The following is a 57,671-nucleotide window of genomic DNA, read 5'->3' as shown; positions in this document are numbered from 1 at the left end:
CCGGCCGCAGTACTACACCGTGACGCGCCGCGAGAACGGCCGCACGACCACCCTGGCGCGCGACCTGCGGGTGCCGCCGGTCAACGTCGGCAAGCGCAGCACGCCCCACTACGACCACCTGTCGGCCCAGGCCGTGCACCAGGTCGGCAAGCGGACCTTCTTCGCGGGCCAGCGCGCTGACGCCTTTCACGTCGACCTCGGCAGCATCTTCGACCTCGGGGGGCTGCGTCCGTTCAACGAGAACCACGTGATCCCGTTGACGAAGATGGACGGCATCAACTCGGTGCAGGCCTACAACGTGCACACGATCGCGATTCAGGTGCCGATCAGCGACCTGACCCGGTACCACGACAAGCCCACGAGCGTTAACGCCCCGCAGTCGGTCATCGGGGTGTGGACCGCCGCCGACCGTCGCGCGTCGCGGATCTTCAGCGCCAAGCAGGGCAAGTACGTCGGTCACGGTCCGTACAAGCAGATCTCGCGCTTGGCCAACCCGCTGTTCAACGAGGTGCTGGTGCCGATGGCGGAGAAGGACATGTGGAACACCCGCCGCCCGCACGACGACAAGGTGTTCGCGAAGTACGTGGACAAGCCCGAGCTGCAGGGCCTGCTGCCCGCGCTCTACCCGGGTGTCTTCCCCCACCTCGCGGCGTACAAGAAGCCGAGGGCCGACCTCGACGCGATCCTGCTCACGGGCATCCCGAAGGGGGTGGTGCCGGGGTTCCAGAACTACACCGGCGCCACCAAGGCCGACATGCTGCGCCTGAACGTCGCGATCCCGCCGTCCTCCAAGCCGAACGACCTCGGTGTCGTGGGCGGGGACCTCGCTGGGTTCCCCAACGGGCGCAGGATCAACGACGACGTCGTCACGATCGAGCTCCGGGCCATCGCCGGTGCCACGATCCCGCTGGTCGACAAGAGCTACCAGCCCGACGGCGCGGCCTCGGCGGTGACGGACGGGACGACCAACACCAACGCGGCAGCCACCGGTTCGTTCCCTTACCTGGGGCTGCCGGGCGGGGGTTACCAGACCCAGCCCGGCACGACGCAGGCGTCATGACCGCCGCAGCGATAGAGAACCCGTACGCCGGGCAGGGCGCCGTCCTGCTCGACATCGGGGGCGACGTGGGCGCCCTCGTGGTGACGACCCCGGCCACGATGGTCGGGGTCGAGGTCGAGATCCGCCCGGTCGGGACCCCGCCGCAAGTCGTGCCCGATCACGACCACCACCATGACCACCACGAGCATGGGCACGGCCACGGGCCCGGCGGGCACCACCCGCACGTGGCCGTGGTCGCCCGGCCGGTCGGTGGGCGGCTCGTGCCCTCGCTTGTCTACCCCGAGCTGGTGGAGGGTCGCTACGAGCTCTACGTCAAGGAGACCGACGACGTGGTGATGACCGTGACGATCGTGGGTGGCGAGGTCGCGGCCGCGGAGTGGCCCGGCTGACCCCGGACGATCCCCGACGCAGGAGAGCGGGGCACGACGAGGGCGGCATCGCTCGGTGAGCGGTGCCGCCCTCGCCTGCTGTCACGATCGCGCTCATGGCGTACTCACTCGAACTGGGCAGCGGGCCGTTGCCCGGCAGCAAGGTCGTCGAGCTGGCGGGATCGGGCCGAGGCCAGCGCGTGCACGACCCTCACTGACCTCCCACCGTGATCTGCGTCGATCGCTGGGGCGGCCAAGCTGCTGGACGGGGATGCCGTTCTAGTACCTGTGGGTCGACCTCGTGGAAGGCGTTGATCTCCGAACGTCCAATCAGGGCTGATGGTTTTCTCCTAGGATGAGAACGATCAGCTGGGGTGCACCGCAATGCAGGATTGACCGACGGGAGCCCGGCCATGAATTCTGCATCATGCGAGGGTGAGGTCGGGTCGCCCCGCTCCGGCGGTGATCGGGACGGTCCCGGGGACCCACTTGCGGTTCAGCTGGTCGCCTCTGGCCGTGGTGACGAGGTGGCCTTCGCCGCTCTTTACGACGACGTGGGCCCTCGGGTCTATGGGTTGGTGCTCCGGATCTTGCGCGATGCGCATCAGTCGGAAGAGGTCACCCAGGAGGTGTTCCTTCAGGTCTGACAGCTGTCCAACCGCTTCGACCCCGATCGGGGGTCTGCTTTGTCGTGGATCTTGACCGTGGCTCATCGGAGGGCGGTGGACCGTGTGCGCTACTCGCAGGCGCAGCGAACCCGCGACATCCGCGACGTTCGAGCTCGACGCCAGGCGCGCTGTCGACACGACCGCCGAGACAGCCCAGGTCTCCTTCGACGCAGCCTCGGTCCGTGGCGCGCTGTCGAGGCTCTCACCGACTCAACGCAGGGCCCTGGAGCTGGCCTACCTTGGTGGACACACCTACTTTGAGGTCTCACAGCTCATGCAGATTCCGTTGGGAACTGCTAAGACCCGCATCCGCGATGGGTTGATCCGGTTGGCTGATGATCGCATGCTCATCGCGACCCAGACCATGTGACGCGGACGGCCCACTACGGCGGTTGACGGTCGGGGACCCTGCCGAGCGTCAGCGGGCCAGCTCCAGCGCCGGAACATCGGCGTCCGCGACGGGTAGCGCGATCAATAGCAGCGCCGGACGCATACAGGTCCGGGTCTCGCGCTCGGGTCAGCCCGGCTCCCTTCTGGTGTCAACCGGTGGGGCGTTTGGTTTTCCGCGCGGGTTCGGGAAGTGGCTTATCCGAAGTGTCGCTCCGGCAGTGCGCCAGCGAGCAGCTTCGCCGCGAGGCCTTGCCAGGATTGCTCCACATCTACAACCATCGCCGAGCACGCACAGCACTCGGGGGGATGACCACCCGCCAGCCGCGTCGCTCAACCTGTCGGGTCAGTACATCTAGACCGGCGGGCTGTAATCGGGGTGGCCGCTGCCAGTCATGGCGTCACGCCGCGGTGTCCGTGCACGTGCCCCGAGCCGCGGTCGGTGACGGGGGCATTGGGATTGGCTCGCATGGGCCGGTGTCGAGCGGCGGGAAGACCCACCGTTCGTAGGCCCAGAGGCGGAACAGTGTGCCCAGGCCGAGGCCCACGACGTTGGAGGAGAAGTTCTCGGCCAGCGGTGAGTTCAGGCCCAGGATGTACGACGAGACGAAGAGGCAACCCAGGCTGAGCGTGAGGGCCACCCCGTTGAGCGTGAAGAAGAGCAGATACGCCGTGGTGGTGCCATGGCGAGAGCCTCGCTCGGAGAAGGTCCAGGCGCGGTTGCCGAGGAACGCGATGGTCGTGGCAGCGACGACGGAGATCGTCTTGGACGTCAAGGGGCCGAGGTCGAGGACGTGTCGGGCGAGGTTGAACAGTCCGACGTCGACGACGAAGGCCAGCAGGCCGATGACCCCGAACCGGGCGAGGAGCCGTGTACCGGACCCCAGGGCGCGGGTCACGTCGAGCCGGCGCAGGGAGCCGGACACGTGGTGGCCGGTGCTCATGCCGCCACCTGGGTCGCGAAGGCGATGAGGTTGTCCTGGTAACCGCCGGAGGCTCGCACGTAGGGACCGTCGCAGGTGATCAGACGCAGCTGGGAGTCTGGGGTGGGTCCGTAGACGGCCGACGTGGGGAAGTTGTTCTTCGCGACGACCTGTGTGCGGTCGACGCGGAACCGCGTGGTCGACCCGTCGGCTCGGTCGACCTCGATCAGGGTGCCTGGTGTGATCTGGGAGAGCCGTGAGAACACGGCCGGCCCGTCGGGGGAGTCCACGTGACCGGCGATGACGGCAGGGCCGACGTCGCCGGGCCTGGTGCCCTCGGCGAACCACCCGGCACGCTGCCAGGCGTGGGGTGCTGCGAGCTCGCCGTCGCCCGACGTCCTCAGCCGCTCCAGGGAGGAGGAGATGCCCAGGGCGGGCACCCTCACCCGGACCGGCGGTGCGGTCGTGACCTTGTCGGGGGTGAGCGTGCCTTGGTTCTCAGGGTTGCTCGTCGCGGAGGCGGGTGGTGCGCTGCCCGGTGTCGGCGGCCCTGCCGCGGTCGTGACCACCGAGGATGTGCCATGGCCGTGGTCGGAGGTTGCCATCGCGGACTGGGCTGCAGCTGCTGTGGGGATCAGGGCAAGGGCGAACAACGGGACCAGCACGGGGTGCGGGACGTGTCTCATCGGGCGTCCTCCAGGGTGGGGCAGCCACCGAGTGCGGGGTCGGTCAGCAGCATGGGTCCCAGCACCGTCCAGGCGTCCCCGTAGTAGGTGGGTGACTGCTGCTGCTGGTCGCCTGCGCGTCGGATCTCGGTGATCGCCTGTCGGTCCTGGTGGGCTGCCGCTGCGCCGGCTGCCTGGGCGATGGTGACCAGGGGGCTGGTGTTGGTGGTCTGGGGTGATCCGGCCACGTCGTAGGCAGCGACCGGTGGTCGGCCGCTGCGGGCGACGATCTGTGCGATGTCGCGGGCGATGGCGTGGTCGCTGCGTTCGCACGACTCGGCGTGCCTCAGCACGGTGCGGGCGGCGTCGTAGCTGTACTGCACGGGCTGTCCTCCCGGGCCGGCGACGGGCCGGGCCTTCCCGTCGGGGTCGATCTGTGCCCAGTCAGGGGGCAGCCTGCCGCCCTGGGTCAGCTGTGCGAGGGCTGCCCGGGACCCGCGGTCGACCTGGGACCAGCGCGGGTCCTTGGAGGCTGCGTCGAGCAACCTGGTGGCGACCGGGGAGATGTAGCTGGGGTTGAAGGCGTACGGCGCGTTCGTCGCCCACTGCCCGGCCACGAGCACCAGACCGGCCGGGGTCGTGACGGTCTCGTGGTCGAGGATCGCCTTGCCCAGCGCGACCCCGGCCCGGGTGTAGGAGGGGTTGCCGAAGGCCTTGCCACCGAGGACCAGGGCACGGGCCGTGTCGAGATCGGCGTCGGCGGCCGACGACGGGTCGACGACCGCGCCGTTCTGCCACCGCCAGCTGAGGAGGCCGTCGCTCCGGCGCAGGTGCTGAGACGTCCAGCGCCAGAGGCTGTCGAAGGCGCCCTGGTCCTTGGCGCCGAGCGCGATCAGCAGGGCGTAGGCCTGGCCCTCGCTGACGGTGTCGCCGCCCTGGTCACGGCGCACCACGCGGCCCCCGGTGACGTAGGTCTTCAGGAACAACCGCGCGTTGATCTTCGTGGACCGGGCGGCCAGCGGGGTGCTCTCCGCCCCCGGGGAGCTGCCCGTGCCGTGTCGGGTGACGGCCACCGCGAGGACGCCCGCCACCAGGATGCTGACGACGACCACCCCGATCCACACCAGCAGGCGGGTCGGGCGAGGGGTGGCACGGCTCCTCACGCAGTGGCCCGTCGTCGGAGCGCCACCATGGCGCCGGCGGAGCCGACGACGCCGAGCAGCAGTGCCAGGAGGCCGAGATCGCCGCCTCGGGAGGCGCCGGTGCGGGCCAGGCCGCCGGCGCCGGTGTCGACGCCGCCGGTGGGCATCGAACCCGTCATCGCGGTGGAGCTGACGCTGTCTCGGACCGCGGTGAGCGCAAGGCCGCCCTGGGGGGTGGTGAGGGCCACGAGCGTGTAGACCCCGCCGGCCTTGACCGCTACGCGCCTCACGACGGAGTCCTGGCCGTTGCTGCCGGCCAGCTTGACCGACCACGTCTGCGCCTTCACGTCGGCGTAGCCGGTGGAGGAGCCGGTGGCGAGGTTGTTGGCCAGTGCGGGACCGGCCACGATGCTCGCGTCGACGGTGGCAGGGGTCGTCGCGGCTGAGATCAGACGGACCTTGGACTGGCCGGCCGGTGGTGCGGTCAGGTCGTCGGAGAGCACCGTGGCGCGCACTTGCTTTCCGGTGCCTGTGGCGATCACGGTCGAGGCCGCGCCCTGGGCGACCCGCACGTTCTGGGAGACCATCGGTGCGGCCGACATCGGCGATCCGGCACGGACCAGGGAGACGGTGTAGAGCCCCGTCGGGACCCGGGTGTAGGTCGAGAGCTTCCCGAAGGAGACGTGGCCCAGGTTCTGGGGCCGTCCCCCGTCGAACGGCGTCAGCCTGACGTCGGCCTCGGGGGTGCCTGGTGAGAGGTGCCCGGCGCGGATCCATCCCGTTGCGGTGGTGGCGGCGCTGGCCGACGTGGCCAGCCCGGCTGCCAGCACGCCCAGCACGATCGCCAGGACGACTGCGACGCCGCGGGCGACTCGGCGGGCGCCGCGGCCCCGGGGCCGGCTGGGTGAGTGGATGCTGCGGGTGCGGTGCTGCATGGGTGGGTCTCCTTCTCGATCGTCGAGGTGCGTCACGGGGGTGCTGTCGGTCACTGCGCCGGCGCGGGCAGGAGGTCGGTGGGCGAGGCCACGTCGTAGCGGATGGTGAGCACGCCGTCGGCTCGCGTGACCTGGCCGGGGGCGAAGCTGCCGACCTGGTCCCCGATGTCGGCCAGGAGACTGGTGCCGGCCGCCGAGTCGACTCCGGCGCCGTCCACGGCAGTGACGTGCATGGTGCGTCGAGGCAGCTGGCCGTTCTCGCCGAAGACGTCGGGGAAGTCGGCGACCGTGATCCGGTGCCTGCTGCTGACCTGGGCGAGCAGGGTCGCCACACGCGCGTCGACCTGCCCCTGCCGCAGCTGGGTGGCGGCCCGCGGGGTCAACCGGAGGTGTGGGTTCGTCAGCAGGGCCTGCCCTGCGGAGAGGCGCGCCTGCTTGTCCCGGGTGACGGCCTGGTCAAGAGCCTGGCGTCCCTGGGGGGCGACCCGGTAGATGTCGACCTCCTGGGCGCCGGATCCGAAGACGGCGGTGCGGGTGGAGTTCGCCAGCGCCTTCTGGACCGTGGGGGCGGTGCCGAGCGAGCGGCGCAACGCCTGGGTCAGCAGGACGTAGGAGTAGTCCCGCCACCCGTCCGGGGCCAGGGAGGAGACCGCCGAGTCGGTGTCGGCCTTGTAGTACCAGACCACGTTGCGCTGGGGGAAGCCCGCTCTGACGAGGTCCGTCCAGACGGCATCGTCGACGAGGAGGCGATCGCTGCGCGCCGCGTTCTGGTCGAGCCACGTCTGGGCTTGGCGCATGGGCCGGTCGAGGTCGGCCAGGAACAGCCCTCTCAGCTGGACGGCCCACAGTGGGGTCGCGACCACGCCGGCTGCCAGGGCCGTCACCACGGCGAGAGCCGTGGACCAGCGACCTCCTCGTCGGACGCCGAGATCCACCACGGCCGCGACGAGGAGCGCCGCGAAGGGCAGCAGCACGACGACGTAGGGCACGGGGAGGTACCCGGGCTTGAGCACGACGGCGGCCAGGACCAGGAAGCCCACCGCCACCGGGCGGAGGCGGCGCACGAAGACGGCGACGAGCGCGGCCAGGACGGCGGCGACGGGCAGCACGGGGTCGAGGGTGAACCAGACCGCGACGGAGCGTCCGGCTTGGGTGGAGGAGTCGAGCACGCTGCCGGAGGCCCCGCGGTTGACCAGCTGGAACAGGACACCCTGCAGCAGGGAGACCCGGCCCCGGCCCGGAAGGACCTCACCCTTGACGAGAGCGAACAACGCGTAGGTCGACAACACCAAGGTGAGCAGCGAGGCGGCCACCGAGAGGGTGTAGCGGCGGGTGTCGGCCCCGGCCGAGCGCCACATCTGCCAGGCCAGGAACGGGAGCACGAGCAGGAAGGTCTCCTTGCTCAGCACCGCGATGCCGAAGCACAGTGCGGCCCCTGCGAAGGCCACGAGCTGTCGGCGGCGGCTCAGCGCAAGGACGAACGTGGCGATGGTCCACGGCACGGCGACGTTGTCGAGGTAGACGGTGCGGGAGAACTGGACCGAGAGCGGCGAGAGCGCGAACACGAGCACGGCGGCCGCTGCGGCGGGCCGGCTCAGGTCCAGGCGACGTGCCAGCACCCACAGCAGGGCGGCGGCAACCACGTGGAAGGCCACCATCGCTTCACGGGCGGCGATGACGGAGATGTCGTAGCGACCGAAGGCGTCGGTGAGCCAGGTCCACCCGGCGATCTGGATCCAGCCCAGCGGAGGGTGGTCGTACCAGTAGGTGTAGTGGGTGAGCTCGCCCAACTTCGCCACGGCGTAGGCCTGGGCGGTGTAGGTGCCCTCGTCGTCGATGCGCTGAGGGGATCCGAACATGCCGAACCGGCCGACGAAGCCGGTCAGTACTAGCAGCGGGAGGACGTAGAGCAGCGTCCGGCGGTGCGTCCGAAGACGACCGGTCCAGGAGTCGCCGGGTTCAGTCGTTGTCTCGCAGTGGGTTGTGTGAGTGGTCGGGCGTTCCAGAATCGTGGTCATCGGGTTACCTCGCCTTCAGAGGTCGCAGTTAGCAGCACGTGCTCCGCGTCCTTGCCCTGCTGGGTCTCGGGGAAGCGGGAGTGGTTACCGGTGCGCTGCGCGGGGACCCGGACGGCAGGATTGACGTGCGCCCCGGTGTGCTCGGTCTTCTCCCAGGAGGAGTCACCGCGGAACTCGCGCCAGGCGGCGCGCATGGCGGCAACGGCCAGGAAGACCTGGTAGGGGAACGTGCCGAGCACGAGCTTGACGTAGTCGCGGAGGCGGACCTTGATGCCGTAGCTGCGGCCGAACTCGCCGAGCCCGGCTGCTTCTACCACCAGGGTGACCAGCGTGGGGACGACCGGGAGGAAGGTGGCCATGGCCACGAGGGTCGGGACTTTGGCGAAGACGGTCAACGCAACCGAGACCGGGATCATCAGGCCGGTGAACGCCTGCAGGAACGGCATCGCGAGCGTGTACCTCGCCAGGGCTCGCTGGCGTCGGGTGGGCAGCTCCTTCCAAGCACCCTTCTTGAGCACTTGGAGGAACCCTTGGCTCCAGCGCGTCCGCTGCTTGAACAGCGAGGTCAGTGAGCCGGGTGTCTCCTCACGCGTCACGACCTCGGGGTCGTAGGCGACCGCGACCCGGGCGCCCTTGGTTGACAGGCGTACCCCCAGCTCACAGTCCTCGGCCAGGCAGTCGCCGTCCCAGCCGCCGGCCTCGCGCAGCAGGTCGGTGCGCACGAAGACAGTGTTGCCGCCCAGCGGGATGAACCGTGCCTCGGCGTGGAAGTGCAGCCGGGAGCGGAACCAGAAGTAGTACTCCAGGCAGTTGCGCAGCGCCCACCAGGACGACTGCACGTTCATCAGCTGAACCCCGCCCTGGACCAGGTCGGCGCCGGTCTCGGAGAACCGGGAGTCGACCAGGCTGAGCAGGCGCGGATGCACCTCGTCCTCGGCGTCGAAGACCCCCACCACGTCCTTGGTGACGAACGGGAGCGCGGTGTTCATCGCGCGCGGCTTGTTCTTGACGGCGCTGTGGTCGATCACGACGCGGACCAGGCCCGGGTGACGTTCCTCGGCCTGGCGTGCGACGGCCTCTGTGCCGGGGTCGTCGTGCCCGATCAGCACGAGGATCTCGAAGTCGGGGTGATCGGACTTAGCGAGCTCGTCGATCGTGTGCGCCAGGACCGCCTCCTCGTGACGGGCCGGGACCATCAGGGAGAAGGATCTTTGCGGCGGCAGCGTCGTGGTGGAGAAGCGCGTCGCGCTGAGCGACTGGTTGCTCCGCCAGGCGTGCAACATCCACCACAAGGTGGTCATGGCCACGATGGTCATCAGCAACGACACCGTCAGGAGGGCAGCCAGGCCGATGGCTCCGAGCCATGAGGTGTGACTCACGTTTGTGGTCGGTGCTGCCGGGGTGCCCGACCGGGGTGTGCTGGTGCTGTCCGGCACCGCGGGTGCGTTCTGACCTGGTGGCAGAAGCTGACCGCCGCCGGTGGTTTGCCCGGCATCCGAGGACGCGACCGCGGGGGTGGTCGAGGACTGGCTGGTCGGGGGGCTTGGGGGCGTGGAACGGGCGGTAGCGGCCGTGGCGGGCGCTGCCATCGCGAGCGCAGCGACCACCGAAGCGGCCGGCAGGGCGAGCAAGGTCAGGGCGCGACGCGGCCGGCGGAGGCTCGAGGCCCGGACGCGGGCAGGGCGGGGACGTGATGCCACCTGATGTCTCCTCAGGAGTCGTGTGTGGGCGGTGCGGTGGGCCCGGAGGCGAACCGGGTGGTGTGGGCGCATCAGCGCAGGGAGTGTTCCCGCTGGTCAACCGCGGGTCGACGGACCGCGTCGGAGCCGAAACGGTCGCGCCAGCCCCATACGGTCACCCGGAGCAACGCCTCACGGATGATCGAGCCGCTCATCTTCGAGACCCCGTGCTCGCGCTCACAGAAGGTGATGGGGACCTCGCGGACCGTTAGACCTGCGCCGAGGACGCGGCGGGCGAGGTCGACCTGGAAGCAGTAGCCGTGGGACGAGACGTCGTCGAGGTCGAGGAGGCGCAGCGTCTCGGCGCGGAAGACGCGGAAGCCCCCGGTCGCGTCCCGCAACGGCAGCCGCAGGGCTCGCCTGGTGTACCAGTTGCCGCCCCGGGACAGGAGCTCTCGGCGCAGCGGCCAGTTCTCCACGCGGCCTCCACGGACCCAGCGCGAGCCCAGGACCAGGTCGGCCCCGGCGAGGGCCTCGTAGAGGTGCGGCAGCTGCTCGGGCTGGTGGGAGCCATCCGCGTCCATCTCGACCACCGTGTCGTAGTCGCGTTCCAGGGCCCAGGCGAACCCGGCCAGGTAGGCCGCACCCAGCCCGTCCTTCCCTGCCCGGTGGAGCACGTGGACCCGTCCCGTCCGGGCGGCGAGCTCATCGGCCAGGTCTCCGGTGCCGTCGGGGCTGTCGTCATCGACGACCAGGACGTCCAGGGTGTCGTGGACCCGCAATGTGCGCGTCACGATGCTCTCGAGGTTGTCGATCTCGTCGTACGTCGGGATGACCACGAGGTTGCGTGACGGCCAGGAGTGGGCAGGCGCGGGCGACGCCGAGGTTGAAGACATGGCAGGTGTCCGGATCGACTCCAAGGGACGGATTGGGTCGAAACGCCCTGTTCACCCGGACCTTAGGTTCCTCTCAAGTAATGACCGGGAAGGCGAGGTTTGCGAGGTGCGCATGTCCGGCATGCGGACTACCAGGACACTTCGTCGATCACCACACTCCCGTGCCACCCGGCCCTGGGGGTGAACCGGAGGCCGAGATCGCGCACCCCGTCTTGGTCGGTGGGCACTACCAGGCTCACCTCGTTCCATCCCGGGACGAGGGCACGGCCCGGCAGAAGGCGATCGCGACCACGCACGTCGGTCACCGATGCCGCGACGGAGAAGCGGACACCCCTCGGCGCCCACACGTGGGCCGACGCGACGGAGCCGGGCAGCAGACCCGAGATCCGAGGTGTGTCCAGGGCGCAGGGACCACTGCCGCGCGGTGTGACGCGCAAGGCTCGCCGGCCGGCGTACGACGGGGTGCCGACGTTGGTGACGACAGCTCGGCCGAGCCGGACGTGCCACCCCGCGACGCCGCCGTCCTCGAAGGTGTGTCGGGGCTTCGCGGCGGTCACCCGGTCCAGGGCCAGCGCGCCCCGCCACCCCGAGGGGTTGTCGACCTGCAGGCCGAGGACCCTGACCGTGGCCATGGTCGCCGGCACTCGGAAGGTGAGGGTGTTCCAGCCGGGCCGCAGGGCGTGGCTGGGCAGCACCGTGACCTTCCAGGACGCGTCGAACAGCGCGGGGGAGACGCCGACACCGGCGGGGGACGGCGTCCCACCCGTCCCACCGGGCATCCAGACCCGGTAGCTGACGCTGGTGCCCGGACGGAGGCCGGTGAGGCCGTCCTCGGTGCCCACCGCCGGATAGCCGGCGCCCCCCACGGTGATCGACAGGCTGTGGGTGCCCGAGCTGGCCTGCGACGACGAGGGCTCGACGACGACCGAGCCCCAGCGACTGGTCCAACCCTGGGCCGTACCGTCCTCGAAGTCAGCGAGTGCCCCCCGGTCCAGGGGCGCGGCGAGGGGCGGTGCGGTGGGGCCGGAGGGCGCGGGGATCGGGGGGGTGGGGGCCGGGGTCGGCCTGGGGGGCGGGTTCGTGGTCGTCGGCGGCGCGGGAGTGGGGGTGGAGGACGGGGTGGACGTCGGCGCCGGGATCGGGGAGGGGGGCGAGACCGGGGGCGGTGCGGGGGTCGGGCTGGGCGTGGGGCTGGGCGTGGGGCTGGGCGTGGGGAGGGCGCCGTGCTCGGCGAGGTGGAGGCGGTACCCGGCGCCGAAGGCGGTCGGGGTCCCGTTGTAGTCGCTGATCAGGGCCGGCCCTGAGCCGCACGAGGCGGTGTTCCACGACCACGCGAGGTAGCCCACGCCGTGGCGATCGGCCCAGGGGAGGATCTGGGCGAGGAAGCCGGTCGCGCAGTCGTCCTCTCCGACTTCGGTCAGGAGCACGGGGTAGGTCGCGGCGACGGGGGCGACGGTGGTGTCCCAGCAGGAGGTGTCGTGGCACCCGGAGAAGTTGTAGGCGTGCCACCCGGCGACGAGCTGCCCGAGCGGGTCCAGGGGGGCGTGCTGGGTCCACTGGCTCAGGTCACCCCCCCAGTTGAGCCCGTCGACGATGACCGGCTGGGTCGCGCCCGTGGCGCGGACGACGTCCAGCAGCTGCTGGGCGCCGGTGGCAACCCACCCGACGGGCGTTGTGCAGCCGTCACGCCAGCACTCCCAGGAGACCTCACGGGGTTCGTTAAAGAGCTCGAACATGACCGACGGGCGGTCCTTGAAGGCGGTCGCGACCCCGGACCAGAAGGCCGGGGCGTGGTCGGCGTCGGGCGCGATCTGCTGGCTGGTCGCCAGCGCCGTCCCCGAGGCGGCCCAGTGCAGGTCGAGGATCGTGGCCAACCCGTGCCGGGCGGCGCGGTCGACGAAGTCGGTGACGGCCGTGCGGTAGGCGGCGCCGGAGTACTCACTCCGCACGCCGTTGATCCCGAGCCAGCAGCTCTCGTTGAGAGGCAGGCGGATCGTGTTGGTCCCCCAGCTCGCGATGGCGCCGATGGCTTCGTCGGTGACGGGTCCGTCGAACAAGCCCCAGCCTTGGACGCAGGCGTACTCCGAGCCCGACCGGTTCACTCCTCCCACCTGCAGGGGGTTGCCGGTACGGGCGTCGAGCAGGCGGTTGCCATGGACCTCCGGACGGGGAGCCGCAACTCCCTCCGCGCGTGCCGGGGGTGCAGTGGCACCACCGATCACGAGGGCGACCGCGACGCAAGTCACGGCCGCCAAGAGCCCTTCGATGAGGGCGACGGTGTCCCACACGGGACGAAACCGTGGATGCATGACGACGTCCCGGGCTCCGGGGGCGCAGACCCTGAGGAATACACCCAAAACGAGTAATCGGAGCATAACGGGCATTTTCCGCCTCTGGTCGACTTCCCCGTTATGAACTCCAGGGCTGCGGCTCGGTCGGCGCAACTGTCAGGGTGCGTCTCAAAGTGCGCTGTCAGGTCCTGGCGGGCCTCCGGAACTGGAACCTGCCTGGTGGGGCAGGTCACTGAGCTGACTCCCGTCCTTGGAACGGGTCCGAGAGTTGTGTCATCGCCACCCGCGCGGGGGGCCAATGTGGGACGAAGACCGTGCGGGACAGATGAGATGGGCCGAGGCGTGGAGACCCGCAGGCCTCGCACACAACCGTTCTACGCTGGGAAAGGCGGCGCCCCGACCTCGGGGGTCAGGGGTCGGTTCGAATCCTGTCAGCCCGACCGAGAGGCTCTGACCTGTGACGCAGGTCAGGGCCTGTTCCATTACTGGGAACGGTGGTCGTACACCAGCCGAACCGCCGGTGGTGTGGGACTGGGGTGCAGGGCCAGGACTGCTCGTCGTCGGCAACACGTGCGCGACGACGTCGCGAACGGTTGCCCGGCGCACGCAGAGGATGCGCCCCGTTCATCCGGCGTCAGGTCGCGGAGAAGGTCGCGGATGCCGGCAGGCTCGGCATGGGCAAGAGTGAAGATCATTCATATCTGTGACTCAGACCGGACTTGCAAGGGTGCCGTTCGATTGTGTGGTTCTACCGACCTGCGTGTCGACGCAGAGCCGGGTCGACTCCGGTTCAGTCGCCGACGGGGGAGTCGACAGCCCGCTGGTGGAGTGGGTGGTGTCGTTGGACCCTGATGTCGTACCGGGAGGTGGGCGGTGGGGCAGCCGGTGGGTCCAATGGGTTCCGTCCCAGAAGCACACACCGGCGCTGGTGTTGTCGTGGTACCACCCGGGATCATGCGGTCGCGGATTCGCGCTTCCACAGCATGCCGGCGCGTTCTTGCCCATGGTTCGTTCCTAGCCAAGGTGCCATTCGGAGTCCGGGGACAGCCGCCACCGACAAGATCATGATGTTAGCGGCCTGGGCCGAGCCGGGCGACCTAGCACCTGGTGGTGCGGCAAGCGTGGTCCCGGGGTGCTCTCTCGTGTTCTCCCTTCACAGACCGGCCCAGGAGCGCGATGAGCTGTACGGACCGACAGTCGGCGGCGAGGGGAGGTGACGTCGATGACCGCCTTCGGAGTTGCGGCACATGGCCCAGGAGAAGTGGCCTCACCGGGGAGCAGTCGAGAGCGAGCGTCACGAGACACCGTCACCTGGGCGCGGGCCTGACCGAACCATCTCGCGCCGACTTGCTGGGACCGCGAGCTGCTCGATTCGGCGCGCGTGGAGGCGGCCGCGAGGGCGGTACGAGCTGTTTGCAGATCTGCGGAGCGTCAGATTGGGCAGGCTGTCTACGACGGGCTCTGCAGCGCGGCCGGGTCGGCGGACCGTTGCGAGGGTGGGTGTGGGACGACGACGGCTTGGACCGCGTCCTCGTAGATCACCCGACCCGGGTCCAGTGCCTCGACCCGTTCGTACGCGACACCGTGCGCGGCCAGAAGGTCCAGATAGGCAGGGACACGGTCGAGCAGGTGGGTCGCGGTGGACTTGAACCACGCAGTGGCTTGCGGGTTGAGCTCTCGGTCGTAGACCGTCGGGTCCGTGGCCGTCGGGTCGGGGTAGGCGTCGTTGTACCAGTCGTTGCCTGCCCGCCACACGGCGTTTTCAGCGCCCGTCAGTTCGCCGCGGTGCGCCAGCGTGTTGGCCAGGCCGAAGATGCCGATGTGAACACCGCGGCGGTTCGGGGTCGGAGACTGGAACCGGACGTACACCTGACAGACCATGGCACGTGCTCGCCTCCCTCTCGCCGCCGCCACGCGGGGTCCTCGACGGCTCCTGTCGGCCACTCGGGAGGTCAAGCCGACTCGCACGCGCCAGGACGCGACAAGATGGTCCACGTGACAGAACGTGAACTCCAGGCCCAGGTTCGCGCGGCGACCGCCCCGCTTGCGGCATGGGTCGAGACACTCGCGGAGCGGCTCGAGAAGCAATTCGAGTGCGAGGTCCGGGACGCCACCGCCGAGGAGCTGCAGCGCCCTGCCCACGACGACCACATCTACGCGGCGCCCGCCGCTGGTGGTTCCTTCGCGGCGCAGCCCAGCTCACCTGCGGCGGCGACGCTGGTGGTGGTGCGTCATGACTTCTTCACCGGCGCCGGGGTGACGGGGAAATTGGTGAGGTCGTCCCGTGCTGCGATGAGTGCGCGGTGTTGCCGCCGTCCGAGACGCCGGGAGACGACCTCGTCGAGCAGGGTGACGCCGCAGTGTGGGCCGCAACGCGTGGCTTCGCCGAGTTCCGGCGCGAGAACGACCGCGCCAGCAAACCAGAGATGGCGTTCGAAGAAGGCTGGTCCTACAGCGGGGGCGGATCGTCGTGGTCACCAGCTAGCCCCGGCCCCACGTTCCAGCACATCTGGCGACCCTGGCAGCGACGGCGTTAGCGGCGGCCTCAGCCAGCGCCGCCCTCGCGTTGGACCAATTTTGGACCAAGACCGTGCGGGACGGCCGGGACCGTGCGCGGGCCGCGGGGTTGCCTGAGTGCGGCAGGACGGGATTTGAGCCGTGGATGGGTGACCCGACGACCTAGGGGTCAAGTGTCCAACTGAACGGCGGACGCAAAAGCAGCAGCCGCCTCGGCTTGCATGCCTGGGAGGACATGGGCATAGGTCTCAAGGGTGATCATGACGGTGGCGTGGCCGAGTCGCTCGGAGACGACCTTGACGGGCACGCCGGCCTTCAAGAGCAGCGACGCGTGAGTATGCCGCAGGTCGTGCAGGTGGATCGGTCGGGGCACGGTGGAGTCACTGGAAGCGCGAAACTTAGCTTGGGCCTCGACGAAACGGGCTGAGTAGCGCTCGGGGTGCTGGTGTCGCCACGGGTCCTCGAGGCGTCCGAAGATGAGTGCGTCTTCACCGACGAACTGCAGTTGGTGCTGCGCGCGGACGGTGCGCCATCGCCGGAGCACGCGGGTTGTGCCGGCGTCGAGGTCGACCACTCGGGCGCGTTTGCCCTTTGTCGGTCCCTCGACCAGTTGCTTGCCCTGGTCCTCGACTCGGATCACGCCCACCGAGCGGCGAATGCTGAGTCGGTGTGCGTCGAGGTCCAGGTCTCGCCACCGGAGAGCGAGCAGTTCACCGCGACGCATGCCGGTGAAGGCAAGCAGGTGCCAGCTAGCGGCATCAACCCGTTCGGTCGATCGTGCCCAGCCTAGGAACGCGGCCAGGTGTCCCGCATCCCAGACGAGCATCTCCGGCGCGCGTGCGGCAGAGACGCTAGGAGGCTTGGCGCGGTCCGCCGGGTTGTCGATGCGCAAACCCTGGTCGATGGCCTCGCGAAGTGCCGCCTTGAGGATCGTGTGGACGTAGCGGACCGTTCGAGGCGACAAGCCGCCGGACCGGTGGTCGCGTCGGCCGGACGTCTCCAGCTCGCGGTACAGAGCACTCAGCTGTGATCCGGTCAGCTGCTGTAGCGGGACGCTTCCGATGCGCGGCGCAAGATGAAGCCGGACGTTCTTCCGGTACGACGCCACGGTCGAGGGAGCGAGACGCAATCCGTTCAGCCACTGCTCGAGCCACTCGCCCACGGTGATCCGCTGACTGGGCACGAAGCGATGGTCGTTGACTTGCTGTCGCGCGTCGGTGAGCCAGGCTCGAGCTTCCCTGTACGTGGTGAATCGCCGCTTGGTCTGCCGCCTCGATTCGCCAGGTGCCGCGGTGTCGAGGACGACGACGTAGCGGCCGGAAGCTTCCTTCCTGATCGGCTCGGTGCGGGGCATGCAAACATCGTCGCGGTCTTCATGCCGCTCGGCCAGAGGTGTTTTCATCCGCGCGTCTCATGCCTCCTGCGCTGGGGCGATTCCGCTCGGAAGTCCCAGATTTCCCTGGCTGTCCCACGCCTGCGTGCTTCGGGTCCGACTGGTCACAGGATTGGTCACGAGACGTGCCGAGATCAGGCAGACGACGCGAGACGACCGGGGCTGGCAACGTCCGGATCAGGCTGAGATCAGGACGGACCGACACCCCTGGCACCCGAAGACGCCTGTGGGCCATGAGTTCAAGTCCCCCCTCGGACACCAGTAGATGGGCCCCGCCCCCCGGCGGGGCCCATCGGCGCTCTCGGAGTCGTAGTCGTCGCCGGGTGTGCCTTCGCCGCGCATGCCGCACTCGTTGTCGTCTTCGCTCAGAGCGGCTGCACCGTCCGGGCAGCTCTACCGGTGTTGGTTCAGCGGGGCCACGCTGGTGTGGCCCAGCGGGCTCTGGACTGACAGGGACAGGATTGCGCCGAGCGGCGCAAGCTGCGAGGCGCACCGGTCGGCTGCGATCACGAGCTTCTCACTAGTCCGTCGTCCGCGGGTTCCGAAGCCAAGCAATCACTGCCGCCACCCTCCGGTTGGTCTGCGGGTCTTCGTTGAGTCCCAATTTGGAGAAGATCATGGCGGTGTGGGCCTCGATCGTGCGCACAGTCAGGAACAGCGTGCGGGCGATGCTGGCATTAGACATCCCCTCGGCCATCAGTCTCAAGACATCCTTTTCCCGTGCGGAGAGACGATCGAGTTCGGCGCTCCGAGGGGGTAGGTGAAGCAATGACTCGACGATTGCTGGATCGATCACACATTCGCCGTCAGAGATTCGCTGTAGGGCATCGAGGAGTGCAGAAATGTCGGCGACTCGGTCCTTCAGAAGGTACCCGATCGACCTGTTTGATATGGCCAGGACTGCAGACGCGTAGGTGGATTCCGCATAGGTTGAAAGGATCAATATGCCGATGTCTGGCATTCGTCGGCGTAATTCACGAGCCGCGCGGATACCTTCGTCGGTCTCTGTGGGCGGCATGCGGATATCCATCATCACCAGGTGGGGTGACGTCTGTCGCACTGTCTCGAACAAATTGCGCGCAGAGTTATTCTGAGCAACAACCTCCATCCCGGCAGCTCCGAGTTGAAGGGCCAGCCCTTCGCGGAAAAGGGCGCTATTCTCAACGATTGCTACTCGTAGGGAAGCGTCGCGGTCAAGCACGTACCCCCTCCTTTCGGAGAACGGATAGTCAAACTTCCCCCCAGGGCGGCAACTCGGTCACGCACACCCAGCAGGCCCGTGCCGCGGGCCAGATCGGCACCGCCGCGGCCATCGTCCTGCACACGTACCGTCAGTGTGCTGTCCTGGTCGGTGGCCGACACTTCTGCAGCGACGCATTGCGCGTGCTTGACGACGTTGGCGAGCCCTTCGCAGATGACGAAGTACGCGGTTGCTTCGGTGGTCGGCGGCCATCGGTGCTGCGCTATGTGGATGGTGATCGACAAAGGCAATCTCTCTGCGGCACTCTCGACTGCTGCTCCCAACCCGCTTTGTGTGAGGACGGCGGGCAGAATGCCACGGGCGAGATCCCGGAGGTCTGCCAGGGCCTCCTTCGCGTGCTCCGCCGCTGTGTGCGCCAGGGAGCGGACATGGTCGTTCTCCGCAGCGTGCACGACTTGGTCCAAGGTCATGGCGAGCGCGAGGAGACGTTGCTGGACCCCGTCGTGCAGATCTCGCTCCAACCTCTTCCGCTCAGCCAGTTCTGCCTCTGCTAGGCGCGTTCTCGATCGCCGCACCATGGCTGTCATCGCGGCATTCTGCATAGCGAGTCGAACGGCCGCGACACTCGCTGCCATCAGCTGCGAATGTCGAGGTAAGGAGGGGTCCGTCCGAATAGCAGCCAGCGGTTCACCCTCATCGCTGTTCACGGAGATCACGACACTGGTTTTCGTTGCAGCTGGCGATTCGGCGACGCCGTGGGCGTTGTGCCACTGCTGCTTCTCTGAGACCCAGGTGTAGAACTCAAGGTGCGGGTCAGAGATGGTGGAGGCAAGGAGATCTTGGATCTCTAATGGTGTACTCGAAGCCCGTACTCGCAGCAGAAGATCGCCGACGGCGCCACGGCTCGCTTTCATCCTGATGGCGGTGAAGATGAACCCGGCGGGGACCATCAACAGGCCTACCTGCTCGACTACGAGCACACTCGGCTGGACCTGAGTCTGACCTGAGAACACCGAGGCCACGTGAGCAGCAACAGTCAAGGCTGCTCCAACGGGCCCGACGACCAGCGGAACCAATTCGGCCGAGGACAGGCTGCCGGCGTGCGCGATACGCCACACCATGGAAACCGCGAACCAGCAAAGCAATACGAGCAGGTAAACATTTCCCATCCGCAGACCCCAGCGGGCTGCCGTCGCAGACAGCGGCAGGACCGGCCACACCCCGAGCCTCAATCGATCGGGAGGAATCGACACCGTGAGGCGAGTCGCGATCAGAAGCGAAGCAGCCGCCATCACGGCGCGATGAGCCTTGCGATTGAGCGCCGGGCGAGGGAAGCGCCCCAGCACGACACCGATGGTCAATGCTGCGAGGGGGCCCGCAATCCATCCAAGAAGCGGAAACGGTGTGCCCTCGACCAGGTGAAGGTGCTCGGCAGCGAGCATGAGGCCGACCAAGCACAACAACACTCCGTTGGGGCGGTCGGCAGCGTCTGACATGAACAACGCTCCGGCGGTCGCCAGCAGCGCGATCAGCGCCCCCTCGAGAACTCCGATCAAAGGGAATCGATCGTCGCGAGGTTCGAGAAGAACCGACGCCGAAGACGCCGCTACCAGGGCAGCGAAGGTGTATCCCGTACGTAGAGACACAGATTGGCCTGGCGTCGGTGTGTGCCCGAACTCACTCATCAGATCAAGACCGAAGCATCGAATTTGGGCGAACTCGTTTGCCCTCTGGTAGCGGGTTCTTGACGAGGATTTCACGCACGCACACCTTGTCGAGACTATCTGGTTCCCGCGAGGCGAGTCACCGAGTTAACACCCAAAGGTCAATGGGGCAATTCGGGCGCAAGTGGTGAAATCAGCTAGCTGAAACCTGTTGGCCGCTGAGGGGTTAGACCTCAAGCAGATGTGGGGCTAACTCGGTGGTACCCCATCCGCCACCGCTTTAGTGTCCCACCTGCAAGGACCGGGCGCCCAGTCAGCCCCTGGTGCCCCGGTCACCAAATGCCCTCCTAGAAAGGCTCAACATGCGAAAAGTCCTCCAGCGGCCCCGGGTCGCCCAGAGGGTCCAAGCGAGTGCCGCTGCTCTTATTCTTCTTTCCGGCGGCCTCCTTGCCGCCGTGTCGGGATGGCAGTCGGCGGCAAGCGCGAGCGGCCTCGTCTTCAGCGTGACAAACTACGACAACGACGGAACTCATGGCGTCTATATGCGGAACTCGAGCAATCTCAATGACGTCACCAGGGATTCCGCCCACTACGAGGTCTACGGCACATCGGTTCAGCTCCTGTGTGGGCTTTTCGGATCGGCAGTCGGACCAAAGGCGAATACCGCGTGGGATTACGTTCAAGTTCTCTCAGGTCCGAACGCTGGGCGGCGGGGATATTTGTCAGAGCACTGGCTGAACACCCCCGTCGGTTCCAATCAGCACGTCTCCGGCGAGCCCTCTTGCGGCGGTGGACCGACTGGAGGCGGTGTCTCAGGACCGTCGGCGACCGCACAGCGGGCCATCAACTGGGCGATGGCACGCAACGGGCAGGCCATCGACTCCGGTGCATGTCTGCTGTTCGTAGAGCAGGCCTACCGTGCTGCTGGTGTGGATCTCGGGACTGGTTACTCGGCGGCGCGCTATTGGCAGACCAATCCCCGAGGATTCCCCAGGCACACGGACCGGGCGCCTGAGGTGGGTTCCCTCGTGTTCTGGGGCGCCACGTCTCGGAACCCTTATGGCCACGTGGGCATCTACTTGGGAAACAACACCGTGGTCTCGACGAGTTCGTGGCCTCAGCCCTCCGGTTCGCGGACGGTGCACACGTGGTCTTTCTCAGGGCGCAACGGCGCTGGATACCCGTACCTGGGTTGGATGCACATCGCTTAGGTGCCGTGAGCGGCGGCGGGTCGGGGGAATGGATCTCCGGCCCGCCGCCTAGCACTACTTGTGCGACGTCGCCCTCTGTGGTCCCCGTGAGCCGCCGCCATTGCCCAGGTACCACCTCGATGTCGGCGAGGCGCCCCCGCCAAGGGCGCGTCCTTCCTCACGTCTTCCGGTGAGCGCCGGTGCATCAAGCCGTGCATGCGGCGGCTTGTCCGGCGGTGGTCGTGGCAAACCTGCTGACGTCGGCTGGACCTGACCAAGAACTGCGTGACCCGGGGCTGGCACACCGCGCGGTCGGTTTGGACTTGATCTGCTCCGCCCCATTTGGGCCGACGGCGGCACGCCCCGTTCTCGTCGGTGAACGTCGACGACGACGGCTGCTGTGCCAACGGCCACCGGGTGAGTCAACTTCGTGGCAAGCCCGCCGTGCGAGCACCTCGGCGCGACGCCGTGACCTTGACTCGGCGCGCCGCTCGCGGTGGTCGCAGTCCGTGAGTGCCGCCCACCTTGATCACTGCAGCACTCAACGCCGACCGCAGGCTCAAACCGAGCTGCACGCCGCGTCTCGATAGCGCAGTCCGGGCAGGCAGGTGGCCTCAGGTGTGCGCGCGCCAGCGCGCAAGGAGTTACGCACGGGTAGGTCTTGCCGGGGACGGGTGGGGTGGCTTCACTGAGGTCATGTCAGTAGAGACCAGGGCCGAAGCAGACCGGTCCATCGACGAGGTCACCGACCGCGTGCTCGCCAGGTTCCCGGGTCAGCCCGTCGACTCGGTGCGGACGCTGGTGGTCCGCACGCACGGGCAGTACGCCCAGAGCCGCATCCGGGACTTCGTCCCCGTGCTGGTCGAGCGGGAGGTCGTCGACGAGCTGCGTCGGTCGGTCGCCGGCACGTGAGACCCCCCACAGCGGGTGCGGCGGGTCCGTCCACCTGCTGTTCAACTGCGAGCGCGAAACTTCGCAGGTGACCGCCCCGCCCGCTCGTCCTGCCCCGGCGCCGTGAGCCTGACCCGTTCCGAGCTCGCCCCACCCCCGCGCACCCTGGTCGACATCTTCACCGACGTGGTGCTGTCCTGCCCGGACGCGCTGGCGCTCGACAACGGCGCCGTGCAGCTGACCTACGCGGAGCTCGAGGAGGCGGCCGGCGAGGTCGTCGAGGCGCTGGCCGAGGTGGGCGTCGGTCCGGGCGACCGGGTCGGGGTGCGGGTGCGGTCGGGGACCGTCGACCTGTACGTCGCGATCATGGGCGTCCTGCTGGCCGGGGCCGCCTACGTGCCGGTGGACGCCGACGACCCCGACGAGCGCGCCCGGGTGGTCTTCGACGAGGCCGAGGTCGCCGCGGTCGTCGGTGACGACCTGGTGATCGCCCCGCGACGTCCCCCGACGGGGGCGGTCGACCTCGGGGCGGAGGCGGAGTCGCGGCCGACCCCGGAGGACGACGCGTGGATCATCTTCACCTCCGGGTCGACCGGCCGGCCCAAGGGCGTGGCGGTGACCCACCGCTCGGCGGCGGCCTTCGTCGACGCCGAGTCGCGGATGTTCGTCCAGGACGCCCCGCTCGGGCCGGGGGACCGGGTGATGGCGGGCCTGTCAGTGGCCTTCGACGCCTCCTGCGAGGAGATCTGGCTGGCCTGGGCGCATGGCGGCTGCCTGGTCCCGGCGCCCCGGTCGCTCGTGCGCAGCGGGGTCGACGTCGGGCCGTGGCTGGTGGCCAACGACGTCACGGTCGTCTCGACGGTGCCGACCCTGGTCGCGCTGTGGCCCACGGAGTCCCTGGACGGCGTACGCCTGCTGATCATGGGGGGCGAGGCCTGCCCGCCCGAGATCGCGGTGCGGCTGGGGCGACCCGGTCGGGAGCTGTGGAACACCTACGGGCCGACCGAGGCGACGGTGGTGGCCTGCGGCGCGCCCCTGGTCGCCGGGGAGCCCGTGCGGATCGGGCTGCCGCTGGACGGGTGGGACCTCGCGGTCGTCGACGGCGAGGGTCACGAGGTGGCCCCCGGCGGGACCGGCGAGCTGATCATCGGCGGCGTGGGCCTGGCCCGCTACCTGGACCCGGCCAAGGACGCGGAGAAGTACGCCGCGTTCCCGACGCTGGGCTGGGACCGCGCCTACCGCAGCGGTGACCTGGTCGTCCGCGACGAGGAGGGCCTGCGCTTCGCCGGCCGGGGCGACGACCAGGTCAAGCTCGGCGGCCGCCGCATCGAGCTCGGCGAGGTCGACAACGCCCTGCTGTCCGCGCCCGGGGTGGTGAGCGCCGCGGCGGCGGTCCGGCGCAGCCCCGCCGGCAACCAGCTGCTGGTCGGCTACGTCACGGTGGACACCTCCTACGCCGCCAGCGCCGTCACCGAGCACCTGCGGGCGAGCGTGCCCGCGGCGCTGGTCCCGCGCCTCGCGGTGGTCGAGGAGATGCCGCTGCGCACCTCGGGCAAGGTCGACCGCGACGCCCTGCCGTGGCCGCTGCCGTCGGCGCCCGGTGACCAGCCCTCCGACCTGGGCGGCACCGCCGCCTGGGTCGCCGAGCTCTGGCTGGAGGTGCTGGGCGCGGTCGTGCGTTCCGAGGGCGACAACTTCTTCGACCTCGGTGGCGGGAGCCTGACCGCGGCGCAGGTGGTGTCCCGCCTGCGCAGCCGCCACCCCGAGGCCACGGTCGCGGACCTCTACGAGCACCCCACCGTCGGGTCGCTGGCGCGCCAGCTGGACGCGATGGCGCCGGGGGCCGCCCCCTCCGGCCACCGGGTGCGACCGACGCCGACCAAGACCCAGCGCGGGCAGGTGGCCTTCACGGTCCCGCTGCGGATGCTCTCGGGGCTTCGGTGGCTGCTGTGGGTGGCCCTGGGCTGCCACCTCGCGGGCGACCTGCTGTCGCTGGACCACCTGCCGCAGGTGTCGTGGTGGTGGATCGCCGCCGGGTGGGTGGTGCTGGTCGCGCCGCCCGGGCGGATGGCCCTGACCGCGCTGGGAGCGCGGGTCCTGCTGCGCGGGATCGGGCCGGGGGACTACCCCCGCGGTGGTCGGGTCCACCTCCGGCTGTGGCTCGCCGAGCGGCTGGCCGACGAGCTGGGGGCGGCCAACCTGGCCGGGGCGGCGTGGATGCCGACCTACGCCCGATGGCTGGGCGCGCAGGTGGGCCGCCACGTGGACCTGCACTCCGTGCCACCCGTCACCGGTCTGCTGCAGCTGGGCGACGGGTGCTCGGTGGAGCCCGAGGTCGACCTGACCGGCCACTGGCTCGACGGCGACGTGCTGCACGTGGGCGGCATCCGGATCGGTCAGGACGCCCGGGTGGGCACCCGCAGCACCCTGGCCCCGGGCGCGTGGATCGGTCGCGGGGCCGAGGTCGCGCCGGGGTCCGCGGTCACGGGACGGGTGGCGCGGGGCGAGTACTGGTCCGGTGCCCCGGCGGTCGCGGTCGGCACCTCGCGCGGACCCTGGCACCCCGAGCGTCCGGCGTACCGGCCGGTCTGGGTGGGGGCGTACGCCGCGGTGTCGGTGCTGATCTCGCTGCTCCCGACCGTCGCCGGTGTCGTCGCGCTCCTCCCGGTGCTCCCGTGGCTGGTCGGCACCCGGACGACGACCGGCACCGCCGCCGTGGTGCTGGCGTGGCTGCCGGTCGGGGCCGTCCTGGGTCTCGTGGTCCTGGCGGGCCTGGTGGCCCTGCTCGTCCGAGCGCTGGCCGTGGGGCTCACGCCGGGCGTCCACCCGATCCACAGCCGGCCGGCCTGGCAGGCGTGGGCCACCCTGCGGGTCCTCGACGAGGCCCGCACGTGGCTGTTCCCGCTCTACTCCAGCGGCCTCACACCCGCCTGGCTGCGGCTGCTCGGCGCCAAGGTGGGACGCCGGGTGGAGGCCTCGACGGTGCTGCTGATCCCGAGCTTGACCACGATCAACGACGAGTCGTTCCTGGCCGACGACACCCTCCTGGGCAGCTACGAGCTGGGGGGCGGGTGGCTCCGGGTGGAGCGCACCAAGATCGGCAAGCGCGCCTTCCTCGGCAACTCCGGGATGGCGGCGCCCGGCCGCAAGGTCCCCAAGCAGGCCCTGGTCGCCGTGCTGTCGGCCGCGCCGCGGCGGGGCAGCGCGAAGGCGGGGTCGTCGTGGCTGGGCAGCCCGCCGGTGCTGCTGCGGCGGGCCGCCGGTGCCGCCGACGAGAGCCGCACCTACGACCCGCCGCGCCGCCTGCGGCTGCTGCGCGGGGCCGTGGAGCTCTGCCGCGTCGTCGCGGTCTGGGCCCACCTGGCCCTCGGGGTGGGGGTGGCCTGGGCCCTGGTGGCGCTGGTCGGATCGGGTCACTGGGTGGCGCCGGTGCTGCTGGCCGGCCCGGTGCTGATGGTCGCGGGCCTGCTCGCCGCCGCGGTCTCGGTGGCGGCGAAGTGGCTGCTGGTGGGGCGCATCCGGGCCGTCGACCACCCGCTGTGGAGCTCGTTCGTGTGGCGCAGCGAGCTGGCCGACACCTTCGTGGAGGTGGTGGCCGCGCCGTGGTTCGCCCGGGCCGCCACCGGCACCCCCGTGCTCAACGTCTGGCTGCGGGCCCTGGGTGCGCGGATCGGTCGTGGCGTGTGGTGCGAGACCTACTGGCTGCCCGAGCCCGACCTGGTCGAGCTGGGTGACGGCGTGACGGTCAACCAGGGGTGCGTGCTCCAGACCCACCTGTTCCACGACCGCGTGCTCAGCATCGACTCCGTCACCTTGGAGCGGGGCTCGACGCTGGGACCCAACAGCGTGATCCTGCCCGCGTCACGACTCGGCCGCGACGCTACGGTGGGGCCCGTGTCGTTGGTGATGAGGGGCGAGTCGGTGCCGCGCAGGACGCGGTGGATCGGGAACCCGATCGGCCCGTGGGCCGCCGACGCGGACGAGCAGGCCCGGTGAACGGGCACCGCGGCGCGGACCCCTACCTGCCCCACCACGGCGACCTGTCGTTCTCGGTCTCGCACTACGACCTGCAGCTCGACTACCGGGTCGAGGGCAACCACCTGACGGGCCGGGCGCTGCTGGACTGCGTCGCCCTCGAGGACCTCGAGCACCTGCACCTGGACCTGCTGGGCCTCAAGGTCGACAAGGTCACGGTCGCCGGCACCCGCGCCAAGCACTCCCACACCCGCGGCGTGCTCAAGGTGCGCATGCCCGCACCCGTCGCGGCCGGCACCGAGCTCGTCGTCGCCGTCCACTACTCCGGTCACCCCGGGCCCCACTCCGCCCGCCACCTCGGCGACGCCGGGTGGGAGGAGCTGACCGACGGTGCCATCGTGGCCGGGCAGCCGCACGGCGCGCCCACCTGGTTCCCGGTCAACGACCGGCCCAGCGACAAGGCCACCTACCGCATCTCGGTGACCGCCCCGAGCGACTACACCGTCGTGGCCAACGGCACGCTGGTGACCACCTCGCACGGGTCCAGCACGACGACGTGGGTCTTCGACGAGCCGGACCCGATGGCGCCGTACCTCGCGACCGTGCACGTGGGTCGCTACCGGGTGCGGGACCTGGACGCGACCGTGCCGCTCCGGGCCGCGGTGCCGCCGTCCCGGGGCGAGGAGTTCGCCGAGGCGTTCGCCGAGCAGGCGGCGATGATCGAGACGTTCGTGGAGCTGTTCGGCCCCTACCCCTTCGACGCCTACACCGTGGTGGTCACCGACGACGACCTGGAGATCCCGCTGGAGTCGCAGTCCCTGTCGACCTTCGGGGCCAACCACCTGGTCACCGACTGGGACGCCGAGCGGCTGATCGCCCACGAGCTGTCCCACCAGTGGTTCGGCAACAGCCTGACCGCCGAGACCTGGCGCGACATCTGGCTGCACGAGGGCTTCGCCTGCTACAGCGAGTGGCTGTGGTCGGAGCACTCCGGGGGCGACTCCGCCGACGACTGGGCCCGGCACCACTGGGACCGCCTCAGCGAGCTCGACCAGGACCTGGTCCTCGGCGACCCCGGCCCCGAGCTGATGTTCGACGACCGGGTCTACAAGAGGGGCGCCCTCCTGCTGCACGCGCTGCGCCTGGAGCTCGGGGACGAGGCCTTCTTCGAGGTGCTGAGGAGCTGGGTGTCCCAGCACGCCCACGGCACCGTCACGACCGACCTGTTCGCCGAGCACCTGGCGCAGGAGACGGACCTGGACGTGGACGATCTCCTCGAGGCGTGGCTGGCCCAGGAGCTCCTCCCGGAGCTGCCCAGCGCAGGCTGACCCGCGGCTCCCGCTGGGCCAGCACGGTCAGGCTCGCCGCGTGACCCGGGACGTCGAGGTCGCGCATCGCCACGACCGGCACCGGACCCGGCCCGGGCCACGACACCAGCCGTGGTGGCTGCGACGCCGGACCGAGCCGCACGGCCCGCGGGTCGACGGTCAGGCCCACCCCCACCGCCTTGAGCAACGACTCCTTGCGCACCCAGGTCAGGGCCCGGTCGTGCGCGGAGCCGGCCCGCTCCCGGGGGTGCAGGACGGCCTCGTCGTCGATCCCGTCGAACGCACCCCAGGCCTCCACGTCGACGCCGACGGCGGCATCGGTGCAGGCGGCGGCCAGGGTCAGCGGCCCGGCCCGGGCCAGCGTGACCCACACCCGGTCCCGACCCGCGACCAGCGCGTGCGGTCGGCCGTGCCCGGAGCTCGCGCACCGCGGACACAGCCGACCCACCTGCACCTGGTCGACCGCCGCTCCGGTGTGCAGCGCGGCGAGCCGGCGAAGGAGCGAGTCGGCGGCGAGCCGGGCAGCGTCCGGGACCCAGCCCTCCATGTCTGGCACGGCACGACCCTAGCCAGCCGGGGTGGACGCACCGACCTCGACCAGCCCGGTCGCCGGGCGTGACCGGCCGGTGGTCAGCACGACGGTGCCGCCGCCGGCCCGGACGGTGTCGAGGTCCACGCCCAGGGCGGCGGGGTCGTCGAGCCCGTGACGGCCCAGCCAGCACGGCATCGGCACGTCCGCGAGCTTGGCGGCGCACTCGGCGCGGGTCCAGCGCTCCCAGAAGCCGGAGGACCCGAAGCGTCGTGCGAGCGCCGCCGGCGGCGGGACGTCGAGCTCGGCGTCGACCACCCAGCCCTCCAGCGATCCCGCGGGCCCGAGCAGGCCGACGCAGCGGCCGTCGGCGAGGTGGCTGCGCGTGCGGGCCTCGGAGAGCTGCGCCGAGGTGCCGATCTCGAGACGGGCGCCGGGCGGCAGCCACGGCGTACGCCGGTCCATCCTCAGATCGACCCGCCGCCGTCGACGACCAGCGTCTGGCCGTTGAGGTTGGTCGCGTCCAGCAGGAGCTGGCGCACGACCGGGACGACGTGCTCGCTGCGGGTCATCTCACCCGACGGCGTACGACGCAGGATCTGCTCGAGCTGGGTGGAGCCGAGCACCGCCGACATCTCGGAGGCGAAGAAGCCGGGGGCGACGCTGTTGACCAGCACCCGGCCGCCGAGCTCGCGCGCCAGGGCCCGCGTGGCCGCGTCCAGGCCGCCCTTGGTGGCCGAGTAGGCGACCAGTCCGGGGTAGCCGCGCTGGCCGCACACCGAGGTCACGTTCACCACGCGCCCGCGGCCCCCGGTCGCGAGCAACCGGCGTACGACGAGGCGGGTCAGCTCCAGCGGCGCGGTCAGGTTGGTGTGGACGATCTGCTCGATGCGCTGCTCGGTGGTGTGCACGTGCAGCGAGTCCTGCCCGATCGCCGCGTTGTTGACCAGCCCGTCGACGACCCCCAGCTCGGACTCCACCCGGGCCAGGAAGGCCTTGCGCTCGGGTGCGTCGGTGAGGTCGACCGACGCGACCACGGCCCGGCCGGGGTGCGCCGCGGCCAGCTCGGCCAGCCCCGGGGTCACGGTGCGGGCGAACGCGCCCACGGCGACCCCGTGGTCGAGCAGGTCGCGGACCAGGTCGAGCCCCAGGCCGCGCGAGGCCCCGGAGACCAGGACCACGCGGCTGGGCGGGACCGGGGAGGGGCCACCGGCGTGCGACGTCGGTCCGGCGGTGGGGTCGGCTGTCGGCTCCGGGGAGGGGACGGGCGTGGCGTCAGCGGACATCGGTCTTCAACGACTCCTTCACGGGGACCTCGTCCAGGAACCGGACGCGGCGGGGGACGGCGGCCTCGGGCAGGCGCTCGGCGCACCAGCGGGTCAGCTCCCGGAGGGCCTGCTCGCCGGCAGCGTCGTCGGGCTGGTCGCCCTCGGTGGTGGTCGGGGGCGCCAGCACCACCTCGGCGGCGACGACGGTGCCGACCAGCGGCGCGCGTCGACCGTGGACGCGGGCCCAGCGCACGCGGGGGTGTCCGAGCAGGGCGGCGCGGACCTGGCCCGCGCTGACCTTGACGCCGCCCACGTTGATCTCGTCGAGGCCGATCCGGCCCACGACGTGGACCCGGTCGCCGACGACCTCGACCCGGTCACCGGTGCGCACCGCCGCGGCCTGGCCGTCGGCCCGGTGCGGGGAGCGCACGACCAGCTCCTCGCCGTCGACCTCCAGGCCGACGCGTCCCCGGCCCGCGTCCCGCTCGTCCCTGCCCCCGCTCGCGCCGAGCCAGGCGACCGGGAAGCCGGCCCGGCCGTCGTGCACCACGACGGAGGCACCGACCTCGGAGGAGGCGTAGATCCACGACACCCGCGCCTGCGGGAACAGCGCGCCGAGCTGGTCCAGGACGGCCTGGTCCACGGGCTCGCCGCCCAGGGTGACCTGGCGCAGCGGGAGGCGGGCCAGCCCGTCGGGGTCGGTCATCATCGACCGGCGCCAGAAGGTCGGCGTGCCCGACACCGCGGTCACGCCGTGCTCGAGGGCGGCCGCGGGCCACCGGTCCAGCGCCTCGGGGCGGCCCGGGTCGAGCAGCACCAGGTCCTGGCCGGGGTGGGCCAGGGACAGGGTGACCAGCTGCCACCACGCGTAGCTGCCGGGCGGGTAGGGGCACAGCCACCGCTGCGGGGGCGGGGCCGAGGAGACGGTGGTCAGCGAGGTCAGGGTGTGGCCCACCCGACGCGGCCGGCCGGTCGAGCCCGAGGTGAGCAGCCAGAGCCGGTCGGGCTCGGCGTCACGTGGTCGTGTCGGGGCCGTGGCGGTGGAGCTGGTCCCGTCCGGAGCGGTGCGGACCACCCGCAGGCCCTCCCCGGCGAGCTCGGCGGCGAGGTCGGCCGGCACCCGGGACGCCGGGGCGACCAGCAGCTCGGTGCGGGTCCGCACGTGGGCGGCGACCCAGCCGACGGCCTCGCGCGGGCCCAGCACCAGGGCGGCGGTGGGACGGTCCAGGGTCGGCGTCGCGAGCTCGTCCCACCGGACCGTCTCGCCGGTCGCGGCGTCGACCACGACGTTGCGCACGCCTCCGGGGAGGACGACCGCTGCTGGGGCGGTGCCGCTCACGAGGCCTGGAGGTCGTGGAGCAGGTCGAGCACGTCGCCCACCGAGCGCACCTCGCGCAGGCCAGCGGCCTCGAAGTTCAGCTCCTCGTCGGTCTCGTCCTCCACGCGCAGCGCGAGCTCGGAGAAGTCCAGGGAGCGGAAGCCCAGGTCGGCGAGCGGGGTCGACTCCTCCGAGGGGAGGCTTTTGCCCTGCGTCTGCAGAACGGCCCCCATGAGTTCACGCAGGCGGTCCCGCGAGAGTGCTGTCATGGCGCGGACACTACACACGCCGCGAGGCCCTCCCGGGGCCCGCGGAACCCGACCGGAAGGTGGTCCCAGGTGCTGCGACCGGCGCTCGAAACCGACCTCGAGAACCTCCTCGCCTGGCGCAACCAGGACGCGAACCGGCAGGTCAGCACGCAGCAGGCCCCGATCACGGCCGAGCAGCACGCGCGGTGGTGGCACGCGGTGTCCACCGACCCCTCGCGCCGGGTCCTGGTGCTGGAGGTCGACAACTCGCCGTGCGGTGTTGTCACGTTCTTCAACCTGCGTTCCGACCACGGTCGACGACGGGGCGCGTGGGGGTTCCACCTCGACCACGACGGGCTCGCCGAGCGCGGCGCCACCCTGGTCGTGTGGCAGCGGGCGATGCGCGAGGCGCTGGACCACGCCTTCGGCGAGCTGGACCTCGACGTGCTCGAGGCCGAGGTGCTCGAGGACAACGAGGTCGTGCGTCGGGCCAACCGCCGGCTGGGCTTCACCGAGGGGCCGGTGGAGGACCGTCCCGACCCCACCACCCACGCCGTACGCCGGGTGGTGCCGGTCGCGCTGCACCGCGAGGACCGCAGGCGATCCCGCCGGGAGCCCGCCGCCACGACGACCGGGGGAGCGGCATGAGCAGCACCACCGAGCTGCACCCGACCGCCACGACCCGGATCGGCCCGGACGCGCCGCCGTTCGTGGTGGCGGAGATGTCGGGCAACCACAACGGCGACCTCGAGCGGGCGCTGGACATCGTCCGGGCGGCGGGGGAGGCGGGCGCGCACGCCGTCAAGATCCAGACCTTCACCGCCGACACCATCACCCTCGACGTCGACGCGCCCCGGTTCCGGCTCAGCGCCGACCACCCGCTGTGGCCCGGCCGGCGGCTGTGGGACCTCTACGAGGAGGCGCACACGCCGTGGGCCTGGCACGAGGAGATCTTCGCCCTCGCCCAGGAGCTGGGGATGCTGGCCTTCAGCGCCCCCTTCGACCCCACGGCCGTCCGCTTCCTGGCCGACCTGGGGGTGCCGCTGCTGAAGTCGGCCTCCAGCGAGATCACCGATCTGCCGCTGCTGCGGTGCATGGCCGAGACCGGTCTGCCCCTGGTGATCAGCACCGGCACCGCGACGATGGGCGAGATCGACGCGGCCGTCCGGGCGGCCCGCGAGACCGGCAACGACCAGCTGGTCGTGCTGGGGTGCACCGCCGCCTACCCTGCCCCGCCCGAGGACTCCCACCTGCGGTCGCTGCCGGTGCTGCGCGACGCCCTCGACGTGCAGGTGGGGCTCTCGGACCACACGCTCGGGATCGGTGCCTCGGTCGCAGCGGTCGCGCTGGGGGCGACGCTCCTGGAGAAGCACGTGACGCTGGACCGCCACGACGGCGGGGTGGACTCGGCGTTCTCCCTGGAGCCCGCCGACCTGCGCCTGCTGGTCACGGAGTCGGCGACGGCCTGGGCCGCGCTGGGGCAGGCCCGGGTCGGCCCGCGGCGGGTCGAGGCCGAGGGCCTGCGCTTCCGACGGTCGCTCTTCGTCACCCGCGACGTCGCGGCGGGGGAGCTCGTCACGGCCGACAACGTCCGCTCGGTGCGCCCGGCCGACGGTCTGGCCCCGGACGCCTTCCGCGACGTCGAGGGCCGCCGCTTCCGCGAGGGCGTGGCGAAGGGGACCCCGGTGTCCTGGGAGCAGTTCTAGGCGCACGCGTTGTTCACCGACCCGACACCGGGTGGCCCGAGAGTCGTCCCCGCGTCGGACGTGCGGCGCTCCTAGCGTCCGGGGCGTGGCTCACGCTCCGACGTACCCCGCTCCCCTCGCGCCCGACTTCCGGCTCGACCCCGTGCTCGACCCGGGGCCCGAGCGCCTGTCCGACCCCCTGCTCACCCGGGCCGCCGATCCCGGTGCCCGGGGCGCGGCCAGCGCCACCGCGGCCCTGCGCGAGCTGATGACCGCCTACGCGCGCACCGCCCCGGTGCGGACCGTCGCGGTGGTCGGCAACGCGCCGCTGGAGCCCAGCGACGCCCGGGCCGAGATGATCGACGGCAGCGACCTGGTGCTGCGGATGAACAGCTTCGTGCTCGACGTGCCCGGTGCGCCGGCCTGCCAGGGGTCGCGCACCGACGTGGTGGTGTGGAACCGGATCACCCGGGCGACCGGCTTCGTCTTCCACGACTACCGCGACCGGCTCTACGCGCTGGTCGAGCCGATGCGGCTGCACGGCCACCCCGAGATGTGGCCGACCTCGTGGCCGGCCGACCTCGGCCTGGCCTCGGTCTCCAACCGGGCCTTCACCCGCCCGCTCAACGACCTGCTCGGCGTGCCGTGGCGCGAGGAGCGGCTGGCCCCGACCACCGGCACCCTGGCGACGTACGTCGCGACGCGGCTCTTCCCCGAGGCCGAGATCCGGGTGGCGGGCCTGTCCTACCTCGATGACCCCACCCAGAGCAGCTGGCAGCACCAGTGGGGCGACTGGTGCCCCGTGGGTCGCGAGCACCGGATCGAGCAGGAGTCGCGGCTGCTGCGCTCCTGGGTCGGCACCGGCCGGATCCGGCGCCTGCGGTGAGCCGTCTGCGGGCACGGGTGGGGCGGGTCCGCCGCGCCGTGTCGTACGACGCCCCGGGCGCCGTCGCCGAGATCGTGCGCCGGCTGGACCGCCAGCACGACCGCCTGGCCGCGGTCGAGCGGGACCTCGCGCGCATCGGGCCCCAGGTCGCCGGCCTCGAGGCCCGCCTGGAGGACCTGCGCGGCACCCGCGAGGTGCCGGTCGTCGACGCGAGGGACCTGGCCGACGCCCGCTCCCTGGTCGAGGAGGTCCGACGCGAGCACGAGCGCACGCGGGCCCGGATCAGCGCCGCCGCCCGCTTCGAGGAACGCCTGGAGCGGGTCGAGGAGCTCCTCGCCGCCCTGCCCCGCTCGACCCCCTGACGCCCGGCACCCGACCGGACTCCTGAAAGGACCACCCATGTCCGTCCTCACCGGCTCCAACATCCTGGTCACCGGGGGCACCGGCTCCTTCGGCAAGGCCTTCATCGACTACGCCCTGGCCAAGCTCGACCCGGCCCGGCTGGTGGTGTTCTCCCGCGACGAGCTCAAGCAGTACGAGGTTCGCCAGCAGTTCCGCGACGACCCGCGGCTGCGGTGGTTCATCGGCGACGTCCGCGACGAGCGTCGGCTCCAGCGGGCCATGCACGGGGTCCAGTACGTCGTGCACGCGGCGGCGCTGAAGCAGGTCGACACCGCGGAGTACAACCCCTTCGAGTTCGTGCGCACCAACGTGGTCGGCTCCCAGAACGTGATCGAGGCCGCCATCGACTCCGGGGTGCAGAAGGTCGTCGCGCTCTCGACCGACAAGGCCTCGAGCCCGATCAACCTCTACGGCGCGACCAAGCTGACGGCCGACAAGCTGTTCGTCTCCGGCAACCACTACGCCGCCCACCACCCCACGCGGTTCTCGGTGGTGCGCTACGGCAACGTCATCGGCAGCCGTGGCTCGGTGATCCCCTTCTTCCGCCGCCTGGCCGCCGAGGGGAGCCCCCTGCCGATCACCGACCTGCGGTGCACCCGGTTCTTCATCACCCTGGGCCAGGCCGTGGATTTCGTGGTCGACTCCTTCGACCAGATGCAGGGCGGCGAGCTCTACGTCCCCCGGATCCCCTCGATGCGGATCACCGACCTCGCCCACGCGATCGCCCCGGGCGCCGAGCTCGTCGACGTCGGGCTGCGGCCGGGGGAGAAGCTGCACGAGGAGATGGTCTCGCCCGAGGAGGGGCGTCGGGCCCTGCGGCTGGGCGACCGCTACGTCCTGGAGCCGGACCGCGCGTCCTGGGGCTACCGGGCGCCGCAGGGCGGCACGGCCGTCCCGCCGGGGTTCGCCTACCGCTCGGACACCAACGACGAGTGGTTCACCCCGGAGCAGATCGACCGCATGCTGCGCACGGAGCTCTGAGTGCTGCCCTACGGCCGTCAGTCGGTCGACGAGGCCGACGTGGCCGCGGTCGCCGAGGTGCTGCGGGGCGACTGGCTGACCACCGGGCCGGCGGTCGACCGCTTCGAGCAGGACCTCGCGACCGCGGGCGGGGTGCCGCACGCCGTGGCGGTGAGCTCCGGCACCGCGGCGCTGCACACGGCGTACGCCTGCCTGGGACTGCGTCCCGGCGACGAGGTGGTCACCACCCCGCTGACCTTCGTGGCCACCGCGGCCTGCGCCACCCAGGTGGGCGCCCGGGTGGTCTTCGCCGATGTCGACCCCGGCACGGGGCTGCTCGACCCCGACGCGGTCGCCGCCGCGGTGACGCCGCGCACCCGGGTGGTGGCCTCGGTCGACTACGCGGGACAACCAGCGGACCACGACCGCCTGGCCGAGGTCGCCCGCGCGGCCGGCGCCCTGCTGCTGTCCGACGCCGCGCACTCCTTCGGCGGCACCTACCGCGGGCGCCCGGTCGGGTCGCTGGCCGACGTCACCACCCTGTCGTTCTTCCCGACCAAGAACCTGACCACCGCCGAGGGCGGCGCGGTCCTCACCGCCGACGCCGCGCTCGCCCGCCGCTGCCGCGAGTTCCGCACCGTGGGCCTGGTCCGCGATCCCGACCGCTTCACCGTGACCACCGAGGGTGCCTGGCACCAGGAGGTCCACGCCTTCGGCCTGAACTACCGCCTCAGCGACCTCGGCGCCGCCCTGGGCTCGAGCCAGCTCGGGCGCCTGCCCGGCTTCGTCGACCGGCGCCGGCAGGTCTTCGAGCGCTACGTCGCCCGCCTGGCCGACCTGGAGGTCGCGGGCGCCGTCCGCCTGCCCGTGCGGCGCGAGGACCGCGACCCCGCGTGGCACCTGTTCCCGCTGCGGGTCCGCGACGGCCGCCGCCGCGAGGTGTACGACGCCCTCCGGGAGCGGGGCACCGGCGTGCAGGTCAACTACCTGCCGGTCTACCGCCACCCGGCGTACGCCGACCTCGGGCACCGGCCCGGCGAGTGCCCGAACGCCGAGGCCTACTACGCCGAGGAGCTGTCCCTGCCGATGTTCCCCGACCTGAAGGACGACGACGTCGACCGGGTGTGCGACCAGCTCGAGGAGGTGCTGCGGTGAGCGCCGCGGCGGCCCCCGACGGCGGCACCGCGATCCTGACCCAGGCCCGCACGGGCAGCACGCGCCTGCCCGGCAAGGTCCTCGAGCAGGTCGCCGGACGGACCGTGCTCGAGCACCACCTCGACCGCCTGGTGGCGACCGGTCTGCCGGTGGTCGTGGCGACCACGACCGCCGCCCGGGACGACGTGGTCGCCGACCTGGCCCGGCGCCACGGTGTCGAGGTGTTCCGCGGCAGCGAGGACGACGTGCTCGACCGGTTCGACCGCTGTGCCTCGGCGTACGACCTCGAGGGGGTGGTGCGGGTGACCTCGGACTGCCCGCTGATCGACCCGGCGGTGGTCCTCGACGCGGTCCGGCTCTGGGACCGCGACCCGCACGCCTACGTCTCCAACGGCCTGCGACGCACCTACCCGCGGGGGTACGACGTCGAGGTGTTCCCCGCCGCGGTCCTGCACGACGCGGCCCGGGAGGCCCGGGAGCCCGCCGAGCGCGAGCACGTCACGCCCTGGCTGTACTCCGGTCGGGTCGAGGGGCTGCGCCTGGTCGGCCTGGAGCTGGACGCGGACGAGTCCGACCTGCGGGTCACCCTCGACACCCCCGAGGACCTGCGGCTGCTGCGGGCGCTGCTGGAGGACCACGACGCCGCCCACCTCGACCTCGCCGGGGTCGTCGCGCTGCTGCGGGCGCACCCCGAGCTGGTCGCCGTGAACGCCGACGTGCAGCAGAAGCCGGTGCGGCCGGCGGTCGCCCGGTGACGGGGCACCCGGAGGTCGGCCGAGAGGTCGGCCGGGGGGTCGGCCCGGTGCCGGTGCTGGTCTGCTGCGACGTCGGTCCCGAGCAGGGCGTGGGGCACCTGATGCGCTGCCTCGCGCTGGCCGAGGAGCTGCTGGGAAGCGGTCACCGGGTCACCTTCGCCGCCGACGCCGCGAGCGTGCCCTGGGTGCGCGAGCTGCTCCGGGTGCGGGGCATCGGGCTGCTCCCGCCGCTGACCACCCCGCGGGCGCCGGCCGAGGCCGTCGCGCGGCTGGAGGCCGGTCTGGTCGTGGTCGACTCCTACGCGATGCCCGACGCGGTGCGCGTGGCGCTGCGCGAGGCCGCGCCCGTGCTGGTCGCCGTGGTCGACGCCCCCGGCGCGGGCTGGCGGGCCGACGTCGAGGTCGACCAGAACCTCGGCGGTCCCGTCGGGCACGACCGCGTGGGCCGGACGGTGCGGTTGCGCGGGCCGGCGTACGCCCTGCTGCGCGACGACGTGCGCCGGGCCCGGGTGGCCGAGGACCGCCGGCCGGTCCGTGGTGACGGACCGCCGCGCGTCCTGACCTTCCTGGGCGGCACCGACCCGGCCGGGGCGACACCCCTGGTGGTGGAGCGGCTGGTCGCGACCGGACGGCCCTTCGCGGCCACCGTGGTCGCGCCGGACGCCGCGGGGGAGCAGGCCGTCCTCGACCTGGCGACCGGCCCCGGCCAGCGCGTCGACGTGGTCGCCCCCACGACCCGGCTGCCGGCCCTGGCCGCCGCGGCCGACCTGGTGGTCTGCGCCGCCGGCACGTCGCTGCTCGAGCTGCTGCACCTCGGGGTGGCCGCGGCCGTGCTGCGGGTGGCGGACAACCAGGCCCGTGGCTACGACGCCGTGACCGCGGCCGGTGCCGTCGTCGGGCTCGGGGCGGTCCACGACCTGCACGCCCGTGGCGAGGGGGGACCCGAGCGCTCCGAGCACGTGTCGCGCGTGCTCACCCGCCTGCTCGAGGACGAGGGGTGGCGGGCGCGGCTGCGCGCGGCCGGCCCGGCGCTGGTCGACGGCCGGGGTCGCGAGCGCGTCGCCGACGCAGCGCTGGAGGCGGTCCGCCTGGCCGACGACGGCGCGGACGACCCGGCCGCGAGGCGTCCCCAGGAGGTCGGTCGTCGTGGCTGAGCCCGGACGCACGCTCACCGGCCTGGCGGGCTTCTGCGAGACCGCCGCCCGCTTCTGGGAGCACAACACCGCGCGCGACCCGCGTCGCGTGATCGTGGTCGAGGCGATGAGCCAGGACCTCCGCGTCACCCTGCGCACCCTCAGCGTGGCCAACGCGCTGGCCCGGCTGGAGCCGGCGGACGTGGTGGTGGTCAGCGGCGCCGACGACGACTGGAACGAGGTCGTCTGGAGCTACTTCGACCTCCCCGAGATCGAGCGCCTGTGCCGGGCCTACGGCGCGCGCGACGTCGTCGACGTGCACGCGGTCGTCGACCGGCGGGTCGCGGGCGCGTCGTTCGTCGAGCCCTTTGCCGGCCTGGACCTGGGGGGTCCGCTGCCGCCGTCGGGGATCGACCCGGACCGGCTGGCCGGCGTCGTGGACGCCACGACCTGCCGGATGGCCCAGGTCCCGCGCCTGGACGACTCGCCCCGGGTCCGCGCCAAGCGCGACCGGGTGCAGGCCCGCAGCGAGCAGTTCGCCCGGGTGTACGACGCGATCATGGATCGCCTCGACGTGGTCGCGCTGGTCTCCAGCCACGTCGACTACGACAACTTCGGCCTGGCCGTGGAGGCGGCGCTGCGCCACGACGTGCCGGTGCTGTTCCCGCAGTCGACCGGGGGCCTGAAGGTCTACGGGCTCTTCCCCGAGCAGGTGGCGCCCCACGGCCCGGTCCGCGCCGGGCTGACCGAGGAGGTCGGCCGGTTCTTCGAGGACCACGTCTGGTCCCACCGCGACGTGCTCCGGCGCAGCGCCGAGCTGACCACCCACCGCTCCAAGGCGATGCTGGGACGGCCGTCGTGGTGGCGGCCGGGTCGCAACTTCTCCGGGGTCGACCTGCGGGGTGCCCAGGACCGGGCGGCGGTGCGGCGCGTCGCGGCCCGGCGTACGGGCCTGGACCCGGACAAGCCCGTGGTCGCGGTCTTCGCCCACGCCGTCAGCGACGCCCTGGGGACCAACGTCGAGGCCTACCCCGACCTCGGGGCATGGTTCGAGGACACCGCCGAGCTGGCGGCCAAGCGCGACGACGTCGGGTGGCTGTTCCTGGACCACCCCAGCCAGGCGCTGTACGACGCCACCGACTTCTTCGCCACGGTCGCCGAGCGGCACCGCGACCGGGACCACCTGGTCTTCCTGCCCAGCATGGACCTGAGCAAGAACGCCCTGACCAGCCTGGCCGACCTGGTGCTGACCGTGCGCGGGAGCGTCAGCAACGAGTACCCCACCTTCGGCATCCCGGCGGTGCAGACCGGCTGGTCGGAGTGGAGCCACTGCGGCTTCACCACGGTGGTCTCCTCGCCGGGGGAGTACGCCGACGTCCTCGACGACCACCTCGCGGGGCTCCTCCAGGGACGGGTGCTGATCACCCCCGAGCAGGTCGAGCGGGCCCGGCTGTGGGCGTGGTTCTACCGCTCCGGCAGCGACATCACCTCGCCGCTCGTGCCGGCCTGGCAACTGGGCCAGGGCGACGCCCTGCTCGACGTGCTCGGCACGACCATGCAGCACACCGAGTCCGACGGGGACCCCCTCTTCACCGCAGTACGGCGCCTGTGGACCCGGCGCGACCCGGTGGCCACCCGCCTCGACCTGACCCGGGACGACGCGTCCCTGACCGACGACCTGGGAGCCTGCCGGTGACCTTCGAGCTGGCCTCGCTGCAGCTGTCCACCCGGTTCGACCGCCCCGGCGGCCCGGTCGCGGTCCCCGGCACCGTGGGTCGCGGCGACGACCCGGCCCTGGTCCTGCTCGACGGCGCCTCCCGGGCGCCGCACCGGCTGGCCCGCCTGCGCCGCCAGGAGGCGCTGCTCGGGGTGCAGGTCGAGCCCACCTCGCACCCGCTGCGCGTCACGGTCGTGCTGCTCCTCGACGAGCACGCGACGCGTTCCTGGCGGCAGGCCCGCGACCTGCCGATCGGCGAGGACTCCGGGGAGGAGCACCCCCACGAGGACGACTGGCACCGCCTCGTCCGGATCTCGGTGCAGGGCCGACCGCGCGCCGTGGCGCTGCTGGACCGCCGCCGCGCCGACGGCGGCGCCAGCCTCCAACGCGTCGTGCTGCGGGTCGACCCCGACGAGGTCGGCCCCGGCGGGCTGCTCACCCTGGGCTTCGACGCACCCGAGCACCTGCCCCCCTGGGCCCGGCGCCGGCTGCTGCCCGACGGACTCAGCGGGGTCTGCGTGGCGCGGGTCAAGGTCGACCGCGCGCCGAACCCCGTGCGGCCCGGCCTCTCGACCGGTCGCGCCCCGGACCCGGAGCGGCGCAGCCTGGTGCCGCGGCGTCCCGGCGGGTTCGTGGTGAACCCGGCGGGCGCCGGTCCCGACGACCCCGCGTCCGAGCCGGTCCGCGTGCTCCTGGTGCCCCGGTCGGTGGTGCCTCGTCCCGCGCCCCAGGGGCGGCGGGCCCGGGCGCTGGAGCCCCTGGCACGCACCCAGGACCGGGTGCGCTCGCGGCTGGCCCTGCGCTCGGAGGTGGTCCTCACCGAGGTCACCCGGGTCGACACCGGCCGCACGCGCACGGTGCGCTCGCCCGTGGCCCCCGACGGCACGGCCGTGCTGGAGCTGGACCCGCACGAGGGACCGGTGCTGTGCCGACCCTCGCTCGGCGCGCTGGTGGGGGAGCTCGCGGGTCCCCGCCGGCTGGGTGGCCTTGGCGGCGGCGACTGGTACGCCGAGATCGTCTGACGCCCGTCGCACCCGACCACACCCGGGCCCGGGTCGTCCCGGTGGTGCCGAGGTAAGGTCGTGCCTGCCACACGCGGGAGCTCGACGACATCGGGCTGAGAGGGCGACACACGGGTCGCCGACCGCTCGAACCTGAGCCGGGTAATGCCGGCGGAGGAAGCAGAGGCCCGATGAGCGACGTCCGCACCCGTCCCCCCGAGCGCGAGGGTGGTCCCGGACCACGACCCGCCGCCGCGGAGGTCCCGCACACCCTGACCGAGCAGGCGCCCCGCACGCTGGGCACCTGGGACCAGCTCGGGCTCTGGGGCAACCTCGGGGTCAGCCTGCTGGGGTTCACCGGCGCCGTCGCCGTGCTGCAGCCCGGCGGTCCGGGCACCGCGCGGCTCTCCCTGGCTGCCGCCCTGCTGGCCGTGGTGGTCGGTACGTCGCTGGGGGCCGTGGCCATCGCCGCCACGGCCGTGCTCGGGGCGCGCACCGGGGCGCCGTCGATGGTGCTGCTGCGGGGCGTGTTCGGCGCCCGGGCCTCGGTGGTGCCGACCGTGCTCAACGTGGTCCAGATGATCGGCTGGGGGACCTTCGAGATCGTCACGATCGCGACCGCCCTGGGGCAGGTGCTGCCCGGCGTACCTCGGTGGACGTGGGTGCTGCTGATCGGCGTCCTGACCACCGTGCTGGCCACCCGGCCCCTGGGCTCGGTGCGGCTGCTGCGCCGCTACGTCACCGTCGCCGTGGTCGTCGCCCTGGCCTACCTGACCAGCCAGCTGCTGGCGCACCCGCTGCACGCCACCGGGTCCGGCGGCGGGGGCGGCCTCAGCCTGGGGATCGACGCGACGCTCGCGGTGGCGATCTCCTGGGTGCCGATGGCCGCGGACTACTCCCGGCACTCGCGCACCCCGCGCGCGGCGGCCACCGGAGCCCTCATCGGCTACACCGTCATGCAGGTGGCCTGCTACGGCCTCGGCCTGGTCGCGGTGCTCAGCGTCCTGACTCGGGGCGGCGACGTGTTCGCGACCTTCCTGGCCGTCCCGCTGGGCGTGGTGGCGTTCGCCGTGGTGACGGTCCGCGAGCTCGACCAGTCCTTCGCCAACGTCTACTCCACCACCGTGTCGACGCAGAACCTGCGGCCCCGCTGGGACCGCCGTGCGATCTCGATGGCGGTCGGGGCGCTCACGACACTGCTGGCCCTGGTGGTGGACATCTACGACTACGCCAGCTTCCTGTCGCTGATCGGCTCGGTGTTCGTGCCGCTCTTCGCGGTGCTGGTGGCCGACCGGCTGTGCCTGCGCGACCGGCCCTGGGACCTGTCGGAGACGGCACCCACGCGCTGGGTGATGCTCCTGCCCTGGGCGCTGGGCTTCGCGGCGTACCAGCTGCTCAACCCGGGCCAGGTGCCGCTGTGGACCCACGCCTGGCAGGACCTGGCCGCCGCCACCGGCTTCAGCCCGAGGCCGTGGATGAGCGCCTCCCTGGTCTCCTTCGCGGTCGCCGCCCTGGCGACCGCCCTGGTGCACGTCCCGCGGTGGGCGCGGGGACGACGGTCGAGGTCGCCGGAGGCGGCCCGTGGTGAGGAGAGGCGGTCGGCATGACGAGCTCGGTGACGGTCGGGAGCGTGGTGGAGGTGCTGGAGGCGGTGCGTGCGCGCGTGCCGCTGGTGCACTGCATGACCAACGTGGTGGTGACCAACGTGACGGCCAACGGGCTGCTGGCGGTCGGCGCCTCTCCGGCGATGGTGGAGAACGCCGAGGAGTCGGCCGACTTCGCGCGGATCGCGGACGGGCTGCTGGTCAACCTGGGCACCCTCTCCCGCGAGCGCGCCGAGGCTATGCCCCTGGCCGCCGCGGCCGCACGCGAGGCCGGCACGCCCTGGGTGCTCGACCCGGTCGCCGTGGGGGCCCTGGCCTTCCGCACCACCCTCGCGGCCGGGCTGCTGGAGCACCGGCCCGACGTCGTGCGCGGCAACGCCTCGGAGGTCCTCGCGCTGGCCGGAGCCGCGGGCGGCGGGCGCGGGGTGGACAGCACCGCCTCGACCGAGAGCGCGCTGGAGGCGGCACGCACCCTGGCCCGGAGCACCGGCGGGGCGGTCGCGGTCAGCGGGCCGGTCGACCTGGTCACCGACGGCGAGCGGGTCGTCGAGGTCCGCAACGGGTCCCCGCTGCTCACCCTGGTGACCGGCGCCGGCTGCCTGCTGGGCGCGCTGGTCGCGGCCTGCGCGGGCACGGGCGCCGCCCCCCTGGAGGCCGCCGTCGCCGCGACCGGCATCCTCACCGTGGCCGCCGACGTCGCGGCCACCACGACCACAGCGCCCGGGTCCTTCGCCGTCGCGCTGGTGGACGCGCTGCACACCCTGCAGGGCCCCGACCTGGCCGACCGGCTGGTGCTGCGGTGACCGGACGCACCCCCGCCGCGACCGCGTCCCTGCTGGACCTCTACCTGGTCACCGACACCGCCTCGTGCGGCGAGCGCGGGGTCGCGGAGACCGTGCGGCTGGCGGCGCGGGGCGGCGTCACGCTGGTGCAGGTCCGCGAGCCCGGGCTGGGCACCCGCGACCTGTGCGCCCTGACGCGCGCGGTGCAGGACGCGCTCGCGGGCACCGGGGTGCCGGTGGTGGTCAACGACCGGGTCGACGTCGCCCTCGCGGTCGGCGCCGACGGCGTCCACGTGGGGCAGGGCGACCTCCCGCCCGACGTCGCCCGTCAGCTCCTGGGCCCCCGCGCCCTGGTCGGCCTCTCGGTCTCCACCGCCGACCAGGTCGCCGAGGCGCAGGCGTGGAACGCGCGCGGACCGGTGCTGGACTACCTCGGCGTCGGCCCGGTCTGGGCGACCCCGACCAAGCCCGAGGCGGCGACCCCGCTCGGGCTCGAGCGGACCGCCGCCCTGGTCGCCCTGGCGGCCTCGACCGACCTGCCCTGCGTGGCCATCGGCGGCATCGGACCCGACGTCGCCGCGTCCGTGCGGGCCACGGGGGTGGCCGGGCTCGCCGTGGTCTCGGCCGTCTGCGCCGCCGCCGACCCGGCGGCCGCGGCGTCGGCCCTGCGGGCGGGGGTGGCCCGGTGACGCGACCCCCGGTGGCGCTGACCATCGCCGGCACCGACCCCAGCGGGGGCGCGGGGATCGCGGCCGACCTCAAGACCTTCTCGGCGCTCGGCGCCTACGGCACCGCGGTCGTCACCGCCGTGACCGCCCAGAGCACCCGCGGGGTCGCCGCCGTGCACCAGCTCTCCGGCGTCGACGTGCGCCGTCAGCTCGACGTGCTGCTCGACGACGTCGCCGTGGACACGGTCAAGATCGGGATGCTGGGCAGCGCGGAGGTCACGCTGGCCGTGGCGGAGGTGCTGCGCGAGCGTCGACCGGCGTACGTCGTGCTCGACCCGGTCATGGTGGCCACCTCCGGCGACCGCCTGCTCGACCACGACGCGGTGGCGGCCCTGCGCGAGGTGCTGCTGCCCCTGTGCCACCTGGTCACGCCCAACCTGCCCGAGGCCGCCGACCTGCTGGGGGAGCCCGAGGCGCGCGACGAGGAGCAGATGACCGGCCAGCTCGAGCGGCTCGCCGCCCTCGGTCCCGGGGTGCTGCTCAAGGGCGGCCACCTCGCCGGGCCCCGCAGCGTGGACCTCCTGCTCGTCGGCGGCGTGCGCAGCCGGTTGGACGCCGAGCGGGTCGCCACCCACAACACCCACGGCACCGGCTGCACCCTCTCCTCGGCCGTGGCCGCGCTCCGTCCCCGCGCGGCGTCATGGACCGAGGCGGCGACCGAGGCCAAGGACTACCTCACCGCCGCGCTGCGGGCCTCCGACGAGCTCGAGGTCGGCCACGGGCACGGGCCCGTGCACCACTTCCACGCCTGGTGGGGGTCCGCGGCGCGGCCATCGGTGTCCCCGGGGACGGACCGCGCCACCCGCCCGTGACGCGGCCGTGCCCGGGACCTCAGCCGGCCTCGGTGGCGAGGGTGTCCCGGATCTTCTGCGCGTCCGTGCGGGGGGCCGTGCGGGCTGCCGAGGCGGGGGGCAGCGGCGCGGCGTACGTCTGCTGCATCCCGCGCACGCGGTCGTGGACCACGAACCGGGCACGGGTGTGGACGGGGGAGTCCGGGACGCTGACCTGGGGCAGGCAGCGGTACTCGGCGGTGAAGGACGCGGGCGTGATGGTGGTGTTCACGTACCCGCGCAGGTTGGTCCAGAACTTCAGGTGCGGGTTGTTGGCGAACCACGGGTGCCGGCCGGTCGGCTCGTCGTACCCGTCCCCGCCGGAGGTGACGGAGGAGGTGATGAACTCCGAGCCGACCACGGGTGCGGTGCGGTCGGTGAAGTCCGACCGGATGTCGGAGGCCCAGTGGGCGTGCACGTCCCCGGTGAGCACGATCGGGTTGCGCACCCCGGCCTTGACCCAGGACGAGATCACCCGTGCGCGGGAGGTGGGGTAGCCGTCCCAGGCGTCCATCGCCACGGTGGCGTGGGGCGAGGCCGAGGTGGCGCGCCGGCTGAAGAACACCTGCTGGCCCAGCACGTCCCACCGGGCGCGGGAGCGGGCGAACCCCCGCGACAGCCACGCCTCCTGGGCCGCCCCGGGGAGGGACCGGGCGGGGGCCGCGGCCTCGGGGCAATCCTTCCAGCCGTCGCCGCAGGCCTGGTCGCTGCGGAACTGGCGGGTGTCGAGCATGTGGAACATGGCCAGGCGGCCCCACTGGAGCCGCCGGTTGACGGCCATGTGGCTGCCAGTGGGGATCGACGCGTGCCGCAGCGGCATGTTCTCGTAGTACGCCTTGAACGCAGCCGCGCGGCGGGCCGGGAAGGCCGCGGCCTCCCGGGGGTCGTCGGGCACGTCGCCGGCCCAGTCGTTGTCGACGTCGTGGTCGTCGAAGACGACCAGCCAGGGGGCGACCGCGTGCGCAGCCTGCAGGTCCGGGTCGGCGTGGTACTGCGCCAGGCGCTGCCGGTAGTTCGCCAGCGTCACCGTCTCGGGGCCGCGGAACGATCGCACGGTGCCGCCGCTGCCGACCGGCTTGGCCGCGAACTCGTACATGTAGTCGCCCAGGTGCAGGACGAGGTCCGGCTCGTCCTGGGCCAGGCGGCGGTAGGCGGTGAACCAGCCGCGCTCGTACTGCGCGCAGCTCGCGAACGCCATCGACAGCGACGGGACCAGGCTGTGGTGGGCCGGGGCGGTGCGGGTGCGGCCGACGGGGGAGAGGAAGGTCCCGACGCGGAACCGGTAGAAGTACTCGGCACCCGGACGGAGCCCACCGACCTCGACGTGGACGGAGTGGGCCTGGTCGGGGCCGGTCTGGGCCGTCCCGCTGCGCACGACCTTGCGGAAGCGGGCGTCGTGGGCGACCTGCCACCGGACCGGGTAGGTGCGCGTGGGCATGCCGCCGTGGCCGTCGTCGGCGAGGGGGTCGATGGCGAGCCGGGTCCACAGCAGGACGCTGGTGGGGAACGGGTCGCCGCTGGCGACCCCCAGGGTGAACGGCGTGCGAGGCAGGGCCGGCACCGCCGCGGTGGCACGGCTGTCGAGCGGACCGACCCACCCGAGCAGGGTCGCGGTGGCGCCCGTGGCCAGCCCCGCACGCAGGACGGAACGGCGCGAGGGGACGGCGTACGCCGGGGAGGTGGGTGGTGGCACCGGCCCACTCTCACCCGAACGGTGCCCGCAGGGGGCGAGAACGGACGAATCGCCCGCAGAGAGACGGGGTGCCCGGGCCGACGGCGGTGCGGGGGTCAGGGCCGGAACCCCTGCACGGTCCCGCCCAGCCACTCCAGGGCCTGCGGGAGGAGGTCGGTCCACACCGAGATCCGGTGCCCGGCGTTCTTGAACACCGTGGCGTGGACCGACAGGGGCGCGTGGGCGGCGCGGAGGAACTGGCTGGTCGAGCCGTAGGAGAGCGGGTCCGCGTGGGAGGTCTGCAGCCACACGGCGACCGGCGGCGGACGGCGCGCGACCAGCCGGGGCAGGTCGTACCGCTCGGCCAGGAGGCTGTGGGGATCGTAGGGCCGGTAGTAGGACCCGAACTTGGGCTGGAAGTAGCCGCCCATGACGATCGCGGCGCCGTACTGCGAGGGGTGCAGGAGGGTCGACATCGCGGCGGCCCAGCCGCCGGAGGAGTCCCCGATCGTGGCCCAGGAGTCGCGGGAGGTGGAGACCCGGAAGGTGCGGGCCACCCAGTTCGGGACGTCCCGGGTCAACCACGTCTCCAGCTGCGGCTCCCCGCGCGCACCGTTGACCCCCTCGGTGTCGGCCCCGAGCGGGACCTCGATCTGCGGCAGCACCACCAGCGTCGGGCGGATTCTGCGGGCCCGCTCGAGCCGCTCGAGCACCCGCCCGACGTGGAAGGTCCGCAGCCAGGTGACCGGGACCCCCGGGTAGCCGTGGAACCCCTCGAGCACCGGGTAGCGGGTCCGCCGCGACCGCGGGGAGGTGTAGCCGGGCGGGAGCTGGACGTCGACGGTGCCGGAGATGTGGCTCAGCGGGCCGGTCACGGCGAACTGGACCACGCCGTTCGGGGCGATCCGTCCCGGGAGCGGTGGGAGCTGGGCGGCGGCCTGCGCGGCGGGCCCGCTGACGTGGGCGTCCAGGGCGCGCGTGGCGCTGCCGCCCCGGTCCAGGGCCGTCTGGGCGACGTGACCGGTCACCGCGCCCTGCAGGTCGGCCCACCCCGAGAAGAAGAGGTACGTCGCGTTCATCTGGGTCGCGGCCGAGAACAGCACCAGCAGGTTGACCAGGAGGATCGCCCCGAGCCGACCGACGACGGGGCCGATCCCCGGACCGGCGAGACGGGGCCACAGCACCACCAGCAGGCCGATGGCGACGAGCGTCACCAGCAGGACCCCGCCGAGGAAGAGCGGACCCGTCAGCGACACCGACGTCCCCTCCCTCCCGGGCCAGCCTGCGCCGGACACGCGCCGGCTCACCGGAGACGACCACGCAGCGCCTGACCGGTGCCTGACGGTCCCCGAAGCCGGACCCGGGCCGGACCCGGGCGCGGGGTCAGGTCCGGCTCGGGGCGGGGCTCAGGGGCCGGTCGGCGGGCGCCAGGGGCGAGGGCTCGACGCGCAGCACCCGGGCCAGCCCGGTCGGCAGCCACCAGTTCCAGCGGCCGAGGAGGCTGACCAGCGCCGGGACGAGCAGGGCGCGCACCACGGTCGCGTCGATCAGGATCCCGACGCCCAGGGCGGTCCCGAGCACCTTGATGTCGGTGCCGGGTGCGGACGCCAGCGCGGCGAAGGCGAAGAACAGGATCAGCGCGGCCGAGGTCACCAGCCGCCCGGTGCGACCCAACCCGGTGACGACCGCGGCGGCGGTGTCACCGGTGCGGTCGTACTCCTCCCGCATCCGCGCCAGGATGAAGACCTCGTAGTCCATCGAGAGACCGAAGAGGAAGGCGAAGATCAGCACCGGCAGCCAGAACGTGATGGCGCCCGTCCCCGAGGTGCTGAACACCAGGTCGGAGCCGTGGCCGTCCTGCCAGAAGAAGACGACGGCGCCGAACACGGCCGCCAGCGAGACCAGGTTGAGCAGGACGGCCTTGATCGGCAGCAGGACCGACCGGAAGGTCCTCACCAGCAGCACGAAGGTGATCAGGGCGATCAGGGCGAGCACGTAGGGGAACTTGTCGTAGACCGCGGTGAAGTAGTCCTCGACCGTCGCGCCGGCCCCGGTGACCAGGACCCGTCCGTCCACGGCGCCCTCGATCGCGGTGCGGACCCCGTCGACCACCGTTTTGCCGGAGCTGTCCACGGTCTCGCGGACGGGCACCACCTCCACGACCGCCTGCCCGTGGCCCGCGGCACCGACCGCGGCCAGGCGCACGCCGTCCACCGAGGCCGCGGCCCGGGCCGCGGCCGGGGCCTGCTCCTCGGGCACCAGGGCCACCATCGGGGTCAGCACGCCGCTGCCCACGCCGGAGGCCCGCAGCTGCTGGAGGGTCGTGTACGGCGCTCCGCTGCGGGCCAGCGAGTCGATGCCGGAGGTCCCGATCTTGAGGCCGAACACCGGGGCGATCAGCACGGCCAGCACCAGGAGCGCCACGCCGCTCGCCAGCCAGCGACGGTGCACGATGCCGCGGGCCCAGGCGCTCCACCCGCGCGAGGCGACGCCCTCCTTGCGGATCCGCGGGTAGTCGATCCGCGGCCCGATCCCGGACAGCAGCGCCGGCAGCAGGGTGAGCACCACCGCCACGCTCACCAGGGGGATCAGCATCCCGCCGATGCCCATGCTGCGCAGGAACGGCACCGGCACCACCAGGAGCGCGACCAGGCTGATCGCGACCGTCACGCCCGAGGCCAGCACGGCGTGGCCCGCGGTCCGCATCGCCACCACCACGGCCTCGTCGTTCTCGAGGCCGTGGGCGCGCTCCTCGCGCCACCGGGACACCACCAGGAGCGAGTAGTCGATCGCCACGCCCAGCCCGATCAGCGAGATCAGGAACTGCACCACGAAGCTGACGTCGCTGAAGGTGGTCAGTCCCAGCACGAGCAGGAACGTGGTCAGGATCGACACCGCGGCGATCACCAGCGGCACGAGCGCCAGGAACGACGCGAACACGAACAGCAGCACCAGGAGGGCCCCGGCCCCGCCCAGCAGCGTCTCGGCGAGCACGCTCGGCCCGTCGGTGTTGCCGCCCGCGGAGAGCAACCCGTAGGACGTCACGCCGCTCTCGAACCCGGCTCGCTCGGCCGCCTGGCCCAGCGCCGGCGCCAGGCGCGCGCCCACGCCGGGGCCGAACCCCGCCGGGAGGGGGCCCTGGACCAGCGCGAACGTCGTACGCCGGTCGGCCGAGATGAAGGCCGTGTCACCGGTCTCCGCGAACCCGGTCACCCGGACCCCGGGGGTCGCCCGCACCGCGGCGTCGAGGACCTGGCCCACCGCGCGTCCCCGACCCTGGACCGTCTGACCGGCCGGCACCCGGACCACCGCGACGAAGGTGTCGTAGGAGCTGATCCCGTAGTTCTTCACCAGCGCCTTCTCCGCGGTGTCGCCGGGCTGCCCGGGGAGGGAGAAGTCGAAGGTCAGCCGGTCACCCAGGTGGCCGGCGGCGGCCGCGCCGCTGCCGAGCATCACCACCCAGAACAGGCTGACCAGGAGTCGGTCGCGGAGGACGATCCGGGCGAGACGCTCCATGGGGGCTCCTGGTCAGCGGGGTCTCCCGCGCCGACGAGGGGCGCGGACCGACCGACGGCGTGAGGCGTGTCGAGCTCGGTACGGGCGATCGCGTCCAGGCAACCACGGGTCCTGCGGGGCGCACCAACGATCCGCCTGCGCGCGCCCGACCGGTCTAGGGCGGAGCCTGCCGCGAGCCCCCGACCCGGACCGGTCGGTCGGTGCCGGCGGCGGGCGCGGTGGTCGCGCCTACGGGGTGGTCGCCGCGGGACGGAACCGCTGGCTGAGTAACCACGCGCCGAGGGCGCCGCTGCCGACCGGGATCTCGACCAGGAACACGAAGGCGCGGTAGAGCACGGCGGCCGCGGTGACGCTGACCGGGTCCCCGCCCAGGGCCAGCAGGACGCCGACGAGGCCGAGGTCGGCGATGCCGACACCACCGGGGGTGAGGGGCACCACGGTGAGGAGCCGCTCGACCGCGAAGGCGGCCAGGATCTCGGGCCAGGTGCTCGCCGCCCCGGTCAGCTCCAGGCACAGCGCGAGCAGGACGGCCTGGAGGAAGACGTAGCCCGCCATGGCGGCCGACATCCGGAGCCAGCCGCGCCGGACCAGCCCGGCGCACTGCCTCCGGACGTCGACGAGGGCCTCCGCCAGACCGAGCTCGCGGTCGGCCCGTCCGAGCAGCCGCAGGGCCCGTCGGGCCGCGCTCTCGAGCAGCCGGCCGACCACCGCGGCGGCGCGGTCGCTGGAGAGCACGCACGCGCTGGTCGCGGTGAAGGCCACGAAGGCCACGGCGGCCACGACGGTGGCCGTGCGGATCGAGGAGGTGATGGTCTCGCCGGCGTTGACCAGGGCGGCCACGGCCACGAGCGGCAGCAGCAGCTTCGAGCCGACGTCCCAGAGGTTGGTGAGGAAGGTGTAGCCGGTGAAGGCCCGGCCGTCGATGCCCCAGGTGCGCATCATCCGCCGGTTGAGCTCGACGCCTGCGGCCCCGCCGAGCGGTACGACGTTGGCGACCGCGCTGCCGGTCAGGTTCAGCGTCAGCGCGCGACGGTGGGTCAGCCCGGGGGCCGCGGCGGTGAGCACGAAGGAGTGGACGTAGAGACCCAGGAGCCACACCACGGCGAGCCCGAGGGCGGCCGGCCAGTGCACCGAGCCCAGCACGGGCAGGATCCCGTGCCACGACACCGAGACCGCGCTGGGCAGCACGGCCGCGACCAGGGCGACGGCGGCCGCCCACGACAGCGTGAAGCGCAGCCGGGCCCTCCAGCCCGACCGCGGCCGACCGGACGGCTGGTCGGGGTCGGTCCGGGGCGACCCGGGGGCCGGGGACGCGGACAGGTCGCCCGCCGGGACGGCGGGTTCCCGCTGCGCCGGGATCGAGCGTGTGCTGGGTGCGGACGGCTTCACGGGGTGCCGCCTCCCAGGTGGTCACGGTGCTCGAAGATCTCCCACACACCGTAGGTCACCAGGTGGCGGTAGGAGCGGTCGAAGACCCGCTGGGCGCGCGTGGCGTCGACCCCCCACGTGCCTAGCCCGCGCCCGGAGACGACGACCCACCGCGGCGCGGTCGGCCCGGTGAGCACGGCGGTGAGGCCCGTGAGGTGGGCGTCGCGCACCCGGACGGGCAGGCTCCACAGGTTCTCGTAGGGGCTGGTCAGGCCGCTCCCGGCGACGAGGCGGGGGTCGCCGAAGGCGGAGACGACGCCGTCGCCGGGGACGGCGTGGGTGCGCAGGAAGGTCTCGACGCGGCCGTCGTCGGTGACGCCGGGCACACCGGCCGTGGCCGCGACCCGCCACGCGACGCCGCCGGCGAGCACGACCAGCAGCACCACGCCGGTCAGCACGCGGCCCGTGAGCCGGCTCGGCGTACGCAGTGCCAGGGCGAGCAGCAGCAGGGTGCCGGGCACCAGACCGGTCAGGTAGTGCGACCAGTAGCTCCCCCCGGCCGCCACCGCGAACGCCTCCCAGACCGCCACCGCGAGACCGGCCCACACCAGCCGGCCCGACCAGGTCGAGCGGGCCGTGCGCGTGGACCCTCGGCGGCGCTGCCCCACGGCGATGATCGCGGCGACCGCGAGCAGGACGACCTCCCCGCTGACCAGGGCCGACAGCTCCAGGGCGTGGGCGCGATCGGTCGTGGCGAAGCTGGCCGAGGAGCTGATCACCGAGGAGGCCCGCAGCCGGAACACCACGACGGCGTCCCACAGGCCGAGCACGCTGGTGCCGCGCGCGGCGGCGCTGAGGAGCACCGCGGCCAGCGTTGCCGCACCGCCCGCGGCGAACGTCGCGAGCCGGGCCAGCGGTCGGGCCCCCGTGCGCCGCAGGCTCGGCAGGAGCACGACGGCCATCACGACGACGTCGACCATGTTCTGCTTCACCGAGGCCGCCGCCACCGCGGCCGCCCCCGCGACCAGGGTCAGCAGGGCCGCGCGCGCACCCCAGGGGAGGCGGTGCGCGGCCACCAGGGCGACCATGCCGGCCAGGACGAAGGGCAGCGCGAGCACCTCGCCGTTGGCGCCGGGCATCCCCAGCAGCGGGTCGGCGACCAGCCCGACGGCGGCGGCGAGGACGACGGCGAGCGGCCAGCGGCGGGTCGGGACGAGCAGCCGGGCCAGGACGCCCACGAGCGTGACCGAGGTGCCGGTGGCCGCCGCGCCGAGGAGCTTGACGCCGGGGTCGGAGAGGCCGTCGGCGAGGTGGTGCTGCGTCCCGAGGTGCCCGGCGAGGTCGAACAGCCAGATCAGCAGGGGCGGTCGGTCGACCCAGTAGTCGCCGTACAGCGAGCGGCCGGGGTGCCAGTGCTGGGCGAGGTGGAGGAAGCCCGCCTCGTCCGGTGACAGGGGCTGGGCCAGGAAGGGGATCCACGCCCCGACCGCGACGCACACCGCGACCGCGATCATCAGGGCGTCGAGGCGGTGGGGAGCCCGACCGGGAGCGTCGGTGGCCCCGGCCCCGGCCCCGGTCCGTGTGCGCGGGCCGGGTCGGGGTTCGGTGCGTACGGTCGCGTCGCGCAGGAGCGTGCTCATGTCAGGCGACCTGCCGGGCACGGCCGACGCCCGTGGCGCCACGGACGCGAGCGGGGGCGGTCCGGGTGGGCTCGCTCATCGGGTGCGGACCCCTCCCTCGGATCGTGACGGTCGCGGACGTCTGCCAGTCGACGTCACGACTGTGCCCCGGTGGACCTGCCAACGACCTGACGGCGTCGGCCGACGACCCGGGCGCGACGTGAGCGCGATCGGGGCGGGTGGGGTCAGAGGGCCCGGTCGTGGCGGGTCGAGGGCAGGGTGAGTCGGAACGACGTCGCCCCGCTGCGGTCGTCGAGGGCCACGTCACCCCCGCTGGTCCGCGCGATCCGACGCGAGAGCGCCAGGCCGAGCCCGGCCCCGTCACCGGTGGTCTCACCGGGACGGAAGATCCGGTCGCGGTCGTCGGCGTCCACCCCGGGCCCGTCGTCCTCGACGACCACGCTCAGCGCGCCGGGACGGCTGCGGTCCAGCGAGACGCGCACGGTGCTGACGGCGAACCGTGCGGCGTTGGACAGGACCGGGGCGAGCGCCCGCGCCCCCAGGTCGCGCGGCACGGTCCACGCCTCGTGGCCGGCCACGTCGACCTCGATGTCCAGGGCGGGGTAGAGGGTGGCCAGGTCCAGCTCGGCCAGCACCTCCTCGACCACCTCCTGGGGCGAGGTGTGGGTCGTGCTCGCCGCGGAGGAGGTGCTCCGGGCCAGCTCGATCAGACCCGCGATGGTGGCCGACATCCGTCGGCACCCGGCCATCAGCTCCTCGACGTCCAGGCGCGCCTGCTCGTCGAGCGAGGGGTTCATCAGCAGGAGCTCGGCGTTGCCCTGGACGGCCGTCAACGGGGTGCGGAGCTCGTGCGCCAGCTCGGAGGTCAGGCGCTGCTCGGAGCGGATCGTCGAGGCCACCTTGTCCAGCAGTCCGTCCAGCGTGTGGCCCAGGGCCGTGATCTCGTTGCCGGGCCCGGTCAGGTCGAACCGGCGGCCGAGGTCGCGCTCGCTCCACTCGTCGGCGGTGCGGGCCATGGCGCCGACCGGTGCCAGCACGCGGCGGCTGGCCAGGGCCACCAGCACCGCGGACCCGGCCACCAGGAGCACACCGGCCCCGATCGTGACCGAGAGCGCGACCTGGGCGGTCTCCTGGTAGGGCGCGAGCCGCTCGCTCACCACGACGGTCCCGCGGGTGCCGCGCGAGGTCACGAAGCCCAGGGCGTGGACGCGGGCGTAGTCGCCGACGCGCAGGGTGCGACCCGAGCGGACCGTGCGCAGCGCGGCGTACTGCTCCTCGAGGGCTTCCGGCACGGCGCCGGCGACGACGGTCCCGCTGGCGTCGTAGACGGCGACGTCGGCGTCGAGCCGGGCCTGGGGGACCACGATGGTCCGCCCGGGCGAGGCCTGGATCACGCTCGAGGCGACGGTCTCGGCGCGGTCGTTGAGCACCCGGCCGACGGTGTTGTCGGTGGTGGTGGAGAGCAGCAGCTGGACCAGGGCCCCCAGGGCGGCGACCACGACGGCGCTGGCGACGACGGTCAGCCAGACCAGCTGGGCGCGCAGCGACCCACGACCTCGCAGCGGGTCGAGGCGCGGGTGCCGGAGGAACGACCGCACGCTCACGTGAGGCGGTAGCCGACGCCGCGCACGGTCTCGATCGAGGTCGTGGAGTCGATGGACTCGAGCTTGTTCCGGATTCGTCGCAGGTGGCTATCGACGGTGTTCTCGGCGACGTAGGCCCCGTCGGGCCAGGCGGCCGCGACGACGGCACGGCGCCGGACCACCTCGCCCGGGCGGGAGGTGATCGCGGCCAGGATCCGGAACTCCGTCGGGGTCAGCAGGACGCTGCCGGCGGGCGTGCGGGCCGCGTGCGTGACGGGGTCCAGCTCGACGTCCTGCGACGTCGCCGCCGCCGCGTCCCGGGAGCGGCGCACGAGCACCTCGACCCGGGCGAGCAGCTCCTTGACCTCGAACGGCTTGGCCACGTAGTCCTCGGCCCCGACCGCGAACCCCGCGAGGCGCTCGTGCAGCGCGTCCAGGGCGGTCAGGAACAGGACCGGGGCGTGCTGGCCCCCCGCCTTGAGGGCCTGGACGACGTCGCGTCCGTCGGCGTCGGGGAGCCCGATGTCCATGATGATCACGTCGAGGGGTCGCTGCGCGAACAGCCGGGAGGCCTCCGAGCCGTTGAACGCCAGCACGGCGTCGTGCCCGGCGTGCGCCAGGGCGCGCTGCAGGATCCTGCGGATGGCGGGGTCGTCCTCGCAGACGCCGATCGTCGACATGGCCCGATCATGCCCTGAACGGCGGCTGAACCCGGCGTACCGTCTCCAGAAACAAGTCAGGTGCGGTGCGGCAGCCTCCGGAACCATGACGACGACACCAACGGTCTCCAGCCGCCGCCAGATGCTGAACAAGGTCCCCGAGATCACCGTCTTCTTCTGGGTGATCAAGATCCTCTGCACGACGGTGGGGGAGAGCTTCGCGGACTACATCAACGAGACCCTGGGCTTCGGCCTGACCAACACCACCGTGCTGTTCTCGGTGGCGCTGGTGGTGGTCCTGGTGGCCCAGTTCCGGGCCCGGGCGTACGTGCCGGGCATCTACTGGCTCGCGGTGGTGCTCATCAGCGTGGTCGGCACCCTGCTGACCGACAACCTCACCGATGCCCACAACGTCCCGCTGGCGCTGAGCTCGGCGGTCTTCGCGGTGCTGCTCGCGGCGGTCTTCGCGGCCTGGTACGCCCGTGAGAAGACGCTGTCGATCCACTCGATCAACACCACGCCGCGCGAGGGCTGGTACTGGCTGGTCGTGCTGGTCACCTTCGCCCTGGGCACCGCCGTCGGTGACTGGACGCTGGACCTGACCGGCTGGTCGCCCGGTGCCTCGATCCTGCTGCCCGCCGGCCTGATCCTGGCCGTGCTGGTCGCGTGGAGGTCCGGCGCCATCGGTGCGGTGCTGGCGTTCTGGCTGGCCTACATCCTGACCCGCCCGCTGGGCGCGAACATCGGCGACTTCCTGGCCTCGCCCAAGGCCGACGGCGGGCTCGACCTGGGCACCCTGGTCACCAGCCTGATCTTCCTGGGCGCCATCTTGGCGACGGTGGTCTACCTCAGCGTGACCCACGTCGACCGCACCGAGGACCACGCCGCGGTCCAGGACGAGACCCGCACCCCGGTCGCCGACCCGGTCGACTGAGGGCCGCGACCCGCAGGAGCACACCGTGCGACCACCCGTCCCGACGCGAGTCCTGGTGCTCACCGACACGGTCGGTGTGTCACCGGAGCTGCGTCGGGCGGTGTGGTCGACCTGCGAGCAGGCCACCTGGTACGACGTCGAGCTCCACCTGGTGGTCCTCAACCCGGCCCGCGCCGAGATCCACCTCCTGCACCCCCGGCGGCACCCGGAGGTGCAGCGCGCGGAGCAGGACCTGCCCGAGGCCCTGCGCCAGCTCCGCGAGGCACCGTCCGGACCGCGGGTGACCGGGTCGGTCTCGCTGCGGCACGACCCGATGGACGCGATCGAGGAGACCATCGCGGTCGAGCCGGTGCACGAGATCTGGCTCCACCTCGAGGAGCACGCTCGGGGGAGGCACCTCCACCAGGACCTGCCCCACCGGCTCGCGCACCTCGACCTGCCCGTGCGGGTCGTGCCGCACGAGGTGCGAGGTCGGCGGCCGGGCCCCGCCTGAGCCACGTCCACCGGCCCCGACCCGCCCCGACCCCCGTCGACCGTGGGGGTCCTTCGCCCACAGGAGCGGCACAGGTGGGCGCTGGGCGCGGCCCGGACGAGCACGCCTGCAGGTCAGCGAGCCGCCGGCGGAGTGGGGGTGAAGGCGATCGGGAACGACACGGCGCCGGTGTTGCCGGAGACCGGGAGCCAGACGCCGGGGCCGTCGGGCCGGGCGTCCGGCATCCGCTGGGCGAGCAGGGGGAGTGCCACCGCCATGTCGGCGCGGGCGACGAAGTGACCCAGGCAGTGGTGGACGCCGGCGCCGAACCCGAGGTGCGGCGGGTGGGTGACGGTGATGTCGAACGCGGCGTCGGGCATCGCCCGCGGATCGGTCCCGGCGGCGTGGGAGAGCATCTGGACGATCTCGCCGCGCGCGATGCGCAGGTCGTGGACCTCGACGTCCTCCAGGGCCTCCCGCGTCACCCAGGTGACGGTCGGGTTGACCCGCATCACCTCCTCCACGGCGTTGGCCCCGAGGTCCGGTCGCTGCGCGAGGAGCCGCCACTGGTCGGGGTGGGCCAGGAGGGTCTGGAGCGCCAGGCCCAGCTGGTTGCGGGTCGTCTCCATGCCGGCGAAGACCAGGAACACCAGGGCGACCCCCAGCTCGTCGTAGGAGAGGCGGCCCTCCTGCTGGGCCTGGACGATCAGCGTGACCAGGTCGTCCTGGGGGTGGTCGACACGGTCGGCGACGATGCGCAGACAGTAGTCGTGGAGGCCGTCGAGCGCCTCCTCGATCACCGGCACGTTGGCGGCGACGTCGACCCCGAAGGAGCGGCCGAGGTCGTCGGCCCAGTGGGCCACCCGGGGCCACTCCTCCTCGGGCAGCCCGAGCATGCGGCAGATGACCCGGGTGGAGTACGGCTCGGCGAACTCCTTGACGAACTCGACCCGACCGCGCTCGCTGAAGCCGTCGACGAGCTCGGTCGCGAGCTGCTGGAAGCTCGGCACCCAGCGGTGCACGGCCCTGCTGGTGAAGGCCGGTCGCAGCAGCCGGCGGATCCGGTCGTGCTCCTCGCCCTCCAGGCTGAGCAGCGTCTTCTTCCACCAGTCGCTGAACAGGCCGGAGTGGATGCCGTTCTGGGCCGGCCACTTCGCGTTGCCCTGGCTGAAGCGGCGGTCCTTGAGGAGCCGGTTCATCTCCTCGTAGCGCAGCACGGCGTACCCGTAGCTGGTCCGGACGTACCAGTCGCGCTCGCGGGCCTCGTGCACCGCGGGCGAGGTGACGTCGAAGGCGGGGTCGGCGAGGTCGAAGTACGTCTCGGACACGAGGGCATCCTCGGGGCGGTGCACGGCTCGTGGCAAGGTCGTCCCGAGCCCGTGGTTGCGCCCCAGCCACGGAGTCGCCGACCCCGGCCTCACCAGAGCAGTCGACCGACCAGGAGCACCCCGTGACCACCACGCAGACCGACGACCTCACCGTCACCGACGACGACCTGGCCCGCGGCCGTCGCGCCCACGAGCTGGACCGGCAGCACGTCTTCCACTCCTGGCAGGCGCAGCGCCTCTTCGACCCGATGACGATCGTGGCGGCGGAGGGCTCGCGCGTGGTCGACGGGGAGGGCCGCACGCTGCT

The 57,671-nt window shown here is 72.5% G+C and carries 50 protein-coding genes and 1 riboswitch (2 of these 51 running past the window's edge); of the genes, 25 read left to right on the top strand and 25 right to left on the bottom strand.

The genetic code is table 11. The annotated features are described in order from the left end of the window. From ACYVDA_RS15775 to ACYVDA_RS15760, 4 genes are all read left to right on the top strand, one after another. Positions 1-1,060, top strand: the 3' portion of a protein-coding gene (locus ACYVDA_RS15775) for a DUF4331 domain-containing protein (RefSeq protein WP_460819380.1). The gene continues 317 nt to the left of window position 1, outside the view; the window shows 1,060 of its 1,377 coding nt (coding positions 318-1,377); its start codon lies off the left edge, out of view; the stop codon is at positions 1,058-1,060. Beyond that, positions 1,057-1,449 (top strand): hypothetical protein, encoded by a 393-nt coding sequence (locus tag ACYVDA_RS15770; protein ID WP_460819379.1) that lies wholly within the window; start codon positions 1,057-1,059, stop codon positions 1,447-1,449. The genes ACYVDA_RS15775 and ACYVDA_RS15770 overlap by 4 nt, the downstream gene beginning before the upstream one ends. Before the next feature lie 665 nt (positions 1,450-2,114). After that, the gene (locus ACYVDA_RS15765) at positions 2,115-2,357 is read left to right on the top strand and encodes a hypothetical protein (RefSeq protein ID WP_460819378.1); all 243 of its coding nucleotides are present in this window, start codon (positions 2,115-2,117) and stop codon (positions 2,355-2,357) included. Further along, positions 2,287-2,466, top strand: a complete 180-nt coding sequence (locus ACYVDA_RS15760; RefSeq protein ID WP_460819416.1) for a sigma factor-like helix-turn-helix DNA-binding protein — start codon at positions 2,287-2,289, stop codon at positions 2,464-2,466. Before ACYVDA_RS15765 ends, ACYVDA_RS15760 begins: the two co-directional genes overlap by 71 nt. 418 nt (positions 2,467-2,884) lie before the next feature. Here the strand turns inward: ACYVDA_RS15760 and ACYVDA_RS15755 are convergent, their stop codons facing one another. The 12 genes from ACYVDA_RS15755 to ACYVDA_RS15700 form a co-directional block, all read right to left on the bottom strand. Further along, complete coding sequence (locus ACYVDA_RS15755; protein ID WP_460819377.1) at positions 2,885-3,427, bottom strand: GtrA family protein; 543 nt, start codon at positions 3,425-3,427, stop codon at positions 2,885-2,887. Then, entirely contained in the window at positions 3,424-4,092 is a 669-nt protein-coding gene (locus ACYVDA_RS15750; protein ID WP_460819376.1) for a class F sortase, read from the bottom strand. Before ACYVDA_RS15750 ends, ACYVDA_RS15755 begins: the two co-directional genes overlap by 4 nt. Then, positions 4,089-5,234, bottom strand: coding sequence for a glycosyl hydrolase family 8 (locus ACYVDA_RS15745; protein WP_460819375.1), 1,146 nt, complete (start codon positions 5,232-5,234; stop codon positions 4,089-4,091). Before ACYVDA_RS15745 ends, ACYVDA_RS15750 begins: the two co-directional genes overlap by 4 nt. After that, a complete protein-coding gene (locus ACYVDA_RS15740; RefSeq protein ID WP_460819374.1) occupies positions 5,231-6,148 on the bottom strand; it encodes a DUF4397 domain-containing protein in 918 nt (305 codons plus the stop codon). The genes ACYVDA_RS15745 and ACYVDA_RS15740 overlap by 4 nt, the downstream gene beginning before the upstream one ends. Before the next feature lie 50 nt (positions 6,149-6,198). Continuing rightward, on the bottom strand, positions 6,199-8,007 hold the full coding sequence (locus tag ACYVDA_RS15735) for an ArnT family glycosyltransferase (protein ID WP_460819373.1): 1,809 nt from the start codon (positions 8,005-8,007) through the stop codon (positions 6,199-6,201). A 155-nt stretch (positions 8,008-8,162) separates the two neighbouring features. Further along, complete coding sequence (locus ACYVDA_RS15730; protein ID WP_460819372.1) at positions 8,163-9,545, bottom strand: glycosyltransferase; 1,383 nt, start codon at positions 9,543-9,545, stop codon at positions 8,163-8,165. Between the two features lie 392 nt (positions 9,546-9,937). Continuing rightward, the gene (locus ACYVDA_RS15725) at positions 9,938-10,741 is read right to left on the bottom strand and encodes a polyprenol monophosphomannose synthase (protein WP_460819371.1); all 804 of its coding nucleotides are present in this window, start codon (positions 10,739-10,741) and stop codon (positions 9,938-9,940) included. 128 nt (positions 10,742-10,869) lie between these two features. Beyond that, positions 10,870-13,050, bottom strand: coding sequence for a cellulase family glycosylhydrolase (locus ACYVDA_RS15720; RefSeq protein ID WP_460819370.1), 2,181 nt, complete (start codon positions 13,048-13,050; stop codon positions 10,870-10,872). A 1,431-nt stretch (positions 13,051-14,481) separates the two neighbouring features. Then, entirely contained in the window at positions 14,482-14,901 is a 420-nt protein-coding gene (locus tag ACYVDA_RS15715) for a hypothetical protein (protein WP_460819369.1), read from the bottom strand. 817 nt (positions 14,902-15,718) lie between these two features. Next, positions 15,719-16,903, bottom strand: a complete 1,185-nt coding sequence (locus tag ACYVDA_RS15710) for a tyrosine-type recombinase/integrase (RefSeq protein ID WP_460819368.1) — start codon at positions 16,901-16,903, stop codon at positions 15,719-15,721. 559 nt (positions 16,904-17,462) lie between these two features. After that, positions 17,463-18,143, bottom strand: a complete 681-nt coding sequence (locus ACYVDA_RS15705) for a LuxR C-terminal-related transcriptional regulator (RefSeq protein WP_460819367.1) — start codon at positions 18,141-18,143, stop codon at positions 17,463-17,465. Further along, on the bottom strand, positions 18,113-19,903 hold the full coding sequence (locus ACYVDA_RS15700; protein WP_460819366.1) for a sensor histidine kinase: 1,791 nt from the start codon (positions 19,901-19,903) through the stop codon (positions 18,113-18,115). The genes ACYVDA_RS15705 and ACYVDA_RS15700 overlap by 31 nt, the downstream gene beginning before the upstream one ends. Positions 19,904-20,169: 266 nt before the next feature. Here ACYVDA_RS15700 and ACYVDA_RS15695 point away from each other — a divergent pair, with 266 nt between their 5' ends. From ACYVDA_RS15695 to ACYVDA_RS15680, 4 genes are all read left to right on the top strand, one after another. Next, positions 20,170-21,018: a CHAP domain-containing protein gene (locus tag ACYVDA_RS15695; protein ID WP_460819365.1), complete on the top strand. Its 849-nt coding sequence runs from the start codon at positions 20,170-20,172 to the stop codon at positions 21,016-21,018. Between the two features lie 675 nt (positions 21,019-21,693). Next, positions 21,694-21,909 (top strand): three-helix bundle dimerization domain-containing protein, encoded by a 216-nt coding sequence (locus tag ACYVDA_RS15690; RefSeq protein WP_460819364.1) that lies wholly within the window; start codon positions 21,694-21,696, stop codon positions 21,907-21,909. Between the two features lie 102 nt (positions 21,910-22,011). Further along, the gene (locus ACYVDA_RS15685; RefSeq protein WP_460819363.1) at positions 22,012-25,884 is read left to right on the top strand and encodes a Pls/PosA family non-ribosomal peptide synthetase; all 3,873 of its coding nucleotides are present in this window, start codon (positions 22,012-22,014) and stop codon (positions 25,882-25,884) included. Continuing rightward, positions 25,881-27,191, top strand: coding sequence for a M1 family metallopeptidase (locus ACYVDA_RS15680; protein ID WP_460819362.1), 1,311 nt, complete (start codon positions 25,881-25,883; stop codon positions 27,189-27,191). Before ACYVDA_RS15685 ends, ACYVDA_RS15680 begins: the two co-directional genes overlap by 4 nt. Here the strand turns inward: ACYVDA_RS15680 and ACYVDA_RS15675 are convergent. The 5 genes from ACYVDA_RS15675 to ACYVDA_RS15655 are packed head-to-tail and all read right to left on the bottom strand — an operon-like array spanning position 27,076 to position 30,575. After that, the gene (locus ACYVDA_RS15675; RefSeq protein WP_460819415.1) at positions 27,076-27,738 is read right to left on the bottom strand and encodes a 4'-phosphopantetheinyl transferase family protein; all 663 of its coding nucleotides are present in this window, start codon (positions 27,736-27,738) and stop codon (positions 27,076-27,078) included. The genes ACYVDA_RS15680 and ACYVDA_RS15675 overlap by 116 nt on opposite strands. Before the next feature lie 18 nt (positions 27,739-27,756). After that, a complete protein-coding gene (locus tag ACYVDA_RS15670; protein ID WP_460819361.1) occupies positions 27,757-28,185 on the bottom strand; it encodes a hypothetical protein in 429 nt (142 codons plus the stop codon). 2 nt (positions 28,186-28,187) lie between these two features. Beyond that, positions 28,188-29,006, bottom strand: coding sequence for an SDR family NAD(P)-dependent oxidoreductase (locus ACYVDA_RS15665; protein WP_460819360.1), 819 nt, complete (start codon positions 29,004-29,006; stop codon positions 28,188-28,190). Then, positions 28,996-30,327: an AMP-binding protein gene (locus tag ACYVDA_RS15660; RefSeq protein WP_460819359.1), complete on the bottom strand. Its 1,332-nt coding sequence runs from the start codon at positions 30,325-30,327 to the stop codon at positions 28,996-28,998. The genes ACYVDA_RS15665 and ACYVDA_RS15660 overlap by 11 nt, the downstream gene beginning before the upstream one ends. Further along, positions 30,324-30,575: a phosphopantetheine-binding protein gene (locus tag ACYVDA_RS15655; protein ID WP_460819358.1), complete on the bottom strand. Its 252-nt coding sequence runs from the start codon at positions 30,573-30,575 to the stop codon at positions 30,324-30,326. Before ACYVDA_RS15655 ends, ACYVDA_RS15660 begins: the two co-directional genes overlap by 4 nt. Before the next feature lie 69 nt (positions 30,576-30,644). Between ACYVDA_RS15655 and ACYVDA_RS15650 the strand changes: the two genes are divergently transcribed. The 14 genes from ACYVDA_RS15650 to thiD all read left to right on the top strand — a co-directional run bounded on the left by ACYVDA_RS15650 (position 30,645) and on the right by thiD (position 44,174). Further along, complete coding sequence (locus ACYVDA_RS15650) at positions 30,645-31,202, top strand: GNAT family N-acetyltransferase (protein WP_460819357.1); 558 nt, start codon at positions 30,645-30,647, stop codon at positions 31,200-31,202. Further along, positions 31,199-32,260 carry a pseudaminic acid synthase gene (gene pseI / locus ACYVDA_RS15645; protein WP_460819356.1) on the top strand — a complete coding sequence of 354 codons (1,062 nt, stop codon included), beginning with the start codon at positions 31,199-31,201 and terminating at the stop codon, positions 32,258-32,260. The genes ACYVDA_RS15650 and pseI overlap by 4 nt, the downstream gene beginning before the upstream one ends. Positions 32,261-32,345: 85 nt before the next feature. Next, complete coding sequence (locus tag ACYVDA_RS15640; protein ID WP_460819355.1) at positions 32,346-33,125, top strand: hypothetical protein; 780 nt, start codon at positions 32,346-32,348, stop codon at positions 33,123-33,125. Next, entirely contained in the window at positions 33,122-33,487 is a 366-nt protein-coding gene (locus tag ACYVDA_RS15635; protein ID WP_460819353.1) for a hypothetical protein, read from the top strand. The genes ACYVDA_RS15640 and ACYVDA_RS15635 overlap by 4 nt, the downstream gene beginning before the upstream one ends. Positions 33,488-33,524: 37 nt before the next feature. Beyond that, the gene (gene pseB / locus ACYVDA_RS15630; protein WP_460819352.1) at positions 33,525-34,508 is read left to right on the top strand and encodes a UDP-N-acetylglucosamine 4,6-dehydratase (inverting); all 984 of its coding nucleotides are present in this window, start codon (positions 33,525-33,527) and stop codon (positions 34,506-34,508) included. Beyond that, the gene (locus ACYVDA_RS15625; protein WP_460819350.1) at positions 34,509-35,642 is read left to right on the top strand and encodes a DegT/DnrJ/EryC1/StrS family aminotransferase; all 1,134 of its coding nucleotides are present in this window, start codon (positions 34,509-34,511) and stop codon (positions 35,640-35,642) included. After that, entirely contained in the window at positions 35,639-36,397 is a 759-nt protein-coding gene (locus ACYVDA_RS15620; protein WP_460819349.1) for a cytidylyltransferase domain-containing protein, read from the top strand. The genes ACYVDA_RS15625 and ACYVDA_RS15620 overlap by 4 nt, the downstream gene beginning before the upstream one ends. Beyond that, a complete protein-coding gene (locus tag ACYVDA_RS15615; protein WP_460819348.1) occupies positions 36,394-37,551 on the top strand; it encodes a PseG/SpsG family protein in 1,158 nt (385 codons plus the stop codon). The genes ACYVDA_RS15620 and ACYVDA_RS15615 overlap by 4 nt, the downstream gene beginning before the upstream one ends. Then, a complete protein-coding gene (locus tag ACYVDA_RS15610; RefSeq protein ID WP_460819347.1) occupies positions 37,544-39,226 on the top strand; it encodes a hypothetical protein in 1,683 nt (560 codons plus the stop codon). Before ACYVDA_RS15615 ends, ACYVDA_RS15610 begins: the two co-directional genes overlap by 8 nt. Next, complete coding sequence (locus ACYVDA_RS15605; protein ID WP_460819346.1) at positions 39,223-40,269, top strand: hypothetical protein; 1,047 nt, start codon at positions 39,223-39,225, stop codon at positions 40,267-40,269. The genes ACYVDA_RS15610 and ACYVDA_RS15605 overlap by 4 nt, the downstream gene beginning before the upstream one ends. 72 nt (positions 40,270-40,341) lie before the next feature. Continuing rightward, positions 40,342-40,429: riboswitch (TPP riboswitch) on the top strand. Between the two features lie 10 nt (positions 40,430-40,439). Next, positions 40,440-41,855, top strand: a complete 1,416-nt coding sequence (locus tag ACYVDA_RS15600; protein WP_460819345.1) for a purine-cytosine permease family protein — start codon at positions 40,440-40,442, stop codon at positions 41,853-41,855. After that, entirely contained in the window at positions 41,852-42,655 is an 804-nt protein-coding gene (gene thiM / locus ACYVDA_RS15595; protein ID WP_460819344.1) for a hydroxyethylthiazole kinase, read from the top strand. The genes ACYVDA_RS15600 and thiM overlap by 4 nt, the downstream gene beginning before the upstream one ends. Then, the gene (gene thiE, locus ACYVDA_RS15590) at positions 42,652-43,323 is read left to right on the top strand and encodes a thiamine phosphate synthase (protein WP_460819343.1); all 672 of its coding nucleotides are present in this window, start codon (positions 42,652-42,654) and stop codon (positions 43,321-43,323) included. Before thiM ends, thiE begins: the two co-directional genes overlap by 4 nt. After that, positions 43,320-44,174 carry a bifunctional hydroxymethylpyrimidine kinase/phosphomethylpyrimidine kinase gene (gene thiD, locus ACYVDA_RS15585; protein ID WP_460819342.1) on the top strand — a complete coding sequence of 285 codons (855 nt, stop codon included), beginning with the start codon at positions 43,320-43,322 and terminating at the stop codon, positions 44,172-44,174. Before thiE ends, thiD begins: the two co-directional genes overlap by 4 nt. Before the next feature lie 19 nt (positions 44,175-44,193). Here thiD and ACYVDA_RS15580 read toward each other — a convergent pair whose 3' ends face one another. From ACYVDA_RS15580 to ACYVDA_RS15550, 7 genes are all read right to left on the bottom strand, one after another. Further along, a complete protein-coding gene (locus tag ACYVDA_RS15580) occupies positions 44,194-45,885 on the bottom strand; it encodes an alkaline phosphatase D family protein (protein WP_460819341.1) in 1,692 nt (563 codons plus the stop codon). A gap of 95 nt (positions 45,886-45,980) precedes the next feature. Continuing rightward, a complete protein-coding gene (locus ACYVDA_RS15575; RefSeq protein ID WP_460819339.1) occupies positions 45,981-47,120 on the bottom strand; it encodes an alpha/beta hydrolase in 1,140 nt (379 codons plus the stop codon). A gap of 127 nt (positions 47,121-47,247) precedes the next feature. Further along, positions 47,248-49,380 carry an MMPL family transporter gene (locus ACYVDA_RS15570; RefSeq protein ID WP_460819338.1) on the bottom strand — a complete coding sequence of 711 codons (2,133 nt, stop codon included), beginning with the start codon at positions 49,378-49,380 and terminating at the stop codon, positions 47,248-47,250. Between the two features lie 228 nt (positions 49,381-49,608). Then, positions 49,609-50,769, bottom strand: coding sequence for a lysylphosphatidylglycerol synthase domain-containing protein (locus ACYVDA_RS15565; protein ID WP_460819336.1), 1,161 nt, complete (start codon positions 50,767-50,769; stop codon positions 49,609-49,611). Continuing rightward, entirely contained in the window at positions 50,766-52,388 is a 1,623-nt protein-coding gene (locus tag ACYVDA_RS15560) for a hypothetical protein (protein ID WP_460819335.1), read from the bottom strand. Before ACYVDA_RS15560 ends, ACYVDA_RS15565 begins: the two co-directional genes overlap by 4 nt. Before the next feature lie 224 nt (positions 52,389-52,612). Continuing rightward, entirely contained in the window at positions 52,613-53,992 is a 1,380-nt protein-coding gene (locus ACYVDA_RS15555; RefSeq protein ID WP_460819334.1) for a sensor histidine kinase, read from the bottom strand. Then, a complete protein-coding gene (locus tag ACYVDA_RS15550; RefSeq protein ID WP_460819333.1) occupies positions 53,989-54,651 on the bottom strand; it encodes a response regulator transcription factor in 663 nt (220 codons plus the stop codon). The genes ACYVDA_RS15555 and ACYVDA_RS15550 overlap by 4 nt, the downstream gene beginning before the upstream one ends. 85 nt (positions 54,652-54,736) lie before the next feature. On the opposite strand from ACYVDA_RS15550, the gene ACYVDA_RS15545 reads away from it, so the two are divergent. Both ACYVDA_RS15545 and ACYVDA_RS15540 read left to right on the top strand, forming a co-directional pair. Then, positions 54,737-55,564, top strand: coding sequence for a COG4705 family protein (locus ACYVDA_RS15545; RefSeq protein ID WP_460819332.1), 828 nt, complete (start codon positions 54,737-54,739; stop codon positions 55,562-55,564). A 25-nt stretch (positions 55,565-55,589) separates the two neighbouring features. Continuing rightward, positions 55,590-56,057, top strand: coding sequence for a hypothetical protein (locus tag ACYVDA_RS15540; protein WP_460819331.1), 468 nt, complete (start codon positions 55,590-55,592; stop codon positions 56,055-56,057). A 113-nt stretch (positions 56,058-56,170) separates the two neighbouring features. On the opposite strand, the gene ACYVDA_RS15535 is transcribed toward ACYVDA_RS15540, so the two are convergent. Further along, the gene (locus tag ACYVDA_RS15535) at positions 56,171-57,364 is read right to left on the bottom strand and encodes a cytochrome P450 (RefSeq protein ID WP_460819330.1); all 1,194 of its coding nucleotides are present in this window, start codon (positions 57,362-57,364) and stop codon (positions 56,171-56,173) included. Positions 57,365-57,486: 122 nt separating this feature from the next. Here ACYVDA_RS15535 and ACYVDA_RS15530 point away from each other — a divergent pair, with 122 nt between their 5' ends. Beyond that, a protein-coding gene (locus tag ACYVDA_RS15530; protein WP_460819329.1) for an aminotransferase class III-fold pyridoxal phosphate-dependent enzyme crosses the window boundary here: on the top strand, positions 57,487-57,671 show its beginning. Its footprint extends 1,204 nt past the window's final position; only the first 185 of its 1,389 coding nucleotides appear in the window; its start codon is at positions 57,487-57,489; its stop codon lies off the right edge, out of view.

The organism is Nocardioides korecus, assembly GCF_054778395.1.
Note: the sequence above shows the minus strand (reverse complement) of the source record. Positions and strands in the feature narration are given on the sequence as shown.

Coding starts and splice junctions, on each gene's coding strand:
- ACYVDA_RS15770 (WP_460819379.1), top strand. CDS start 1,057: ATGACCGCCGCAGCGATAGAGAACCCGTACGCCGGGCAGGGCGCCGTC.
- ACYVDA_RS15755 (WP_460819377.1), bottom strand. CDS start 3,427: ATGAGCACCGGCCACCACGTGTCCGGCTCCCTGCGCCGGCTCGACGTG.
- ACYVDA_RS15750 (WP_460819376.1), bottom strand. CDS start 4,092: ATGAGACACGTCCCGCACCCCGTGCTGGTCCCGTTGTTCGCCCTTGCC.
- ACYVDA_RS15740 (WP_460819374.1), bottom strand. CDS start 6,148: ATGCAGCACCGCACCCGCAGCATCCACTCACCCAGCCGGCCCCGGGGC.
- ACYVDA_RS15735 (WP_460819373.1), bottom strand. CDS start 8,007: ATGTTCGGATCCCCTCAGCGCATCGACGACGAGGGCACCTACACCGCC.
- ACYVDA_RS15725 (WP_460819371.1), bottom strand. CDS start 10,741: ATGTCTTCAACCTCGGCGTCGCCCGCGCCTGCCCACTCCTGGCCGTCA.
- ACYVDA_RS15720 (WP_460819370.1), bottom strand. CDS start 13,050: ATGCATCCACGGTTTCGTCCCGTGTGGGACACCGTCGCCCTCATCGAA.
- ACYVDA_RS15710 (WP_460819368.1), bottom strand. CDS start 16,903: ATGCCCCGCACCGAGCCGATCAGGAAGGAAGCTTCCGGCCGCTACGTC.
- ACYVDA_RS15695 (WP_460819365.1), top strand. CDS start 20,170: ATGCGAAAAGTCCTCCAGCGGCCCCGGGTCGCCCAGAGGGTCCAAGCG.
- ACYVDA_RS15690 (WP_460819364.1), top strand. CDS start 21,694: ATGTCAGTAGAGACCAGGGCCGAAGCAGACCGGTCCATCGACGAGGTC.
- ACYVDA_RS15675 (WP_460819415.1), bottom strand. CDS start 27,738: ATGGAGGGCTGGGTCCCGGACGCTGCCCGGCTCGCCGCCGACTCGCTC.
- ACYVDA_RS15670 (WP_460819361.1), bottom strand. CDS start 28,185: ATGGACCGGCGTACGCCGTGGCTGCCGCCCGGCGCCCGTCTCGAGATC.
- ACYVDA_RS15665 (WP_460819360.1), bottom strand. CDS start 29,006: ATGTCCGCTGACGCCACGCCCGTCCCCTCCCCGGAGCCGACAGCCGAC.
- ACYVDA_RS15655 (WP_460819358.1), bottom strand. CDS start 30,575: ATGACAGCACTCTCGCGGGACCGCCTGCGTGAACTCATGGGGGCCGTT.
- pseI (WP_460819356.1), top strand. CDS start 31,199: ATGAGCAGCACCACCGAGCTGCACCCGACCGCCACGACCCGGATCGGC.
- pseB (WP_460819352.1), top strand. CDS start 33,525: ATGTCCGTCCTCACCGGCTCCAACATCCTGGTCACCGGGGGCACCGGC.
- ACYVDA_RS15600 (WP_460819345.1), top strand. CDS start 40,440: ATGAGCGACGTCCGCACCCGTCCCCCCGAGCGCGAGGGTGGTCCCGGA.
- thiM (WP_460819344.1), top strand. CDS start 41,852: ATGACGAGCTCGGTGACGGTCGGGAGCGTGGTGGAGGTGCTGGAGGCG.
- ACYVDA_RS15570 (WP_460819338.1), bottom strand. CDS start 49,380: ATGGAGCGTCTCGCCCGGATCGTCCTCCGCGACCGACTCCTGGTCAGC.
- ACYVDA_RS15560 (WP_460819335.1), bottom strand. CDS start 52,388: ATGAGCACGCTCCTGCGCGACGCGACCGTACGCACCGAACCCCGACCC.
- ACYVDA_RS15550 (WP_460819333.1), bottom strand. CDS start 54,651: ATGTCGACGATCGGCGTCTGCGAGGACGACCCCGCCATCCGCAGGATC.
- ACYVDA_RS15545 (WP_460819332.1), top strand. CDS start 54,737: ATGACGACGACACCAACGGTCTCCAGCCGCCGCCAGATGCTGAACAAG.